This window comes from Solidesulfovibrio carbinolicus, from assembly GCF_004135975.1.
Classification (GTDB): domain Bacteria; phylum Desulfobacterota; class Desulfovibrionia; order Desulfovibrionales; family Desulfovibrionaceae; genus Solidesulfovibrio; species Solidesulfovibrio carbinolicus.
The window spans coordinates 1-56743 of record NZ_CP026538.1 but is presented as its reverse complement, the minus strand read 5'-3'; the positions used below and the strand labels follow the sequence as shown (position 1 = coordinate 56743).

At 65.7% G+C, this 56743-nt stretch carries 49 protein-coding genes; 12 read left to right on the top strand and 37 right to left on the bottom strand.

The window, feature by feature from the left end:
• Nucleotides 1-69: 69 nt before the first annotated feature.
• Together C3Y92_RS00245 and C3Y92_RS00240 are read right to left on the bottom strand one after the other, a co-directional pair.
• Nucleotides 70-957 carry a hypothetical protein gene (locus C3Y92_RS00245; protein WP_129348394.1) on the bottom strand — a complete coding sequence of 296 codons (888 nt, stop codon included), beginning with the start codon at nt 955-957 and terminating at the stop codon, nt 70-72.
• Nucleotides 958-1263: 306 nt separating this feature from the next.
• The gene (locus C3Y92_RS00240; RefSeq protein WP_006920093.1) at nt 1264-1461 is read right to left on the bottom strand and encodes a ferredoxin; all 198 of its coding nucleotides are present in this window, start codon (nt 1459-1461) and stop codon (nt 1264-1266) included.
• A gap of 89 nt (nt 1462-1550) precedes the next feature.
• Here C3Y92_RS00240 and C3Y92_RS00235 point away from each other — a divergent pair, with 89 nt between their 5' ends.
• Nucleotides 1551-2021 carry a zinc ribbon domain-containing protein gene (locus tag C3Y92_RS00235; protein ID WP_129348392.1) on the top strand — a complete coding sequence of 157 codons (471 nt, stop codon included), beginning with the start codon at nt 1551-1553 and terminating at the stop codon, nt 2019-2021.
• Nucleotides 2022-2056: 35 nt separating this feature from the next.
• Here the strand turns inward: C3Y92_RS00235 and C3Y92_RS00230 are convergent, their stop codons facing one another.
• Complete coding sequence (locus C3Y92_RS00230) at nt 2057-4510, bottom strand: glycogen/starch/alpha-glucan phosphorylase (RefSeq protein ID WP_129348390.1); 2454 nt, start codon at nt 4508-4510, stop codon at nt 2057-2059.
• A gap of 198 nt (nt 4511-4708) precedes the next feature.
• Nucleotides 4709-5068, bottom strand: coding sequence for an iron-sulfur cluster assembly scaffold protein (locus C3Y92_RS00225; RefSeq protein WP_129348388.1), 360 nt, complete (start codon nt 5066-5068; stop codon nt 4709-4711).
• A 326-nt stretch (nt 5069-5394) separates the two neighbouring features.
• Here C3Y92_RS00225 and C3Y92_RS00220 point away from each other — a divergent pair, with 326 nt between their 5' ends.
• Nucleotides 5395-6849: a sigma-54 interaction domain-containing protein gene (locus C3Y92_RS00220; RefSeq protein ID WP_129348386.1), complete on the top strand. Its 1455-nt coding sequence runs from the start codon at nt 5395-5397 to the stop codon at nt 6847-6849.
• Between the two features lie 160 nt (nt 6850-7009).
• Nucleotides 7010-8413 (top strand): aspartate ammonia-lyase, encoded by a 1404-nt coding sequence (gene aspA / locus C3Y92_RS00215; RefSeq protein WP_129348384.1) that lies wholly within the window; start codon nt 7010-7012, stop codon nt 8411-8413.
• A gap of 209 nt (nt 8414-8622) precedes the next feature.
• Here the strand turns inward: aspA and C3Y92_RS00210 are convergent, their stop codons facing one another.
• Complete coding sequence (locus C3Y92_RS00210) at nt 8623-9468, bottom strand: substrate-binding domain-containing protein (protein WP_129348382.1); 846 nt, start codon at nt 9466-9468, stop codon at nt 8623-8625.
• 191 nt (nt 9469-9659) lie between these two features.
• On the opposite strand from C3Y92_RS00210, the gene C3Y92_RS00205 reads away from it, so the two are divergent.
• The 3 genes from C3Y92_RS00205 to C3Y92_RS00195 all read left to right on the top strand — a co-directional run bounded on the left by C3Y92_RS00205 (nt 9660) and on the right by C3Y92_RS00195 (nt 14394).
• On the top strand, nt 9660-13259 hold the full coding sequence (locus tag C3Y92_RS00205; protein WP_129348380.1) for a PAS domain S-box protein: 3600 nt from the start codon (nt 9660-9662) through the stop codon (nt 13257-13259).
• Between the two features lie 72 nt (nt 13260-13331).
• Nucleotides 13332-13700 carry a response regulator gene (locus C3Y92_RS00200; RefSeq protein WP_129348378.1) on the top strand — a complete coding sequence of 123 codons (369 nt, stop codon included), beginning with the start codon at nt 13332-13334 and terminating at the stop codon, nt 13698-13700.
• Nucleotides 13701-13803: 103 nt separating this feature from the next.
• Nucleotides 13804-14394, top strand: coding sequence for a chemotaxis protein CheC (locus tag C3Y92_RS00195; protein WP_129348376.1), 591 nt, complete (start codon nt 13804-13806; stop codon nt 14392-14394).
• Nucleotides 14395-14719: 325 nt separating this feature from the next.
• On the opposite strand, the gene C3Y92_RS00190 is transcribed toward C3Y92_RS00195, so the two are convergent.
• Genes C3Y92_RS00190 through C3Y92_RS00180 form a run of 3 tightly spaced genes read right to left on the bottom strand, consistent with a single transcriptional unit; the run spans nt 14720 to nt 17913 of the window.
• Nucleotides 14720-15697 carry an EipA family protein gene (locus tag C3Y92_RS00190; RefSeq protein ID WP_129348374.1) on the bottom strand — a complete coding sequence of 326 codons (978 nt, stop codon included), beginning with the start codon at nt 15695-15697 and terminating at the stop codon, nt 14720-14722.
• Nucleotides 15694-16779 (bottom strand): SGNH/GDSL hydrolase family protein, encoded by a 1086-nt coding sequence (locus tag C3Y92_RS00185; protein WP_129348372.1) that lies wholly within the window; start codon nt 16777-16779, stop codon nt 15694-15696. The genes C3Y92_RS00190 and C3Y92_RS00185 overlap by 4 nt, the downstream gene beginning before the upstream one ends.
• Before the next feature lie 30 nt (nt 16780-16809).
• A complete protein-coding gene (locus C3Y92_RS00180; protein ID WP_129348370.1) occupies nt 16810-17913 on the bottom strand; it encodes an AMIN domain-containing protein in 1104 nt (367 codons plus the stop codon).
• Between the two features lie 152 nt (nt 17914-18065).
• Between C3Y92_RS00180 and C3Y92_RS00175 the strand changes: the two genes are divergently transcribed.
• From C3Y92_RS00175 to C3Y92_RS00165, 3 genes are all read left to right on the top strand, one after another.
• Nucleotides 18066-18308: a hypothetical protein gene (locus C3Y92_RS00175; RefSeq protein WP_129348368.1), complete on the top strand. Its 243-nt coding sequence runs from the start codon at nt 18066-18068 to the stop codon at nt 18306-18308.
• Nucleotides 18309-18399: 91 nt separating this feature from the next.
• Entirely contained in the window at nt 18400-18729 is a 330-nt protein-coding gene (locus tag C3Y92_RS00170; RefSeq protein ID WP_207214016.1) for a DMT family transporter, read from the top strand.
• Between the two features lie 338 nt (nt 18730-19067).
• A complete protein-coding gene (locus tag C3Y92_RS00165; protein WP_129348366.1) occupies nt 19068-21131 on the top strand; it encodes a methyl-accepting chemotaxis protein in 2064 nt (687 codons plus the stop codon).
• A gap of 199 nt (nt 21132-21330) precedes the next feature.
• On the opposite strand, the gene C3Y92_RS00160 is transcribed toward C3Y92_RS00165, so the two are convergent.
• The 8 genes from C3Y92_RS00160 to ilvD form a co-directional block, all read right to left on the bottom strand.
• Complete coding sequence (locus tag C3Y92_RS00160; protein WP_207214015.1) at nt 21331-22761, bottom strand: transcription antitermination factor NusB; 1431 nt, start codon at nt 22759-22761, stop codon at nt 21331-21333.
• Nucleotides 22758-23591: a DUF116 domain-containing protein gene (locus tag C3Y92_RS00155; RefSeq protein WP_129348364.1), complete on the bottom strand. Its 834-nt coding sequence runs from the start codon at nt 23589-23591 to the stop codon at nt 22758-22760. Before C3Y92_RS00155 ends, C3Y92_RS00160 begins: the two co-directional genes overlap by 4 nt.
• 95 nt (nt 23592-23686) lie before the next feature.
• Nucleotides 23687-24649 (bottom strand): methionyl-tRNA formyltransferase, encoded by a 963-nt coding sequence (fmt, locus tag C3Y92_RS00150; protein ID WP_129355724.1) that lies wholly within the window; start codon nt 24647-24649, stop codon nt 23687-23689.
• An 8-nt stretch (nt 24650-24657) separates the two neighbouring features.
• The gene (gene def, locus C3Y92_RS00145; protein WP_129348362.1) at nt 24658-25182 is read right to left on the bottom strand and encodes a peptide deformylase; all 525 of its coding nucleotides are present in this window, start codon (nt 25180-25182) and stop codon (nt 24658-24660) included.
• Nucleotides 25183-25185: 3 nt separating this feature from the next.
• Nucleotides 25186-26991: an aspartate--tRNA ligase gene (gene aspS, locus C3Y92_RS00140; RefSeq protein WP_129348360.1), complete on the bottom strand. Its 1806-nt coding sequence runs from the start codon at nt 26989-26991 to the stop codon at nt 25186-25188.
• 170 nt (nt 26992-27161) lie between these two features.
• A complete protein-coding gene (gene hisS, locus C3Y92_RS00135) occupies nt 27162-28427 on the bottom strand; it encodes a histidine--tRNA ligase (RefSeq protein WP_129348358.1) in 1266 nt (421 codons plus the stop codon).
• Nucleotides 28428-28516: 89 nt separating this feature from the next.
• Nucleotides 28517-29248 carry a class I SAM-dependent methyltransferase gene (locus C3Y92_RS00130; protein WP_129348356.1) on the bottom strand — a complete coding sequence of 244 codons (732 nt, stop codon included), beginning with the start codon at nt 29246-29248 and terminating at the stop codon, nt 28517-28519.
• A 51-nt stretch (nt 29249-29299) separates the two neighbouring features.
• On the bottom strand, nt 29300-30976 hold the full coding sequence (ilvD, locus tag C3Y92_RS00125) for a dihydroxy-acid dehydratase (protein WP_129348354.1): 1677 nt from the start codon (nt 30974-30976) through the stop codon (nt 29300-29302).
• 106 nt (nt 30977-31082) lie between these two features.
• Here ilvD and C3Y92_RS00120 point away from each other — a divergent pair, with 106 nt between their 5' ends.
• Nucleotides 31083-32099 (top strand): glycosyltransferase family protein, encoded by a 1017-nt coding sequence (locus tag C3Y92_RS00120; RefSeq protein WP_129348352.1) that lies wholly within the window; start codon nt 31083-31085, stop codon nt 32097-32099.
• A gap of 93 nt (nt 32100-32192) precedes the next feature.
• Here the strand turns inward: C3Y92_RS00120 and C3Y92_RS00115 are convergent, their stop codons facing one another.
• Entirely contained in the window at nt 32193-33470 is a 1278-nt protein-coding gene (locus tag C3Y92_RS00115) for an NAD(P)H-dependent oxidoreductase (RefSeq protein WP_129348350.1), read from the bottom strand.
• Between the two features lie 88 nt (nt 33471-33558).
• Between C3Y92_RS00115 and C3Y92_RS00110 the strand changes: the two genes are divergently transcribed.
• The gene (locus C3Y92_RS00110) at nt 33559-34182 is read left to right on the top strand and encodes a TetR/AcrR family transcriptional regulator (RefSeq protein WP_129348348.1); all 624 of its coding nucleotides are present in this window, start codon (nt 33559-33561) and stop codon (nt 34180-34182) included.
• Nucleotides 34183-34225: 43 nt separating this feature from the next.
• Here the strand turns inward: C3Y92_RS00110 and C3Y92_RS00105 are convergent, their stop codons facing one another.
• The 7 genes from C3Y92_RS00105 to C3Y92_RS00075 are packed head-to-tail and all read right to left on the bottom strand — an operon-like array spanning nt 34226 to nt 39745.
• Nucleotides 34226-34861 (bottom strand): ABC-type transport auxiliary lipoprotein family protein, encoded by a 636-nt coding sequence (locus tag C3Y92_RS00105; protein ID WP_129348346.1) that lies wholly within the window; start codon nt 34859-34861, stop codon nt 34226-34228.
• On the bottom strand, nt 34858-35769 hold the full coding sequence (locus tag C3Y92_RS00100; protein ID WP_129348344.1) for an MlaD family protein: 912 nt from the start codon (nt 35767-35769) through the stop codon (nt 34858-34860). Before C3Y92_RS00100 ends, C3Y92_RS00105 begins: the two co-directional genes overlap by 4 nt.
• Nucleotide 35770: 1 nt before the next feature.
• The gene (locus C3Y92_RS00095; RefSeq protein ID WP_129348342.1) at nt 35771-36598 is read right to left on the bottom strand and encodes an ABC transporter ATP-binding protein; all 828 of its coding nucleotides are present in this window, start codon (nt 36596-36598) and stop codon (nt 35771-35773) included.
• 17 nt (nt 36599-36615) lie between these two features.
• Nucleotides 36616-37386 (bottom strand): ABC transporter permease, encoded by a 771-nt coding sequence (locus tag C3Y92_RS00090; protein WP_129348340.1) that lies wholly within the window; start codon nt 37384-37386, stop codon nt 36616-36618.
• A 16-nt stretch (nt 37387-37402) separates the two neighbouring features.
• The gene (locus tag C3Y92_RS00085; protein WP_129348338.1) at nt 37403-37732 is read right to left on the bottom strand and encodes an STAS domain-containing protein; all 330 of its coding nucleotides are present in this window, start codon (nt 37730-37732) and stop codon (nt 37403-37405) included.
• A 43-nt stretch (nt 37733-37775) separates the two neighbouring features.
• Nucleotides 37776-38822: a bifunctional heptose 7-phosphate kinase/heptose 1-phosphate adenyltransferase gene (locus C3Y92_RS00080; RefSeq protein ID WP_129348336.1), complete on the bottom strand. Its 1047-nt coding sequence runs from the start codon at nt 38820-38822 to the stop codon at nt 37776-37778.
• Nucleotides 38819-39745 (bottom strand): ParB/RepB/Spo0J family partition protein, encoded by a 927-nt coding sequence (locus C3Y92_RS00075; protein ID WP_129348334.1) that lies wholly within the window; start codon nt 39743-39745, stop codon nt 38819-38821. The genes C3Y92_RS00080 and C3Y92_RS00075 overlap by 4 nt, the downstream gene beginning before the upstream one ends.
• Before the next feature lie 130 nt (nt 39746-39875).
• On the opposite strand from C3Y92_RS00075, the gene C3Y92_RS00070 reads away from it, so the two are divergent.
• A complete protein-coding gene (locus C3Y92_RS00070; protein WP_129348332.1) occupies nt 39876-40307 on the top strand; it encodes a hypothetical protein in 432 nt (143 codons plus the stop codon).
• A gap of 75 nt (nt 40308-40382) precedes the next feature.
• Here C3Y92_RS00070 and C3Y92_RS00065 read toward each other — a convergent pair whose 3' ends face one another.
• The 13 genes from C3Y92_RS00065 to C3Y92_RS00005 form a co-directional block, all read right to left on the bottom strand.
• Nucleotides 40383-41153, bottom strand: a complete 771-nt coding sequence (locus tag C3Y92_RS00065; protein ID WP_012749597.1) for a ParA family protein — start codon at nt 41151-41153, stop codon at nt 40383-40385.
• A gap of 81 nt (nt 41154-41234) precedes the next feature.
• A complete protein-coding gene (locus tag C3Y92_RS00060; protein ID WP_006919851.1) occupies nt 41235-41525 on the bottom strand; it encodes a GAK system XXXCH domain-containing protein in 291 nt (96 codons plus the stop codon).
• A gap of 77 nt (nt 41526-41602) precedes the next feature.
• Nucleotides 41603-42610: an NAD-dependent epimerase gene (locus C3Y92_RS00055; protein ID WP_129348330.1), complete on the bottom strand. Its 1008-nt coding sequence runs from the start codon at nt 42608-42610 to the stop codon at nt 41603-41605.
• Between the two features lie 63 nt (nt 42611-42673).
• A complete protein-coding gene (locus C3Y92_RS00050; protein WP_129348328.1) occupies nt 42674-43534 on the bottom strand; it encodes a slipin family protein in 861 nt (286 codons plus the stop codon).
• A gap of 123 nt (nt 43535-43657) precedes the next feature.
• Nucleotides 43658-44983, bottom strand: coding sequence for an NfeD family protein (locus C3Y92_RS00045; RefSeq protein WP_129348326.1), 1326 nt, complete (start codon nt 44981-44983; stop codon nt 43658-43660).
• Nucleotides 44955-45782, bottom strand: a complete 828-nt coding sequence (locus C3Y92_RS00040) for a hypothetical protein (RefSeq protein ID WP_129348324.1) — start codon at nt 45780-45782, stop codon at nt 44955-44957. The genes C3Y92_RS00045 and C3Y92_RS00040 overlap by 29 nt, the downstream gene beginning before the upstream one ends.
• The gene (coaBC, locus tag C3Y92_RS00035; RefSeq protein ID WP_129348322.1) at nt 45758-46978 is read right to left on the bottom strand and encodes a bifunctional phosphopantothenoylcysteine decarboxylase/phosphopantothenate--cysteine ligase CoaBC; all 1221 of its coding nucleotides are present in this window, start codon (nt 46976-46978) and stop codon (nt 45758-45760) included. The genes C3Y92_RS00040 and coaBC overlap by 25 nt, the downstream gene beginning before the upstream one ends.
• 29 nt (nt 46979-47007) lie before the next feature.
• Nucleotides 47008-47883 carry a PilZ domain-containing protein gene (locus tag C3Y92_RS00030; RefSeq protein ID WP_129348320.1) on the bottom strand — a complete coding sequence of 292 codons (876 nt, stop codon included), beginning with the start codon at nt 47881-47883 and terminating at the stop codon, nt 47008-47010.
• A gap of 102 nt (nt 47884-47985) precedes the next feature.
• Nucleotides 47986-48792: a hypothetical protein gene (locus tag C3Y92_RS00025; protein WP_129348318.1), complete on the bottom strand. Its 807-nt coding sequence runs from the start codon at nt 48790-48792 to the stop codon at nt 47986-47988.
• On the bottom strand, nt 48771-51212 hold the full coding sequence (gene gyrA / locus C3Y92_RS00020) for a DNA gyrase subunit A (protein ID WP_129348316.1): 2442 nt from the start codon (nt 51210-51212) through the stop codon (nt 48771-48773). The genes C3Y92_RS00025 and gyrA overlap by 22 nt, the downstream gene beginning before the upstream one ends.
• A gap of 90 nt (nt 51213-51302) precedes the next feature.
• On the bottom strand, nt 51303-53717 hold the full coding sequence (gene gyrB / locus C3Y92_RS00015) for a DNA topoisomerase (ATP-hydrolyzing) subunit B (protein ID WP_129348314.1): 2415 nt from the start codon (nt 53715-53717) through the stop codon (nt 51303-51305).
• On the bottom strand, nt 53714-54907 hold the full coding sequence (dnaN, locus tag C3Y92_RS00010; protein ID WP_129348312.1) for a DNA polymerase III subunit beta: 1194 nt from the start codon (nt 54905-54907) through the stop codon (nt 53714-53716). Before dnaN ends, gyrB begins: the two co-directional genes overlap by 4 nt.
• Nucleotides 54908-55277: 370 nt before the next feature.
• On the bottom strand, nt 55278-56618 hold the full coding sequence (locus tag C3Y92_RS00005) for a DnaA/Hda family protein (RefSeq protein WP_129348310.1): 1341 nt from the start codon (nt 56616-56618) through the stop codon (nt 55278-55280).
• Between the last annotated feature and the right edge of the window lie 125 nt (nt 56619-56743).

The following is a 56743-nucleotide window of genomic DNA, read 5'->3' as shown; positions in this document are numbered from 1 at the left end:
AGAGGTCGTCGGTGAAGTTCGCGTGGTCCAGTCCTGACGTTGCGTCTTGCGTCGCGCCAGCGGCTCGTCCTACCAGGCTTCGGCCACGGCCAGACCGGTGGCCGGCTTTTGACGCTGCGGGGCCGGCCGGTCGGCCAGCCGGGCCGTGTGCGCGGCATGACGCTCAATGTTGGCCGCATAGTAGACCGTCACCTGCACCCCGCGCCCCAGCCGCGTCAGCGTCACCAGCCCCTTGTCCCGGGCCCAGGCCCAGGCCTCGCCCGACGTCCCCATGGGCGACGGCGGGCCGTGGCGCTCGGACAAATGCTGGCGCAAACTGGCCGCATAGCCTTCGCCGTGGTCGGAAAAACGCAGATTGAGCGTCAAAAGCCCGCCCCCAACCTCGGAAAACACCGCCGAACCCGAAATAGGGCCGGCCGGCTGGGCCACGTTCTTCTCGGCGTTTCTGGCAAAGGCGTAGGTCGAAAGCTGCCCGGGCAGATTGGCGGCGGCGGCGCAGCATTCACGGCCCAGATCGCGGATGTAGGCGGCCACGGCTTCCTTGTCCCCGGCCGCGGCGGCCAAGGGATAGGCGAAATTGCAGGTCTGGCCCTGGCCCCGACTCACCCGGAAACGCTTGTTGGCCAACTTGTCGGCCAAGGTCTGGGGCGTTTCCCGGTCGGAGATGTCGTAAAAGGAAAAACTCGGCCCAGCATCCGGCCCGGCCGCGAACCGCGCTTGCCGGCTCACCGGCGCGCGGTGGACATAGGCCGCCGGCGGCGACGGCGGCAGCTGGCGCTCCAGGGCGGCCTGGCCGGCCTTGGACAGGCGCGGCGGCCGCTTTTGCAGCTGCTCATAGCAGAAAGCCCCGGCCGTGACGCCAAAGGCCAACAGCGTAATGCTCGCGGCCAGAATATATTTGAGCAGCCCCAGCCGATCCAGTGCCTCGATGACGGCCAACCGTTCGCGCCTTGCCATGACGGCCTCCCCGACGACCCCTTCCCGGCCGCCTTGCCGCTCCTATCGGCCGTTTGGGGCAAGGCATTAGTGCGTGGAGGTAAGGATGGGTGGGGAGGAGAGGAGAAGGCGTTGCCTCCGGCGGCTGGGGGCCTGAGGCCCCCAGACCCCCCATCTGGAGAAAGGGTTAAAGGGGAGCGGCGGGCAAGCCAAAGGGCTGTCGGAGCGCACGTGGCCGGAAACGCGGCTCCTGGGCTGAGCCTACAAAAACGCCCCTGCCGGCGGCAAAACCGGCAAGGGCGCGAAGGCGGCAGGGCAGGGCGGACGTCAGTCGGCTTCGATGCAGTCGTGGGGGCAAAAGGCCATGGCCCGCTCCACGTCGTCCACCGGGGCCTCGGCCAGGAGCAGCACGGGCTTTTCCGTGGCCTCGTCCATGGCGAAAAGCTCCGGGGCCATGGCGGCGCAAGCGCCGCAGCCGTTGCAGCAAACCGGATTGACGGAATAGGCGGTCAGGATCGTCTCCATCGGCGTTCCTTTGTTTTGGTGGCGGGTCCGACCTTTTCCATCTATGTTTCCCCACGACGTTGTCAACGAAAGGACAAGCCAAAAGCGCCATGCGATGCAACAAATGCGGCGGGGACAATCCCGACGACCGCCGGTTCTGCCAGGTCTGCGGCCATAAGCTGCAATCCGGCCGGGCCGGAACCGAAGACGCCGCCGCGCCCGATCCGGCCGCCCAGGAAGAGGCCAGGTCCGCCGGCCGGCCGGCGACGGCCGGCGGCGAGGCGCACGGGGACGCTACTGCCAGGCCCCCAGGGCCGGACGCCGGCGAGGGCCGGTCCCGGCCGCGAAAACCCGAGCTGGCCCCGGACAAAGCCCGTCCCGACCCCCGCCCCGACTCCAGGCTGCTCGATTTCCAGGGCTGGAAGAATCCGCTTTTGGGCCTTGGCCCCTATTTCGAAGCCTGCCTCTATGCCGGCGTGCTGGCCGTGGCCGTGGCCGTATGCCTGGCCGTGGGCGTCCTGTGGCCGCTCTATCCCCTCCTGGCCGTCCTGGCCCTCATCGCCTGGCTGCGGCGGCTGTAGCCGCAGGCTCCCAGCCTCTGCCTGGCCAATGGCCGTTACTCTCCCAAAGGCTCAATGTTCCAGATGTTCTTGGCGTATTCCAGCACCGCCCGGTCGCTGGAGAAAAAGCCCATGTTGGCCGTGTTGCGGATCGAGGCCGCGGTCCAGGCCTCGGGGTCGAGGTAGAGGGCATTGACCGCGTCCTGGGCCTCCAGGCAGGCCCGGTAGTCGGCCGTGACCAGATAGTAGTCGCCGTGGCGCAGCAGGTTGTCGAGGATGGGCGCGAACAGGTCCGGCTCGGACGGCGTGAAATAGCCCCGGCCGATCATGTCCAGGGCCTCGGCCAGTTCGGCGTCGGCGGCCACGCGCCGGCCCGGGTCGTAGCCGGCGGCCCGGGTGGCCTCCACTTCCTTGGCTGTGAGCCCAAAGATGAAGATGTTCTCCCGCCCCACGGCCTCCATGATCTCGATGTTGGCCCCGTCCAGGGTCCCGATGGTCAGCGCGCCGTTTAGGGCGAACTTCATGTTGCCCGTGCCCGAAGCTTCCATGCCGGCCGTGGAGATCTGCTGGGACAGTTCGGCGGCCGGGATGACCTTCTCCGCCTGGGACACGCAGTAGTTGGGCAAAAACACCACCCGCAGCCGGCTTCGCACGGCGTCGTCGGCGTTTACGGTCTCGGCCACGGCGGTGATGAGCCGAATGATGCGCTTGGCCATGAAATAGCCCGGCGCGGCCTTGCCGCCGATGAGCACCGTGCGCGGCGGCACGGCTAGATGGGGATCGCGGCGCAGGCGGTTGTAGAGCGTCACCACGTGCAGGACGTTTAAAAATTGGCGCTTGTATTCGTGCATGCGCTTGACCTGGACGTCAAACAGCGTGTCCGGGTTGATGCCCATGCCGGATTTGCGCAGCACGTAGCGAGCCAGGCGCTTCTTGTTCTCCCGCTTGGCCGCCCGCCAGTCCTTGCGGAAATCCGGGTCCTCGGCCAGGGGCAGGAGTTCGGCCAGCCGGTCGAGATCGGTGGTCCAGTCCGGGCCGATGCGCGCGGTGATAAGCCGCGACAGGGCCGGGTTGGCCTGGAGCAGCCAGCGCCTGGGCGTGATGCCGTTGGTGACGTTGGTGAACTTGCCCGGGTACAGGGCGTCGAACTCCGGAAAAACCTTTTCGCGCAGGATGTCGGAGTGGAGCCTGGCCACGCCGTTGACCTTGTGGCTGCCGACAATGGCCAGATGGGCCATGCGCACCCGGCGGCTGGCCGGGTCGATGATGGCCAGCCGGTTTTGCCGGCCCTGGTCGCCGGGATGGGCGGCGGCCACCTCCAGCAGGAAGCGCCGGTCGATCTCGGCGATGATTTCCAGATGGCGCGGCAGCACCCGGCCCAGCAGATCGGCCGGCCAGGTCTCCAGGGCCTCGGGCAGCACGGTGTGGTTGGTGTAGGCAAAGGTACGGCGGCAGATGGCCCAGGCCTCGTCCCAGCCGAGAAATTCCTCGTCCACGAGGATGCGCATGAGCTCGGCCACGGCGATGGTCGGGTGGGTGTCGTTGAGCTGGATGGCCACCTGGTCCGGGAACTCGTCAAAGCCCGGGCCGGATTTCTTGTGGCGGCGGATGATGTCGCGAAGGGTTGCGGCCACCAGGAAATACTGCTGGCGCAGGCGCAGTTCCTTGCCCTGGATGGGTTCGTCGTTGGGGTAGAGCACCTTGGAAATGTTTTCCGAATGGATTTTCGACTGCATGGCCCCCAGGAAATCGCCCTGGTTGAAGTCGCGAAGCGAAAAGCCGGTGGACGAGGCGGCGGCCCACAGCCGCATGTTGGTGACGTGTTTGCCGCCGTGGCCGGGGATAAGGATGTCGCAGGGCATGGCCATGACCGTGTCGGCCTCGGCCCAGCGGTACCGCAGGACGCCTTGGGGGTCGGTGTAGGCTTCGCTGCGGCCGTAGAATTTCACCTCATAGAGATGCTCCACCCGGTCGATGACCCAGGGACTGCCGTGGCGACGCCAGTTGTCGGCCTCCTCCTCCTGCCAGCCGTTCACAATGCGCTGATGAAACAGGCCGTAGTCGTAGAGGATGCCGTAGCCGTAGCCCGGGATGCGCTGGGTGGCCATGGAGTCCATGTAGCAGGAGGCCAGACGCCCCAGGCCCCCGTTGCCCAGGCCGGCGTCGCGCTCCTCCTCGGCCAGGTCGTCCAGGCTGAAGCCCAGGTCGGCGGCGGCCTGGCGGCAACCGTCCTCCATGCCCATGTTGGTGATGTAGTTCATGAGGAACCGGCCGGGCAAAAACTCCATGGACAGGTAGTAGACCCGCTTGGACATGGAATCGTAATACGAGGCCTGGGTGGCCAGCCACATCCTGATAAGGCGTTCGCGGATGGCGTAGGCCAGGCCGCTGTAGTAGCGAAAAGGATCGGGCGGGTAGAGGTCGTTGCCGAGGATGGACAGGACGTAGCGCTTGATGTCCTCTCCGAGGGATTCGAGCTGGTGGAAATCCGGGGCGGCGGGCTTGGCCATGGCGTGCTCCCCTGACGGCGGCGTTTGGGTGGGACTCTGATTCAGTCCTACGGGAGCCGGGGGGGACTGTCAAAGCCCGACGACGAAAGCCGGGAAAAGGACGCAAAAAAGGCCGGGAACCGATAGCGGCGGTCGGTTCCCGGCCTGTCCGGACGCCCGCGTGGGACGGGTTGTGTCCGATGCTGGGGAGCGGGGTGCCTAAGCCGCTTCCCTGAGGCGATAGTTGCGCAGGGCGATGCGCAACGCCGCCACACACCAGTTGTCGCAGCCGAGCTTTTCGATGACCCGGGTCATCAGCGGCTGGAAATCTTCGCTGGACACGGTCTGGGCGTCCAGAACGCTCATGCCCTTGACGGTGGCGCACAGGGCGGCCATGCACTCGCGGCTGTAACCGCAGCTCTCGACCGTACCGCCGGCGTCGACGATGATGTCGTTCTCGATAAGAAGCTGCATCTTCACGGCACGTCCGCAGGCGGAACATTCGCTGGTGCCTTCGATGGTGTAGTTGTCCAGGGGCTTCACGGTCAGGCGGGTCTTGGTGGTGGCTTCGGCGTTCATGGCGGTCTCCTTTATAAAAACTTCGCAGGGTGTTTGCGGCTGCTCACGCGTTGTTGCTTCTCTATAAGCAACGGGCGTGCCATTTATTTAACATGCTAAATTTATTACATATTTTTTTCAGACGTCTGATGAATTCGCGAAAAAGCCATGCCATGTTGCAAAAAAGCATCGACTATTCTAGACTGAAAATGAGCAAAACCTGAAAAAACAGTGGCTTGGCAAATTTGCAACATGTTGCGAAAACGCCACGAGTTGCGCTATTGCACCAGGCAGACTGGCCACGCTTGAGAAAAATGGGACAAACCCTTCGCCAAAAGAGGTCTGCCTTGGGAAAAAAAGTGCAAAAACTCCTCGACCCCGTGGCCGGACACCTCGACGCCATCCTCGACAGCATCGAGGACGGCGTGTTCATCGCCGACCGCGACGGCTATGCCCTCAAGGCCAACGCCGCCTACGAACAGCTCACCGGCATGGCCAAGGCCGAGCTCATCGGCAAAAACGTCGAAGAGCTCAAGCGCGAAGGGCTTTTCAACATCGCCCCCATCACCCCGGAAATCGTCGCCACCGGCCGCCCCGCCTCCTCCATCCAGGTCACCCGCGACAACCGCTCCATGACCATCGACGGCAAGCCCATCCGCGACCCCGACGGCAAGGTCAGCCTGGTGGTGCTCTACGCCCGCGACATTACACTGATGGCCCGGATGCGCGAACGCATCTCCCGCCAGCAGGAGCTCATCGAGACCTACCAGCACCAGATGGATTTCTTCATCCGCGAGGGCGGGGGCATCACGAGCTTTATCGCCGAGAACTCGGCCATGAAGCGCCTGATGGACCTGCTGCGCCGGGTGGCCGCCACCGACGCCGTGGCCCTGGTCCTGGGCGAAACGGGCGTGGGCAAGGAACTCTTCGCCCGCATGATCCACGAGGCCAGCCCCCGGCGCGAAAAGCCCTTCGTCAAGGTGGACTGCGCCTCCATCCCGGAAAACCTCATCGAATCCGAACTCTTCGGCTACGCCCCCGGAGCCTTCACCGGGGCGCATCCCAAGGGCCGGGTAGGCTTTTTCGAGATGGCCGAGGGCGGCACCATCTTTCTCGACGAAATCGGCGAAATGCCCCTGCCGCTCCAGTCCAAGCTCCTGCGCGTGCTCCAGGACCGCGAACTGACGCCTGTCGGGTCCAGCAAGTGCCGCAAGACCAACGTGCGCGTCATCGCCGCCACCAACCGCAACCTTGAAGCCGAGGCCAAGGTCGGCGCCTTCCGCAGCGACCTGTTTTTCCGCTTGCGCGTGGCCGTGCTGGAAATCCCGCCCCTGCGCGACCGGCCCGACGACATCCTGCCGCTGGCCCGCATGTTCCTCCAGCGCTTCGGCTCGCGCTACCGCAAACGCACCACCCTGTCCCTGGAATCCGAACGCATCCTGGCCCACTACAACTGGCCCGGCAACGTCCGCGAACTCGAAAACTTGATCGAAGGCCTGGTCATCACCTGCGACTCCGGCCGCATCGAGGCCGACGAACTGCCCACGGCCATGCGCGTGACCGAATGCCCGCTGTCCCCGGACGCGCCCCGGCCGGCCGGCCCGGCCCCGATGACCCCGCCGCCCATGGCCACCCCGGAACCGGACTGGGAACGGCCCTATAAAGAGGTCATCGCCGCCTTCGAGCGCGACTACCTCGAAGGCGCCATCGAACACTTCGGCTCCGTGGGCGAAGCCGCCAAACGCCTGGGCCTGGACCGCACCACCATCTTCCGCAAACTCAAGAAAGCGGCCGGCGAGTAGGCGTATAACGGAATAAAGGCGCGCCATATTCGGGGCTCCGCCCCGAGCCCCGCCGGGGGCGGCACGCCCCCGGACCCCCGACTTGTGTCGCGCCGCGCGGGAAGCATGTATAAGGGCGTGATGCCAGGATGGATCGCCGCGCAGCGGCAAGGAGAAAGGAATGCCGGTACGGATCGAGCATGATTTTTTGGGCGAGATGACCATTGCCAACGACGTCTACTACGGCATCCAGACCCTGCGCGCCGTGGACAACTTCCCCATAAGCGGCCAGCCCATCTCCAGCTGCCCGGAACTCATCGCCACCCTGGGCTACGTCAAAAAGGCCGCCGCCCTGGCCAACATGGAGCTCGGGGCCATCCCCGCCCCCATCGGCCAGGCCATCTGCCAAGCCTGCGACGACCTCATCGCCGGCCGCTTCCTCGACCAGTTCCCGGTGGACTGCATCCAGGGCGGGGCCGGCACCTCCACCAACATGAACGCCAACGAGGTCATCGCCAACCGCGCCCTGGAACTCCTGGGCCATCCCAAGGGCGACTACGCCCACTGCCACCCCAACAACCACGTCAACTGCTCCCAGTCCACCAACGACGTCTACCCCACCGCTTTCCGCCTGGCCCTGCACCAGACCCTGGGCGGACTGGGCGAGGCCCTGGAATACTTGCTCGCCGGTTTCGCGGCCAAGGGCGAGGAATTTGCCGACGTCATCAAGATGGGCCGCACCCAGCTCCAGGACGCCGTGCCCATGACCCTGGGGCAGGAATTTTCCGCCTACGCCACCACCATCGGCGAGGACGTCTGCCGGCTCCAGGAAGCCCGGTCGCTTTTGCTCGAAATCAACCTCGGGGCCACGGCCATCGGCACCGGCATCAACTCCCGCCCCGGCTATAGCCGGCTGGCCACCGAGGCCCTGCGCGAACTGACCGGCCTGGATCTCGTCACCTCGCCCAACCTCATCGAGGCCACCTGGGACACCGGGGCCTACGTCCAGCTCTCGGGGGTGCTCAAACGCATCGCGGTCAAGCTCTCGAAAATCTGCAACGACCTGCGCCTGCTGTCGTCGGGCCCCCGCACCGGCCTTGGCGAGATCAACCTGCCGCGCATGCAGCCCGGCTCCTCCATCATGCCCGGCAAGGTCAATCCGGTCATTCCCGAGGTCATGAACCAGGTGGCCTTCGACATCATCGGCAAGGACGTCACCATCACCATGGCCGCCGAGAGCGGCCAGCTCGAACTCAACGTCATGGAACCTATCATCGCCCACTGCCTGTTCACCGGCATCGCCCGCCTGTCCCGGACCTGCCGGGTGCTGCGCGACCGCTGCGTGGACGGCATCACGGCCAACCGCGAGCATTGCCGCAGCTTGGTTGCCCGCAGCATCGGGCTGGTCACGGCCCTTAATCCGGTCATCGGCTACGAGATGAGCGCCGCCCTGGCCAAGGAAGCCATGGAAACCGGCGAATCCGTCTACGACCTGGTGCTGCGCAAGGGCGTGCTCACCCGGGAACAGCTCGACGAACTGCTGCTGCCCGAAAACATGATGCAGCCGCGTTTTGTGCAGGGGTAGCGGGAAGAGAGATAAAGAGGAAGAGCCTCCGGTTGGATGTTGCGCGATACTTCATCCTTACCCCTTTAAAAGGGGCGGGGCCATCCCATCACCAGATGGAAGAAGGGGGTAAAGGGGGCGATGGCGAGAGAATGCAGCAAGCGTTTGCGCCTGGCGGCCAGGGCGGGGGAGCGGCCGGCGGCGCAAGCCCCGGCCGCCCTCAATGTTCGCTATTCGTACTTCTTGGCGTAGGCCGCGTCGTTGTAGAGCGCTTCGCCGTGGGCGTCCTTGCCGAAGGTCCGGATGATGTCCTGGCCCTTTTGGGAGGCCACGAAGGCGATGAAGCCGGCGGCCAGCTCCGAAGCCGGCTTGCCGTCGGTCTGACGACACAGGGCGTGGTAGGTGTTGACGAGCTTCTTGTCGCCGGAAAACAGGATTTGCAGCTTGGGAGTGTTCTTCTTCTCGGCCACCCAGGTGCTGCTGTCGGTCATGAAGTAGCCGGCCTCGTCATTGGCCCGCTTGAGGGTGGCGGTCATGAAGGCCTTGGTCACGACGTACCAGTCGCCCGAGGGGGTGACGCCGGCGTCCTTCCAGGTGTCGGTTTCCTTTTTATGGGTGCCGGAATTGTCGCCGCGCGAGAAGAACTTGGCCTGGGCCTGGGCGATCTTGCGGTAGGCGTCGGCGGCCGTGGTCGCCTTGGTGATGCCGGCCGGGTCGGCGGCCGGGCCGACGATGAAGAATTCGTTGGAGCCAATGAGCGTCGAGCAGCCGGCCCAGCCCTCGGCCAGGGCTTTTTTCTCGGCCGCCGGGGCATGGACCATGATCATGTCCACTTCCCCTTTTTGCAGCATGTCCAGGGACTGGCCCGACCCCGCCTTGATCCAGTCCAGGCGGCAGCCGGCCTGGGCGCAGTAGGCTTCGCCGAGCAGCTTTAAAAGGCCCAGTTCGCCGGGGCTGCCGGTGGCCAGGGAAAAGGGCTTGGGGCCGGGGCCGTAGCTTTCCTCGACGGTGGGGCCGGCCAGGGCCGGGCCGGCGGCCAGGAACAGGGCCAGGAAAACGGGGATGATGGCGCGCATGGGTCACTCTCCTGTGCTTTTGGGGCATGATGCTATTCCCCTATGTTGGCAAAGAGTCAAGATCATCTGTGATTTTATGGAGATGTGTTATTTGTGACATGCGTTAAAAAGGGCCGGTTCAAGGTCTTTACACGTAATGCTGTTACGTGTTTTTATTATTCCAACAGCATTGACGCTTGTTGGGGTCGTTCATGGATCGAACGGACTTTGCACCACTTTTTGGGCGCAGACTGCGCCATGTCCGGCGACTGTGCGGCCTGACCCAGGCCCGGCTTGCCGAGCGGTCCGGCGTGTCGCTTGAGCATTGCAACAAGATCGAGCGCGGGGCGGCCGCACCGTCCCTGGCCGTCATTCACGCCTTCAGCCGGGCCCTTGGCGTGGAGCCGGCCACCTTGTTTTTGCCCGATCGCGACGCAGCCGACGAAGTCGGCGAGGCCGGCATCGACTGGGCGGCGGTCCATGGCCGCCAAGGACTTTTTCTCTGGACGCCGGGCACGGGCATGGTGCGGCTGGCCGCGTCCTTGCGCCGGTTGCTGGGCTATGCCGGCAAGGCCCGCAAGGAGGCATGGGACGTTTTTTTCCAGTCCGTGTTCGGGAGCGCTGACGGCGAGGCCGCCCGGGCCGCTACGGCCTTGGCCGGCCTTGGCGACCGGCAGGGTCTTGGCGTGCGTTTTTGTCGGCGCGACGGCGAGACGCGGCGCGGCTCCCTGGTGCTGGAGCTGGCGGGGGCCGACCGCGACAAGCTCTACGGCATCGGCGTGCTCACCGACGTGTCCGAACCCAGCCGGCTGGAGCGTGTGGTGCGGGCCGAGGCGGCGCTCATTGACCGCCGGGTGCGCGAGCGCACGGCCCGGCTGGAGCGGGAAGCCGACCGCCAGCGCCGGGAAATCGCCGATCTGGCCGAGCGCGAGGCCCGCTACCGGGGCGTTTTCGAACATGCCCCCCTGGGCGTGGCCCTGACCACGCCGGGAGGCCGCTATATCGAGGCCAACCCGGCCCTGGCCCGGATGTACGGCTACGCCTCGCCCCGGGAGCTGGCCCGGTCGGTGCGCGACATCGCCGGCCAGCTCTACGCCGAGCCTGGCCGGCGGGAAGCCATGGAGCAGGCCCTGGCCGATTCCGGGGTCGTCAGCCGCTTCGAAGCCACGGTGCGTCGTCGCGACGGCAGCCTGCTCACCACCCGGCGCGACGTGCGGGCCATTCCCGACGCCGAGGGCAACCCCCTGTATTACGAGCATTTCGTTCAGGACAGTTCGGCCATGGACACGGCCGAGCATTCGCTTCGCCGCTACGCCCGCATTATCGCCGCTTCCACGGACATGGTCGCCCTGGTGACGCCCGACGGCCGATACGTGTTCGTCAACGACGCCTATGTGGCGGCTTTTGGCCACGCCCGCGAAGCCATCGTCGGCCGCCATGCCACGGATTTCCTCGATCGCGCCTATTTCGCCCGGGAAGTGGCCCCGCGCCTGGCCGCCTGCGCCGCCGGCGAAGTCGTGCATTTCGAATATTGGGTGGAACTGCCGGCCCGGGGCCGGCGCTATCTGTCCATCCACTATTCGCCCTGGGTCGAGGAAGGCTCCGACGAACGCTATATCGTAGCCAGCCTGCGCGACATGACCGACGCCCGGTTGGCCGTGGACGAGCTGCGCGAAAGCGAAAAAACCACCTCCATTCTCTACCGGGTGTCCAGCGCCGTGGCCTCGGAAGAACACATGGACAGCCTGTTTCGGGCCGTGCGCAACATCCTGGCCGAAGCCGTGGACGTGGACGAATTTCTCATCGCCCTGGTCGACCGGGAGGCCGACGCCCTGAACTATGCCCTTTGCATCGGCCAGGACGGCCCGCCGCCGCCCATCCAGGGGCTTTCCAAACGGCTGACGCCGCTGACCCGCCAGAATTTCAACGATTTTCGAGAAACAAGCGTCCTTGTCGAGGTCATGCGCACGGCCCACCCCCTGCTCGTCACCCGGCGGGGAATGCGTCTGACCGGCCTGTCCTGGCCCGGCCGCACCCCGGAAGTCTGGCTTGGGGTGCCCATCCGGGTGCGCCAGGAAGTGCTCGGGGTCATGGCCGTGATGCATTTTGCCGATTCCGGGCGCTACGGCAAGAAAGAGGCCGATCTGCTCCTGTCCGTGGCCGAGCAGCTGGCCCTTGGCGTGGAGCGGCGACGCAACCTCGACGCCCTGCGCGCCGCCAAGGAGGAAGCCGACCGGGCCAATCAGGCCAAAAGCCGATTTCTGGCCAGCATGAGCCACGAGATCCGCACGCCCATGAACGCCATCCTGGGGCTCACCGACGTGGCCCTTCGCACCGAGCTGACCCCGGAGCAGCGCGACTACCTGGAAACCGTCCAGGATTCGGCCCGCCATCTGCTCGGCATCTTAAACGACATCCTCGACTTCTCGAAAATCGAGGCCCGGCAGATGGAACTGGAGGTCGTGGACTACGATCTCCACGAGCTGGCCCGGTCGGTTGTCAAGACCCTGGGCGTCTCGGCCAGGACCAAGGGCTTGTGTCTGTCCCTGGACATCACCCCGGGCGTGCCCCGGCATGTGCGGGGCGACCCGGGCAAGGTCCGCCAGATCCTCGTCAACCTCGTCGCCAACGCCGTCAAATTCACGGCCGCCGGCGGCGTGTCCCTGCGCCTGGCCCACGCCGAGGCCCACCCGGATACGCCGCCTCATTTGGAACTGGCCGTGGCCGACACCGGCATCGGCATCGAACCGTCGCTGCTCTCGGCCATTTTCGAGAGCTTCCGCCAGGCCGACAATTCCACGGCCCGGCGCTACGGCGGCACCGGCCTGGGCCTGGCCATCAGCCGGGAGATGGCCCAGCTCATGGGCGGCGACATCACCGTGGAATCCGTGCCCGGCAAGGGCAGCCGGTTCGTGCTGTCCATCCCCTTCGAGGCCGGCCGACCGCCGGCGTCGGCCTTTGGCCAGGTCCCGGCCCTCGGCTCTCCGGGCGGCGGCCTGCGGGTCCTGGTGGCCGAGGACAACCCGGTCAACATCAAGCTCATGACCATCCATCTGCACAAGCTCGACCACCAGGTCGCCGTGGCCACCTCCGGCGAGGCCGCCCTGGACAAGCTCGCCCACGCCCCCTTCGACCTCGTGCTCATGGACATCGAAATGCCATCCATGGACGGGCTCACCGCCGCCCGGCTCATTCGGGCCGGCGGCCGCCCGGACCTGCCCATCGTCGCCACCGACGTGCCCATCGTGGCCGTCACCGCCCACGTGTCGCCGGAGGTGCGCGAGGCGTGCGCAGCCGCCGGCATGGACGCCTACATCGGCAAACCCATCAATCTTGAGGAACTGGCCTCGGTGATCCGTTCCTTGGACCGTCGCCAGGGCACCCAAGACCTCCGGGCGGCAAGCCTCGCGGCGGCTCTGGCCCCGGCTGCCCAAGCGGTTCCCGGACCATCGGCCGCCGCGCCCTTGGCCGACGGCCCCCAGGGCGTGCTGGACACCGATTGGGCCCTGGCCAGACTGGGCATCGACCAGCTGCTGTTCGACCCCATCCTGACCATTTCCCTGGACGAACTGCGCCGCCGTCTGGACCTGGCCGAACAGGCCCTGGCCGGTCGGGACCTTTCCGGGCTGGCTCTGCACGCCCACACCATCAAATCCGCCGCCGCCACCATCGGCGCGGCCCGCTGCCAGGAACTGGCCGCCGCCCTGGAGCAGGCCGGCAATGCCCGCGACGAGGCCGAAGCCCGCAAGCTCGCCTTGGGCCTTCGCGACGCCTGCCAGGACGTGTTCGAGGCGGCTTCGTCCCGGCCTTGACGCCAAGGCCGGCTTTTGCCAACACCACAGACGCAAGACACTCCAGATCAGCCTGTCGTAGGAAACACCGCCATGCCCATGCTCATCGTCGCCGACGACTCCATGTTTCAGCGTTTCCAGTCCGCCAAGACCGCCAAGGAAGCCGGTTATGAAGTCATCGAGGCCAAGGACGGGGCCGAATGCCTGCGCCTTTTGCGCGAGCACCACCCCGACGTGCTGCTGCTTGACCTCAACATGCCCGATCCCGGCGGCGTGGCCGTTCTGGAGGCCCTGGCCGCCGAGGCGGCGGAAATACGCGTCTGCGTGGTCACGGCCGACATCCAGGAAACCACCAAGGCGCGCTGTCTGGAACTCGGAGCCAGGGCCTTCCTCAACAAACCCGTGGACCACGACGTGTTGCGCCGGATACTGGCCGACCTGCTCGCGGAGTGCGGCTGCTAGCCCATGTCGGGACGCTTGGCCCAACGGCTCTTTCGCAACCCTGCCGCCGGCCGCCCGTCAAGGGCCTGGCCGCGGGTCGCGAATTCACGATGGGGGCATCGACATGTCGCTTAGCTCGCTCCAGCTCGACATCATGCAGGAGCTCATCAACATCGGGGTGGGCCGGGCCGCCGGCATGCTCAACCAGATGGTCAACACCCACATCCAGCTCCAGGTGCCGGTGCTGCGGGTGCTGACCCCGGCCCAACTGGCCGCCCTCTACGCCACGCGGCCCAATTCCGTTTTTTCGGCGGTACAACTCAGCTTCACCGGCGAATTCGCGGGCTTAAGCGCGCTCATCTTCCCCCCCGCCTCGGCCGACAAGCTCGTGTCCGTCATCCTGGGCAACGGGAACATGCCGGCCGAAGTCGCGGCCATGCGCACCGGCACCCTGCAAGAGGTCGGCAACATTGTCCTCAATGGCGTCATGGGCTCCATCGCCAACATCCTGCGCGAACCCCTGCGCTATTCCCCGCCCGACTACCTCGAAGCCGACATCGGCTCCATCATCGGCCAAAGCCAGGGCATGGTGCTGGTGGCCAGCACCCAGTTCAGCATGAAAGACCATCTCATCGACGGCGAGGTGCTCATCATCTTCAGCCTGTCCTCCTTCGACTCCCTCCTTAGCGCCATCGACGCCCTCGCGGCAGGGTAGAGATAAGAAGAGAAAAGGCGAAAGATGCCGGCGGCTGGGGGCCTGAGGCCCCCAGCCGCCTATATGGCCCCGCCCCGAAGTCAAGAGTGAACGGTTAGGAAAAAAATGGTGGATGCAAACGGATATCCGGCGTCAGCTCTTTTGGCGGCGCCCGTATGGATTATCCGCGCTTCTGTTCCTCATCGCCACTGCGGCCTTTGTGGCGGCTGTCCGAGAGGACAACCGCCGTCTTGCGTCGCAGCCCCTATGGAAAGTTTCTGGGGAAGCAGGGGGCGCGGGGGAGGAACCCCCTTTTTTCAAAAAGGGGGTTCCTCCCCCGCACGCTTTAAAAGGGATTGATCGTCTGTTCCCGCGTGTAGCTCTGGTAGCCGACGTTGGCCCCCAGGCGCAGGCCTACGCCCACGCGGATGGGGGCCAGGGTGATGTCGCCGACGCGCTGGTAGTTCATGCCGAAGCCGCCCAGCACGTAGGCGCTGCCGTCCACGCCCGGGAAGCGCTGGAAGATCTGGTCCGGCCGGTTCATGCCGTAGACCAGGGTGAACACCTTGCCGGCGTTGACGCCCAGGTCAAGGCCCACCGACGGGCTTTGCCAGTAGACCGGCACGGGCGGCTGGCCTTTGAGGTAGAGCGTGCCCACGCCGTAACGGAAGCCAACCACCAGCGCGCCGCCGCCTTCGTTGCCCTTGATGAAGCCCACGGGCTGGCCGAGGTCTTTAAAGGCCCGGGCCACCAGTTCGGCCAGTCCGCGCGAGCCGCCTTCGAAAAAGCCCATGACCTCGCGGTTGACCTCGTCGCGGTTGTAGGGACCGGGCTTGGCCGGGGGCGGCGGCGGCGGCGGGGCCACCGTGCCGATGGGCTGGCCGTTGATCAGGGTGCCGCCAGCCGGTTCGCCCGAGGCGGGCGGCGGCGCGTATTGGCCCTGGGGCGCGCCCTGGTAACCGGGCGCGGCGGCCGGGGCCGGCTGGTAAGGCTGGCCCGACGGATACGGTTGGCCCGCCTGATAAGGCTGCTGGGGCGCGTACTGCGGCGCGCCCGGCTGGCCCGGCGCGGGTTGGGCGGTTTGCGGCTGGTATTGCGGCGCACTTTGCTGCGGCTGGGCGGGCTGGACGCCGACGCTGGTCGGCGCGGGCGGCGTCTGGCTGGCTGGCGCGCCTTGCTGGGTCGGAGCCGGCGGCGGGGCGGTCTGGGTGTTGGGAGCGGGATCGGACAGGGAGCGTTCCTTGAGGGCCTGGGCGTAGACCGCCGGGGCGGCGGTCAGGATGAGCGCGCCGGCCAGGATGGCTACGGCGACGAGGCGTTTCATTGGCGACCTCCGGGTTCGGGGGCGAGGTTGCAGGGGAGCCGGTCGCGTATATGGGGCAGCATGGCGGCCACGATGCCTTCGCGTCCGGTATCCGTATTGTGAACGCCGTCGGCGGTGTAGGCCGGGGCGGCGCGTCCGTTGAGGGAATCCCGCAGGTTGACGAAATAGGGCTTGCCGGCCAGGGCCTTTTCCAGGGCGGCGTAGACGGTGTTGAAGTTGCCGCGCACGTGGGGAAACGTCTTGCGGCCAAGGATGAGTTCCTGCTCCTTGGCGGCCACGGTCGCATCGGCCGGCGGCGCGGTTTCAACCCAGTAGAGCGGCTGGAGGAAGAGCAGGAATTTCGCCCCGTAGCAGGCCGAAAGGCGTTCGGCGAAATCGTAGCGGGCCACGGCCTGCGCCACAAACGTGGCCAGTTCCGGGGAGTTGGGGTCCAGCGGCGTGGCCGTGTACAGGAATTTCTGCAGCAGTTCCCGGGTGAACGAAGCGAAGTAGGCGGCGTTGAGAGGCTTCAAAATGCCCACGCCCGACTTGTAGTAGCTCTCGATGACGCCCTGGGCGCGCTCCTTGCCTTCGTGGGCGTAGGGGTCTTTTTGTACGGCAAAATAGTTGGCGTCGTTGGCCCCGTCGTAGAAGACCACGAGGTTGGGCCGGATGATGTATTCCAGGAACTGCTTTTGCAGATATTTGATCTCCAACAGCGAGTTGAAGGAATTGACGCCAAAGTTCATGCAGTTGAACACGCAGGGCTTGTCGCGTTCGTTTAAGGCCTTGGCCACCAGGGACGGAATGGAGCGCTCATAGGGGGCGGAGCTGGCCCGCATGGTGGAGCCGCCAAAAAACCAGATGGTGCGCGACAGTTCCGGGTGGTTGGGGACCACTTCGCAGTTGGCCGTGGGCCATACGCCGTTTTCCATGAGAAACAGCGTATACGGGTCGTAGACGGCCTTGGGGCCTTCGCGCAGATTGCCGTAGATGATCCAGTTGCTGGTGGTGATGACGGCAAAGGACAACACCTCGACGGCCAGCACGGCGACGATGAGCCATTTGACCGTCCGGCCGGCCAGGGAAAGGAAGCGTTTCACGAAATCGGACCTCGGGCCATGAACATCGGCCTATTTGGGGATGCGCAGGGCCACGCCCTCGGGCACGCGTTCGGCCGTGGGCGCGCCGCGAAGGCGCGTGGTGGCGTCCGGGGCCATGTCGAGCACCACGCGGAACTTGTCGGCGTGTTTGCCCACCCGGATCTGCCGGATAAACGCGTCGCCCGTGGAGCTGGACAGCGGACCGTTGTAGTTCCAGGCCCCGTCGATATCCAGGACCAGCCGGGGCGGGTCGGTCATGAACATGCGCGAAAAATTCGCCGGCGGCTTGTTGGTCTGGATGACCAGCACGTATTCGCCGGGTTTTTCCTCGGCAATGACCCGGATGACGTTACCGCCGCCGGCGACCGGCTTGGCGGCGGCCGGGGCCGTCGGGGCAGCCGGGGTTATAGGCTTGGGCGCTGCCTTGGCCTGGGCTTGTTCGGCTTTGGCTTGTTCCGCCTTGGCCTTGGCTTCCGCCTTGGCCTGCTCGGCCTTGGCCCTGGCTTCGGCCTTGGCCTGTTCGGCTTTCGCCTTGGCCTCGGCCTTGGGATCGGTCTTGGCCGGGGCGGGTTCGTGGCCCGGGGCCGGCGCGGCTTGCGGTTCGGGCAGGGCTTCGGCCTTGATGGCCTCGGCCGGCGTGGTGGGCACCGGCGCGGCCGGGACAGCCGGAACGGGGGCTGCGGCCTTGGCCTCGGCCTTGGGCGCGCCGGGTTTGCCGGCCTTGGCGCCGCCGGTTTCGCCGGCCAGTTCCTCGAACATCTTTTCCAGGCTCTCGTCGCCGGCGACCTGTGCCGGCTGGGCCTTGGCCGGGGAAGCGGCCGGAGCGGCCGGGACAGGCGTGGGCGCGGCGGCCGGGGGCGGCGTCGGCGCGGGCATGGGCGCGGCGGCCGGAGCCGGCGCGGCGGCGTCAGCCGCCTGTTTGGCGATGGCCGCCGGCGGCGCGGTGATGGGCGGCGGGCCGGCCGGGACTTCGGGCGCGGCAGCGGCCGGAGCCGGGGGAATGTCGGCCGGGGCGGGCTTTTCGCCGAGTCCGAAGAGATACGGCTTTTTCACAACAGCCAAGCCGAGCACCACGGTGACGGCCAGGGCCGCCGCCCCCGCGATGATCATCTTGTCGCCCCGAGTCAGAGCCATGGCTTCCCCCTTTCGCGCCATGCACGGCATGGACGTGGTATCGGGCCGGACGCTACCCGAGGTTGCCGATTCCCTCAAGAGGCAAGCAGGGCTGCGAGTTGCGTTGACAGGCGGCCCGTTTTCCGATTTCCCTAGGCCAAAGGGAGGGGGCCATGCCAAACAAGGTTCGCTCGGTGCGGGTGCCGTCGGAGATCGAGTCCATCGACCTCACGAGCCTGGTCAAGGAATGCGCCCGGCATCTGCGCGACCTGGAATCCGCCTCGCTGCTGACGACCCAGGGCAACTCCGAAGCCGCCGAGGCCCTGCTGCGCGCCCGCCAGGCCGACCTCGGCCGCCGCGTCGGACGCCTCGTCTGGGAAGCCGGCAAGCGCGCCCAGGGGCGTCAGGTCGGGTGAAACGCCCAGACAGATTCGCGGCGAAAACCAGGCCCAAGACCTCTGGACAATCCCAGACAGGGCAGGTATTGCCGCCGGCCCGGAGGCACGCATGACGACGAGCATGGCCTGGACCTATTTGATTGTTGGCGGACTTTTCGAGGCGGGTTGGCCCATCGGACTCAAAATGGCCGAAACGCCCGGGCGCGGACTGACCGGCTGGCTCATCGCCACCCTGTGCATGGCCGCCAGCATGGCGCTTTTGTATCTGGCCCAACGTGAAATCTCCATTGGCACGGCCTACGCCGTCTGGACCGGCATCGGCGCGGCCGGAGCCTTTGCCTGCGGCCTGCTGCTCTACGGCGATCCGGCCACTTTCGGGCGATTTGCCGGCGTGGGACTCATCATTTCCGGCGTCGTCGTGCTCAAGCTCGCCCATTAAGCCCCCCTATTACCAGACATTGCGCCGCGAGCCGCCAAGACGGCAGCGCCAGGGCACGCCACGCCGGAACTCCGGGCAAGGCCATTTCGGTCACGTCCGCACCGTTGCCGCCCAGCATCGCACCCGGACCCCGGCGACATGCCCGAGGGGAGGCGTTGCGCGTCCGTTGATACCCCGTCTCAATAATGCTGCCTCGTTGCTGTTACGACGAATGCGTGTTATATTTGCCTTAATCGATAGTTCCATCTATACGCAACGACACATCACGCATCACCCATCCCACGCCCGAGTGATCGATGACAGGTGCGGCGAGCACTTTATCCGCCAAGGAGCCAACCATGCGCATCGGCATTACCCTTAAAATTATCTTCCTCGTCGTTTCCTCGGTCATCATCTCCAGTCTCGCCATTGTCGTGGCCGGTCGATTCGCCTTCGAAACCGGTTTTTCCAAGGAATACGACGACAACATCCAGGCCTTTCAGCGCGTGGGCGCGGACCGGCTGGAGGCGTTGCGCACCCAGTTTGCCCATCTGGCCCGGGGCCAGGCCGTACGGCCAAACGTCATCAATGGCGTGTCCGGCCCGGACAAGGCGCTGCTGTCGCGCCTGGGCCAGGATCTCGTGGGCGTGGGGCAGGCCGGCTTCGTGGTCTTTGCCGACACCGCCGGCACGGTGCTGGCGGCGGCCGGCGAGTCGGCCGACGCGGTCACGGCCCTCAAGGAACGCCTGGCCGACAATGCCGCCGGCCGCGAAACCCTCGGGTTCACGGCGGTTTCCGGCAGCCATCTGCCGCTTGTGGCCACGGCCCCGGTGCGCAAGGACGGCGCGGTCATCGGCTGCGTGGCCGTCGGGGCCGATCTGGCCGCCAAAAATGCCCTGGTGGACGGCCTCAAGACCATGCTTGGCGTGGAAGCCACGCTCTTTTCCGGGCCGGTGCGCGTGTCGTCCACCATCGCCAACGCCTCGGGCCGGGTCATCGGCACCTCCATCACCGACCAGGAGGTCGTCTCGGGTGTGCTTGACCAGGGCAAGGTCGTCATCAAACACCTGACCCTTTTCGAAAAGCCCTACATCGCCGCCTACTGGCCCCTGACCGACGCGGCCGGCAAAACCATGGGCATCGCCTTTGTCGGCAAGGACATGGGGATGCTCACCGCCTCGCTGGCAGCGGTCAACCGCAACGCCGGCCTCAGCGCCCTGGTCGTGGTGCTGGCCCTTGGCCTCGTGGGCTATCTGGCTTCCAAAGCCTTTACCAAGCCGATCCTGGCCCTGGCCGACTTTTCCGGGGCTGTGGCGGCGGGACGGCTTACCGAGACCTTAAGCGTCTCCAGCCGCGACGAGGCGGGCGATCTGGCCGATTCGCTGCGCCGCATGGTGGGCACGCTTCGCGACAAGATCACCGAGGCCGAGGCGGCCACCGACACCGCCAGGCAGGAGTCCGAACGGGCCAAGGCGGCCATGGAGGCGGCCGAGGAAGCCCGCCGCCAGGGCGAGGCGGCCCGCAAGGAAGGCATTCTGCACGCCGTGGCCCAGATGGGTTCGGTGGTTTCCGGCGTCACCGAGGCGGCCGAGCGCTTGCGCGCCCAGATCGATCAGTCGCGCCAGGGATCGGAGATCCAGACGCGCCGGGTGGCCGAGACGGCCACGGCCATGGAGGAAATGAACGCCACGGTGCTGGAAGTGGCCCAGAACGCCTCCAAGGCCGCCGGCACCACCGACGGGGCCCGGTCCCAGGCCGACCGGGGCGCGGGAATTGTCAGCCAGGCCATGGCCCGCATCGAGGCCGTGCGGCAGCAGGCGCTGACGCTCAAGGCCGACATGGGCAGCCTTGGCGAGCAGGCCACGGCCATCGGGAATATCATCGGCGTCATCAACGACATCGCCGACCAGACCAATCTGTTGGCCTTAAACGCAGCCATCGAGGCGGCCCGGGCCGGCGAGGCCGGACGGGGCTTCGCCGTGGTGGCCGACGAAGTGCGAAAGCTGGCCGAGAAGACCATGACCGCCACCAAGGAGGTCGGCGCGGCCATAAGCGGCATCCAGCAGGGGACCAGCCGCAACATCGACAACGTGGAGCGGGCCGTGACCGTCATCGGCGAGGCGACCGACAAGGCCCGGGAGTCCGGCGAGGCCCTGGGCGAAATCGTCGACATGGTGGATTCGGCCTCGGATCAGGTGCGGGCCATCGCCACGGCCACCGAGGAACAATCCTCGGCCACCGAGGAGATCAGCCGTTCCATCGAGGAAATCAACGTCATTTCGGCCGAGACCAGCACCTCCATGGCCGAGGCCAGCCGGGCCGTGGCCGATCTCGACGATGAGGCGGCGGCGCTGCGCCGGCTCATGGAAGACATGGAGACCGAGGCGCGCGGCACGGCCAAGCCCAAGGCTCTTGGCCGATAACTCACTGAAAATGATGCAAAAGTGCCGGACAGCTGCTTGGCTGTCCGGCACTTTGCTTTCCCTGCGGCTGGCGCTCTCAAGCCCCCGGCGCGGCCTCCCGGACCGTGGCCTTGTATCCGGGGGGACCGGGGGCATCCCCTGGAACTTCTTGAACAATTACCTAAAATTATTGCTCAATATCTCAAATTCCAGCGTATTTTTAAGGGACGCGACACGAGCCGGGTTTTCGCAGCACCGCGCCGTAGAAGGTCTCGCCAAGGACGGGGTCGGGCACGGCCGGGGCCTCGCTGTCAAGGATCAGGTCGCGGTGGCGGCCGCCCAGGCGGTCGATGGCTTTTTCGTTCTCGGCCGGATGGATGGTGCAGGTGACGTAGACCAGCCGGCCGCCCGGGGCGAGGTTGGCGTAGGCGGCCTCCAGCATGGCCCCTTGCAGGCGGATGAGGCCGGCGATGTCCTCGGGCTGGCGACGCCATTTGGCGTCGGGGCGACGCGAGAGCACGCCCAGGCCGGAGCAGGGCGCATCCAGCAGGATGGTCCCGGCCGGGGCGGCCAGGGCCATTTTGGTGGCCGAGGCGCGAAAGGCCGGGATGGGCGGCAGGCCCAGGCGGGCGGCCTCCCGGGGCAGGCCGGCCAGGCGCGGGGCGTGCATGTCGGCGGCGAAGACGCGTTTGCCGGCTTCGGCGATAAGCAGGGTCTTGCCGCCACGCCCGGCGCAGGCGTCAAAAACCGGCTCAGGCCACTCGGGCAGCCCCAGGCGGTAGAGCACGTCCTGGGCGGCGGCGGACTGGCGCGACAGCGCGCCGGACGCCAGCAGCTCGGGCAGATTCAGGCCGGCGGCGGCGAAGTCCGTGCCGGTGGGCACGGCGATGGTCGGAAAAACGGCGTAGAGCGCCCCGGGCAGGGCGGCCAGGGCGTCAAACAGGGCCTTGGCCTCGGGCCGGGCGCGGTTGACCCGAAGCCCCAAGGGCGCGGGTTCGGCCTGGGCGGCCAGATGCTGGCGCGTCTCGTCCGGACCGCAGGCCCCGAGCCACAGGGACACGATCCACTCCGGGCAGGAAAAGGCGCGGCTTAAATACACGACTTCCGAGGGCCGGTCGCGGCGGTAAAAGCCCGGTTCCTCAAACGCGCCGGGATCGGCGGCCACCCGGCGCAGCACGGCGTTGGCCATGCCGGACAGACCCTTGCCGCTGGCCTTGCGCACGGCGGAAACGGCCCAATCCACCGAGGCGTAGGCCGGCACCTTGGCGCAGTGGAGAATCTCGTAGGCGGCCAGCCCCAGGATGCGGCGCACGGCCAGGGGCACGGCAGCCGGATTTTTCAGGAACTGGGCCAAAATGTAGTCCAGGCGGCCGCACAGGCGCAGGTAGCCGTAGACCAGCTCCGTGGCCAGCCCCCGGTCCCGGGGGTCCAGGGTGGAGTCGGCCAGGGCCACGTCCAGGGCGGCCTGGACGTCCTGTCCCGGGGATTTGGAGCTGGGCAACACCCGCCCCAGTACGGTGAGGGCAATGCGCCGGGCCGGCGGCAGCGTGCCCGGGTGGGACGGCTGGCCCGACTGCACAGGCTGGCCCGGCTGGGCCGACGGCGACGGCCGATGGGGACGAGACGTGCGAGGCGGACGGGGCGGGGTCATCGGGAACCGCCGGCAGGCGCGAAGCGCGGCAGCCCGGGAAAGGCTTCGAACAGGGGCGGTTTTTCTTCCGCGCCGGCCAGGAAAAAGCGCAAGGCGGCCTCCAGATGGGGCAGGGCGACCTGGGTGTCCAGGCAGGGGCCGTTTGGCCGGTCGTTGAGCACGCCGTAGACCGGGATGGGGTAGGTGTCCTGGATGCCGCTGGTCAGGTCGCGTTCGCAGGCCACGGCCACGATGAGTTTCGGGCGCTTTTGGACCACGATGCGCCGGGCGATGGTGCCGCCGGTGGCGATGGCGATATGGACGCCGTAGGCCTCGGACAGGGAAAGGAGGCCATCCACCGGACACTCGCCGCAGCGTTTGCAGTTGTTGATGTCGTAGGTGAGCCGTCTGGCGCAGCGCGAGGATTGCAGGCAGTGGGGGAGAAGCACCAGCACCTGGCCGGCGTCGTAGCGCCCGGCCCGGGCGGCCACGATTTCGTTATTGACCTTGATAAACGAGGCCCGGACCCGGCTTTTGGAGATGTGGAACAGCCGGGCAAAAATGGTCATCAGCGGCAAAAACACCCGGACCATGACGCCGCGCAGGTGGTCGGACCCCAAAAACGGCCGGCCCAGGGCGACGCTGGCGGCCAGCCCCAGGGTGGCCCACAGCACCAGGACGATGGCGGCGGCGCAGACCAGCCCCAGCACCCAGGGGGCCAGGGGATGGATGTTGGCCAGGCCGATGGACGGCACGGCCCAGACAAAGGCCAGCACGGCGCACACGGCCAGTCCCGTGCCGCACAAGAGGCCAATGAAAAGCCGCTTCCTCGACGGTTCGCTGCGTTCCACAATGCTCCTACAGCCCTTTTCCCCATTTGGGGGGTCCGGGGGCCTCAGGCCCCCGGCCGCCGGAGGCATCTTCATCTTCTTTTTAAACTCTTCTCTTATTCGCCCGGCGGGCCGCACACGGCCATGGCGTCTTCGTCGCATTTGCCGAGGTAGCCGCAGGAAAAAGCCTGGGCGTTCATGGGCCGTTTGCCGGCCGGGATGACCGCCGGCACGAGGTAGACGGCGTCGGCGCAGGCGATGCCGATCTGGCAGTCCATAAGCCCCAGGATATCGCCGGGCTTGGCTCCGGGCGGCAGGGGGCAGCCGACCTTGCCGGGCTGGGCGATGATGCGCAGGGCCGGTTTGTCGGCGGCCGGCTTCCAGAAGAAAAAGGCCCCGGGATTGGGGGTCATGGACCGGATATGGTTGTGGACCTCGGCGGCGGGCCGAGTCCAGTCGATCAAGGCCTCGGCCTTGTCGATTTTCTTGGCGTAGGTCACGCGCGTGGCGTCCTGCTCGACCAGGGGCACGGCGCCTTGGCGCAGGCGCTTGAGGCAATGGACCAGTACGCGTCCGCCAAGGTCGGCCAGCTCGGCCCGGATGGTCCCGGCGGTGTCGTTGACCCCCACGGCCAGGGTGCGCTGCATGACCATGGGACCGGCGTCCAGGGCCAGGGCCATGCGCATGATGGTGACGCCCGTGAGCGTCTCGCCGGCGGCGATGGAGCGCTCGATGGGAGCCGCGCCGCGCCAGGAAGGCAACAGCGAGGCGTGGACGTTAAGCGGCATCAGCGCCGGCACGTCGAGGACGGCCTGGGGCAGGATCATGCCGTAGGCGGCCACCAGCAGCACGTCGGGCTTGTAGGCGGCAAGGGTGGCCACCTCGGCCGGGTCCTTGAAGGTCTCGGGCTGGTGGATGGGCAGGCCGCGCTCCAGGGCGAGCGTTTTGACCGGCCCAAGCAAGCACTTCTTGCCCCGGCCGCAGGGCCGGTCGGGCTGGGTGTACACGGCGGCCACGGTCACATCATCGCTGCCGAGCACATGCTCGAGCACCGTGGCCGCGAACTCCGGCGTACCCATGAAAACGGCTACGAGTTTGTCTTCTCGTCCGGCGGCGTCTGTGCCCATCGTTTTACCCGCTTGTCGTACATGGCGCGTTTGAGACGGCTGATGCGGTCGATAAACAGCACCCCGTCCAGATGATCGATTTCGTGCTGGAGACACACGGCCAGAAGCTCGTCGGCCTCGATGGTCAGGGGCTGGCCGGCCAGATCCAGGGCCGTGACCGTGACGCTGGCCGCCCGGCGCACCTTGGTGCGGTAGCTGCGCACGGACAGGCAGCCTTCCTCGTCTTCCTGCTCGCCCGAGGCGGCGGTGATGACGGGATTGACCAGGGTCATGAGCGCTTCGCGCTTGTCCGGGCCGGACAGGTCGATGACGATGAGGCGCAGGGACGCGCCGACCTGGGGCGCGGCCAAGCCGATACCCTGGTTGGCGTACATGGCCTCGGCCATGCCGGCGGCGAGCTCCCGGACGGCGTCCGTGATCTCGCCCACCGGCTCGGCCTTCCTTGCCAGCACAGGATGCGGATATTTCAGTATTTCAAGAGGCATGGGTCAGGATTGTTCCTTATCCTTGTCGCGCGTGCGCAGTTTGATGCCCAGTTCGCGCAACTGGTTGGTGGACACCTCGCCCGGGGCTTCGGTCATGAGGCACAAAGCCTTCTGGGTCTTGGGGAAGGCGATGACGTCGCGAATGGACTTGGCCCCGGCCAGGATCATGATAAGGCGGTCCAGGCCAAAGGCAATGCCGCCGTGGGGCGGCGCGCCGTACTCCAGGGCGCGCAGCAGAAAGCCGAACTTGTCCTCGGCCTCCTTCGCGTCGATGCCCAGCACGGCGAACATGGCCCGCTGGGTCTCGCGGTCGTGGATACGGATGGAGCCGCCGCCGATCTCGCTGCCGTTAAGGACCAGGTCATAGGCCCGGGCCAGGGCTTCGCCGGGAGCGGACTCCAGGGTTCCGAGCTGGCCGGGCTGGGGCGAGGTGAAGGGATGGTGGCGGGCCGCCCAGCGCTTGGCCTCGGGATCGTATTCCAAAAGCGGAAAATCGGTGATCCAGACCGGAGCGAAGCTGCCCTCGGGGATCATTTCGAAGCGTTCGCCAAGCTGGAGGCGCAGATAGCCCAGGGCGTTGTTGACCATGTCCGCCGCGCCGGCCTGGAAGAAAACGATGTCGCCGACTTCAAGGCCAAAGGCTTCGGTGAGGCCCTTTTTCTCTTCGTCGCTTAAGAACTTGGCAAAAGGCGACTGCCACTCGTCTTCCTTGATCTTGATCCAGGCCAGGCCCTTGGCCCCGTAGATTTTGACGAACTCGGTGAAGTCGTCGATCTCCTTGCGCGACAGGGCCGCGCCGCCGGGCACGCGGATGCCCTTGACCAGCTCGGCCTTGGCAAAGACCTGGAAACCGGAGTTTTTGACGATGGAGGTGACGTCCACGAGTTTCAGGCCAAAGCGGATGTCGGGCTTGTCCAGGCCGTAGTCACGGATGGCCTCGGCAAAGGGCATGCGCGGGAAGACTTCGGGCAGCGCGACGCCAGCGGCCTCGCGGAACATGGTCTTGACCATGGTCTCGGCCATGCCCATGACCTGCTCCTCGTCGACAAAGCTCATCTCGATGTCCACCTGGGTGAACTCCGGCTGGCGGTCGGCGCGCAAGTCCTCGTCGCGGAAGCATTTGACGACCTGATAGTAGCGGTCGAAACCGGCCATCATGAGCAGCTGCTTGAACAGCTGGGGCGACTGGGGCAGGGCGTAGAACGAGCCGTTGTTGACCCGGCTGGGGACCAGGAAATCGCGCGCGCCCTCGGGGGTGGACTTGGTGAGCACCGGGGTTTCGACTTCCAGGAATCCCAGTTGGTCGAGATAACGGCGGATGCTCTGGACCGCCTTGTTGCGCAGGATGAAGTTGGCCGCGAGCTTGGGCCGGCGCAGGTCAAGGTAACGGTACTTGAGCCGCAGCATCTCGGAGGCGTCGATGCGGTCCTCGATGGGGAAGGGCGGCGTGGCGGCAGTGTTGAGGAGCTTGAACTCCTTGACTTCCACCTCGATCGCGCCGGTGGGCATATTGGGATTGGCCATACCCTCGGGGCGGGCGCGCACCCGGCCCTTGACGGCCAGGACGTATTCGGTGCGCAGCACATGGGCGCGCTCCAGCTCGGCCTGGCTGCCCTCGGGGCAAAAAACGACCTGGGTAAGGCCGCCCCGGTCGCGCAGGTCGATGAAAATGAGCCCGCCGTGGTCGCGGCGGAACTGGGCCCAGCCCATGAGGCAGACTTCGCTGCCGACGTCGGAAGCCGTCAACGCGCCGCAATCATGGCTGCGCCGCCAATCGCCCATGGTGTCCAGGGCCGTGGTCTCGCTCATGTCGTGTGATCCTTTTTAATGTGGGGAAAAACTTTTTGAAAAACGTTTTTCCCCACACCCCTTTTCAAAAACTTTCAATAGGTTTCGTGCGGTTGGAGTACGAAATATCCCGTAATGGGGGTCCGGGGGCCTAAGGCCCCCGGCGGGGCTTGGGGCGGAGCCCCAATCTTCTAATCTTCCTGCCCGGCGACCAGTCGCGCCCGCAGGTGGGCGGGGAGCAGGTCCTGGCTGACGGTTTCCTGGCCCCCGGCCCGCATGTTCTTGACCACCACCGTGCCGGCGGCCAGTTCGTCGGAACCCAGCACCAGGCAAAAGGCCGCGCCGGACTTGTCGGCGGCGCGCATCTGGCTTTTGGCGCTCTTGGCGGCGTAGGGCGCTTCGCCGGCAAAGCCGGCGGCGCGCAGCTCCTGGGCCAGGAGCAGGCCGCGTTCCAGGCCAGTGGCGTCCAGGACCACCAAGGCGAAATCCGGGGCCGGTTCGGCCTTTTTGTCGATGAGCAGGGCGAGGCGCTCCATGCCGCAGGCAAAGCCCACGCCCGGCACGTCCGGGCCGCCGATGGAGTGCACCAGCCCGTCGTAGCGGCCGCCGCCGGCCACGGACGACTGGGAGCCGATGTCGCCGGAGACGATCTCGAAGGTGGTGCGCACGTAGTAATCCAGGCCGCGCACCAGGCGGGGGTTCAGCGTATAGGTGAGGTTCGCGCCGTCCAGCACCCGGCGCACGGCGGCGAAGTGGTCGGCGCAGTCCGGGCAGAGGTGGTCGGTGATTTTGGGCGCGTCGGCGGTGAATTCCTTGCACTGGGGCACCTTGCAATCCAGCACCCGCAGGGGGTTGCTGAGCTTGCGGCGCATGCAGTCCTCGCAGAGCTGTTCCTTGTGCATGCCTTTGAGGAATTCGCGCAGGGTGTCGAGGAAGACCGGGCGGCAGGCCTTGCAGCCCAGGGAATTGAGCTCGATGACGAGGTTTGTAAGGCCCAGCGCCCGCAGGTACTGGTCCAGCATGAGCAGGACTTCGGCGTCGAGGAGCGCGTCGGGCGAGCCCACGGCTTCCACGTCGATCTGGTGGAACTGGCGCATGCGGCCTTTTTGGGGCCGCTCGTAGCGGAACATCGGGCCGTAGGCGAAATACTTGGCCAGCCCCTCGGAAGCGCGGCCGTCCTCGACCAGAGCGCGCATGACGCCGGCCGTGGCTTCGGGGCGAAGCGTCAGCGAACGGCCCTTGCGGTCCGGGAAGGTGTACATTTCCTTCTGGACCACGTCGGTCTCTTCGCCGATGGAGCGGCAGAAAAGTTCGGTGCGTTCCAGCACCGGCACACGCAGTTCCTTGTAGCCGTAGCGGGAAAACACCTGTCGGGCGGTTTCCTCGATGAAGGAAAAGACCGTGGAATCGGGCGGAAAAAGATCGGCAAAGCCCTTGATTTTCTGTATTTTATCCATGAAATCCGCCGGGGTGGAAGGTTCTTCGCGCAGGTCAAAAAGACAGGCTAGCTTAGATGACCGGGCCGGCGTTGTCAAAAGCCGGGCTGTCAGCCGGCGCACACCCCGGCCCGAAAGGCCGGCAAGGGCGTCACCACCGGCTCCCGGGTGAGGCTCACGGCGCAGGCGCACACGGCCCCAACCGGCAAGGGCAGCATCCAGGAATTGAGCTGCCGCCAGGGCGTGGCCTCGCGCCAGGTGGACTTGGGACCAACCAGCACCGACCCCATCCGCATGGGCCTTGGGCCGAGGTTTTGGCGCACCAGCCGCGACAGGCCCCAGGGCGTGAACCAGCAGGCGTGGCGCAAGAGCTTGCCCGTGGTCCCGGGCCAGAGCTTGCAGGAGAGGCCATAGCACGAGGCGCGGTTTAAAAACCCCACCAACACGGCCTTGCGGGCCACCCGGGCGGCCTCGCGCAGCACCAGCCCGGGGTCGGGGCAGAATTCCAGCACGGTGAGCAGCACCGCGAAATCGAACTGCTTGTCGTCAAAGGGCAGATGCCCGGCGTCGCCCAGGTGCAGATCGGCCTTGTTTCCCAGGCGCTCCCGGGCCTCTTCGAGCATGTGGGGCGAGGCGTCCAGCCCGGTGACGTCGAAGCCGGCCTGGTGCAGGGCGTCCAGAAAGACGCCCGTGCCGCAGCCGATTTCCAGCAGCCGCTGGCCCCGACGCGGCCAGGCCGCGGTCATGCGCTCCAACAGGCGCATCTCGCGGCCCAGGGCAAAGGCCCCCGGGCCGGTCTGGAACCAGGCGTCATAACGCCGGGCGGTTTCCTTGTCCCACATGCTCCCTCGCAGTCGCCCCGGTGGCGATGGGATATAAGGCGGGCAGGGGGCCTATTTCGCCGCCGGGTCCTTGTAGACCGCGCCCTGGGCGGCGGACTTGACCAGGGAGGCATAGCGCCGCAAGAGCGGCGATTCGATGACTTTCTCGGGCGCGACGACCGAGGCCCGGCGCGCTTCCAGCTCGGCGGCGTCCACCAGGACGTTGAGCTTGCGGGCCGGGATGTCCACCTCGATCGTGTCGCCGTCGCGGATAAGCGCGATGGGGCCGCCCTCGGCCGCCTCCGGGGAGACGTGGCCGATGGCCGCGCCGCGCGTGCCGCCGCTGAAGCGGCCGTCGGTGATAAGGGCCACGGTTTCCCCAAGGCCCATGCCCATGATGTTGGAGGTGGGCGAGAGCATCTCGCGCATCCCCGGGCCGCCTTGGGGGCCTTCGTAGCGAATGACCACCACGTCGCCGGCCTGGACCTCGCCGCCGAGAATGGCCGTGTTGGCCGCTTCCTCGCTGTCGAACACCCGGGCCGGGCCGGTGTGGCGCATCATCGAGGGGGCCACGGCCGACTGCTTGACCACCGCGCCGTCCGGGGCCAGGCTGCCGCGCAAAATCGCGATGCCGCCTTCGTTGGCGTAAGGCTCCTTGGCCCGGATGACGTCGAAGTTTTTGACCCGCGCCTTGAGGTCGGCGAGGTTCTCGCCGAGCGTCTTGCCGGTGGCGGTCATGACGTCGAGATGGAGCAGTCCCCGCTTGGCCAGTTCGGACATGACGGCCGGGATGCCGCCGGCCCGTTCCAGGTCGTCGAGGTAGTGCTTGCCGGCCGGGGAGAGCTTGCACAAATTGGGGGTCTTGCGGGAAATCGCGTCAAAGATGTCCAGAGTGAGCGGCAAGCCGGCCTCGGCAAAGACCGCCGGCAGGTGCAGCACGGTGTTGGTGGAGCAGCCCAGGGCCATGTCCATGGTCACGGCGTTTTCGATGCTCTTGGCCGTGACGATGTCCCGGGGGCGGATGTTTTTTTCCAGCAGATCCATGACCCGCATGCCGGCCGTTTTGGCCAGACGCACCCGTTTGGCCGACACGGCCGGGATGGTGCCGTTGCCGGGAAGCCCCAGGCCCACGGACTCGGACAGGCAGTTCATGGAGTTGGCCGTGAACATGCCCGAACACGAGCCGCAGCCCGGACAGGCGTTTTCCTCAAGCTCTTCCAGCTGTTCTTCGTTTATGGCCCCGCGCTTGAACTTGCCCACGGCCTCGAACACGTCGATGAGGTCGAAGCTGCCCTCGGAGGTGGTGCCGGCCAACATGGGTCCGCCGCTGACGATGACGGCCGGGATGTTGAGACGCAGCATGGCCATGAGCATCCCGGGCACGACCTTGTCGCAGTTGGGGATGCACACCAGCGCGTCAAAGGGATGGGCGCTGGCCATGATCTCGATGGAGTCGGCGATGATCTCGCGGCTGACCAGGGAAAAGTGCATGCCGGCGTGGTTCATGGCCAGGCCGTCGCACACGCCGATGACCGGGAAGGTCATGGGCGTGCCGCCGGCCAGACGGATGCCGGCCTTGACCGCTTCGGCGATGGTGTTCAAATGGATGTGGCCGGGCACGACCTCGTTGGCGGAATTGACGACGCCGATAAGCGGGCGGCGCATTTCTTCCTTGGTCAGGCCCAGGGCGTAGAGCAATGAACGGTGAGGGGCTTTTTCAAGCCCGGACTTGAAAAGCGAGCTGCGCATGACGATGTCCTTGGCGGAGGGTTGTCCGGCTTTTGGCCGCGACCCCAAGTTTCCCACATTCACCGGCCGGCTGGCAAGCGCCCGGCCCTGAGGCCCCTTTTCCCCCATGCGCATCGTCACCCTGCACCACATGGGCTTTGCCGCCATCTTGCGCAAGCTCGGCCACGACGTGCTGACCATAAGCGGCACGGCAAGCGCCGACGTGCGCCTGATCGAGCCGCTAACCGCCTCGAAATTCCTGGAAGTCCTGGCCGCGCGAGGCTTCAAGCCCGATCTCGTGCTGTGGTACGACGCCTGCCAGCCGCCCTGGGTGTTCGGCTTCGAGCGCCTGCCCTCGGTGGTCATCGGCTATTCCGTGGACCAGTACATGCATCCCTGGCACATGCCCTACAGCGCCGCCTTCGACGCCGTGCTGGTGGCCCAGAAGGATTATCTGCCGCTGTTCGCCACCGCGCCGACCGGCCGGCCGGCCCAGTGGCTGCCGCTTTTCTGCGATCCGGCCAGGGACGTGGACCCGGGAGGCGAACGCGACATCCCGGTGTCGTTTGTCGGCACCTTCGGCGGCGCGGCCAACCCCGGACGCAAGCCGTTTCTCGACGCCTTCAAGACCGCCGCGCCGCTTTTCTGCAAACAGGGCGCGTACGCCCCCGTCTTCGGACGCAGCCGGATCGTGCTCAACCAAAGCGCGGCCGGGGAGCTCAATTTCCGCCTGTTCGAGGCCATGGCCTGCGGCGCGGCCGTGCTCACCGAAGCGACCGGCAACGGCTTGGCCGAACTCTTCACTCCCGGCACCGACGTCCTGACCTACCCCCGTGGCGACGCCGTCCAGGCCGCCGCCACGGCCAAGGCCGCCCTGGCCGACCCGGCTGCCCTGGCCGCCCTGGCTCGGGCCGGCAAACGCCACGTGCTGGCCAACCATACCCTGGTGCAACGCGCCCGGCACATCATCGCCCTGGCCGAGGAACTGGCCGCCGCCGGCGCGCCGGCCAGACGGCTGGCCGCCATAAGCGCCGTGGACGGGGAACTGCGCAAGGCCTACGCCATGCTCGCCACCGACGAACATTTGCCGCTGCAGGTGCAGGTGCGGGAGATGTATCTGAAAATGGCGGGGGGATTGCGGTAGGAGAAGAGGCCTCCGGCGGCCGGGGGCCGACCGCCCCCCCGGACCCCCCGAATGGGTGTAGGGGAGGGCTGTATTGAGGCGGAGGGCGGAGAGTTACGAAGAAGCGCCGGGCACGGCATAGGGCCGGGCGAGAGCATCCCGTATTCCGTCCTTGCCGCCTAGCGCCTTTTGCCAGCCCCGGTCGGCCATCCATTGATAGACCCGGTCCGGCAGGGGGCAGGGGATCAGAATATCGCCGGTCTGGGCCAGATCCGGCGGCATCGGCGACACCAGCAGCGCCGCCTTGGCCTCCAAGGCCCGCCGCGCGGCCGCGCTCAGGAAGCCAAAAGACGAAAGCGGCCGGCCCTCGTACAGGCCGCCGCCGCCGACGCCCACGCCGCCAAGCCAGGCAAAATCCGCCTGCCGGGCGAACAACCGACACATCGCCAAAGGCGCTTCACAGTTGGCCGGCTCGGGAAACCCGCAATTGGCCACGGCAAAAAAACCTTGCGCCCCATCCGGCGCGATCTCCCGGCGATAGGCGCACAGCCGCTCCAGCACCTCCACCGCCGCGCCCGGGATGGCGTCGGCATAGACCGGAAACGACAGATACGCGCCGTCGGCCTCGCCCAACGCCTCGGCCATGGCCCCGAACGCCTCTTCGTCCTGCCGGGCGGCCGCCAAGGAAAACGGCCGCACCACCGCCCCATGGCCCGTCAGCCAAGCCTGCACATGGTTCGCCAGCGACGCCGAGACCCCGCCGCGCGGCTTGGGCGAACCGAGCAAGGCCACGATGGAAAGCGGCCGGGCGTCGGGCCGCACACCATCGCCCAAAACCGACTTGACCACGGCTGCCGCCCCGGCCTCGCCTTCAGCCCTGCACACCACGCCCGCCCCGTGCCTGGGCGAACGCATGTTGGACGCGTTGCGCGCCACAAGGCTGCAAAAAAGCCCCGCCGATTCCGGGTCGCGTTCGACGGTCAGGCCAATGCCGTACAGGGCCGGCGGGCTAGGGTAGCGGTTGGGATGACGCGACCGGCCATCGATCTTGGAGAAGTAAGGCAGCAGATTGGGCAGCACCGCCCGTTCCATGGACAGTCGCAACCCCGGGGCATGACCGCCCAGGACCACCGGGGTGAGCAGGACCACGGCCGTGCTGGCGGCAATGGACGCCGACAAGCCCAGACCGTCGTCGGCCAGACGGCACTGGCCCGGCGTTTTGGTCCAGCAGGAAAAACATCCCCGGCACGACGGCAAACCGGACGACGGGATAGTCACGAACCGACACGACACGCCCCTGGACGCCGCTTCGCCTTGCACAGCCTTACGCAGCGCCTCGCCGACTTCGCCCGCCGCGCCCAGGGCATCGAGCACCAGCCAGTTTTCGGCCATGATCCCCTCCTTCGTCTTCGAGCCACTGATAATTTTTCATGTAGACAGCGTCAACATTTTTTGTTGCTTTAGCCCCCAAGAGGAACCAATGGCCCAAGACGACTATCATCATGGAAATTTGCGCCAGGCGCTTCTGGATGCCGGGGAGAAACTGCTGGAGACCAAAGGCGTGGAGGGGCTCAGCATGCGCGCCCTGGCCCGGACCACCGGGGTGAGCCACGCCGCGCCGTACCGGCATTTCGCGGACAAGGCCGATCTCTTGGCCGCCCTGGCCGCGCGGGGCTTCGCCCGGCTGGCCGAGACGCTTGTCGCCGTGGCCGCCGCACATGGGGACGATCCGCAACGGGAATATCTGGTCGCCTGTCGGCGCTATATGGAACTGGGCATGGATGCGCCGGCCATGTACCGGCTGATGTTTGGCCAGCAGCAACCAGGCGTCGGCGATCAGCCGGAACTGGCCCAGGCCGGACAAGCCGCCTATGAGGCCTTGCTTGGGGCCATGGCCCGGGGCAGGGCGGCGGGAACCCTTGGTGAGGTGGATGACGAAGCCAAGGCCACGGCCGTGTGGTCCATGGTCCACGGGGTCACGGAGCTGGCCATCAGCGGTCGTCTGGAGCCTTGCGCCGGGGATCGGCTGGAGATTTTGGCCCTGGGCGAGCAGATGTGTTCGCTGTTGCTTTCCGGTCTGGCTGCGCGGGAGCACGCGACCTGAGGCCACGCGCTCCCGCGTCGTTGTCGTGTCGCGTCCGGGAGCGCTATTGCCGCTCCACGGCCTTTTCGAGCTTGGGCAGACCCTGGTCCATCCAGGTAACCACCTTGGGCACGATCCGGCCCAGGGCATCGGACGCGGCGGCGGCGATGGTGGACCCCTTGAAGTCGGTCAGCGGCGCATAGGCGTTGAACTCGCCCGAGGACAGCCGCGTGCCCATGTCCTTGCTCCAGAGGTCCAGCCGCAGGGACACCACGAACCGGCCGCCGTCGGTGTAGTCCACGTTGAAGGCGGTGAGTTCGCCGGACAGCACGGCCGAGCGGTCCACACGGGGTTGGTAGTCCACAGGGGTCACGGCCGAGGACTGGCATTCCAGCCCCTGGCGCAGGGTGGTTCCGACCACGTCCTGGGGCGCGCCTTCCCAGTAGTACTGCAGGCTGGCGGTCAGCACGTTGTTCTGGGCCGTCATGACCGCGGTGCGGTCGAGGTTTTCCATGGTCCTCAGCGGCTTGAAGGCGATGGGCAGCCGGTGCTGCTGGCTGGCCGAGCCCGGGCAGGGGGTCTCGCCCAGGGCCACGCGCAGATAGCGCTGTTCGGGCGGCGGCTTGCCGAAGCAGCCGGCCAGGGACACGGCCAAAAGCCCGGTCAGGGCCACACGTCCGAGAAGGGAAAGGCATTTCATCGAGCTGGTCCTGATGGCGGCCGCAAGAGTTCCCAGGGCCGCTCCCGCAAACGGGAAGCCAGCTCCCGGACCTCGCGGCTCGTCCGGTTGAGGTTGCGCAAAATTTCTTCGAGCTGTTCCTGATCGTAGTTGAATCCCTGGCGCACGTCGCTGGTCAGCCCGCCCACGTGCTCGGCCTGGGTCCGAAAGGTGGCCAGGGTCTTGGTCAGCTCGCCTTCCACGGTGGTTACGACCTTGTCCATGCGCTTAAGCGACGCGTCCAGGGTCTCGGCCGCCTTGCCGCCCTTGCCCGAGAGCGCTTCCCAGTTGCGGCGAAAATCGTTGGCCGCCAAACGCAGGTCTTCCACCAACCTGGGCGTGCCTTCCAGGGCTTTCTTCAGGGATTCGGTGTTTTCCGGCGTGAACAGCAGACTGATGTTCTCGGCTATTTCGTTTATTTTCGGGCGGATGTCGTCAAGCATCTCGCCGGCCTTGGCGGCCAGCTCCTGCACGTCCATGGTGGTGATGGCCGCAATGGCTGAGCCAGGGGGAATTTTCTCCCCGGGCTGGCCGCGCAGTTCCAGCAACACGTAGTAGTCACCCACCAGCCCCTTCTGGGCAATGCGGGCCACGGTGCCGCCAAAGAGCGGAAATCCTTGGCGAATAGCCACGGTAACGCCGATATAGCGGGGATCGTTAACATCCAGGGTGATGTCCTCGACCCGGCCCACGTCCAGACCAGCGTACTTGACCGGCCGGCCCCGGCTCAAATCCTTGATGGCCGTGAAACGGATCAAGTAGTGGTCGTATTTCACCCAGAACCAGTTGCCGCCCAGCACCACCATGAAGCCGCCGAGAATGACCAGCCCCAGGGCCAGCGCCCCGGCCGCCTTGAGATAGTCCGACCGGCTGGCCTTGGCCGTCAGCATGTCAGCCCCTCCCCACGGCGCATTGACGCCGGCTATCGACCATGGCGCTCCAGCTGCCGCCAAGGATGCGGCTTTCCCGGCTGGGCTGGCGGGCCAGAAACTGGTGGATGAACGGATCGTCGCTGGCGGCCAGACGGTCCAGCGGCCCCTCGAACAGCATCCGGCCGGCGCTTAAGACCACCACGTGGTCGGCGATGGCGTAGAGGCTTTCCAGATCGTGGGTGACCACCACGATAGTCATGTCGAAGGTGGCCCGTAGTTCCAGGATCAGCTGGTCCATGTCGGCGGCGGTGATGGGGTCCAGGCCCGAGGTCGGCTCGTCGCACAAGAGCACGGCCGGATCCAGGGCCATGGCCCGGGCCAGACCGGCCCGTTTGCGCATGCCGCCCGAGAGTTCGCTGGGGAAATAGTCCATGAAGTCGGCCAGCCCCACGAGCTTGAGCTTTAAACGCACAATCTCCTCGATGAGCGAATCCGTCAGTTCCGTGTGCTCTCGCAGGGGCAGGGCGATGTTTTCGCCCAGGCGCAGGGACCCCAGCAGCGCCCCGTCCTGAAAGAGCACGCCCATGCGGCGGCGGACGTTAAGCCGCTCGGCCTCGGCGATTTCGGCCATGTCGTGGCCGCCAAGGACGATGCGGCCCCTTTGGATGGGGACAAGGCCGATGATGTTGCGCAGCAGCGTCGATTTGCCGCAGCCCGACCCGCCCAGGATGACGCTCACCTTGCCCCCGGGCAGCACGGTGGTGACGCCGGCAAGCACGGTGCGTTCGCCGTAGCCGACGCTGACGTCGGACAGGGCGATGTCGGGAGATTCCAGGCGGCCGGACACGAGCGACTCCTTAGGGTTTAGCGGAAGATATAATTGAGGGCGGTAAAAAACAAATCCAAAAGGATCATGACGAAAATCGACTGGACCACGGCGGCGGTGGTGCGCCGGCCCACGTCGGCCGCGCCCTCCCGGGCCAGAAACCCTTGCCAGCAGGAGATGACCGTAATGGCCACGCCAAAGCCGGCGCTCTTGACCAAGCCCGACAGCAAGTCCTTAAAGCCCAGAAAATAGGCGATCTGGTTGAAATAGACCTTGCCGGACAGGCCCAGAGCCAGGGAGGAGAAAATGCCGCCGGCGGTGATGCCCACGGCGTCGGCCCAAAGCGTGAGCAGGGGAGCCATGACGGCCATGGCCACGAATTTCGGCCAGACCAGAAAGCGCACCGGGTCGATGCCCATGACGGCCAGGGCGTCGATTTCTTCGCTGATGCGCATGGTGGCGATTTCAGCCGTAAAGGCCGCGCCGGCCCGGCCCGAAAGGATGAGGCAGGTGAGTAGCGGCCCAAGCTCGGTGACCAGGGAAAAGCCCACCAGATTGGCCACATAGCTCATAGCCCCGACCTTTTCGAGCTGGATGGCGGCTTGCAAGGACAGGATAATGCCGACGCAGGCGGCAATGACGCTGACGATAGCCAGGGAATCGGCCCCGACCCAGGCCAAGTGGCTGATGGTGCGGGCACGCAGGTAGGGCTTTTCCGGCCGCCAAGGGCGAAGCGCCCGGCCGGCGCAGCGCATGAGGTCGGCGGCCAAGCCGACCAGCACGCCCAGATCGTCCTGTTTCCTGGCCATGTCGCCTGCCGCCTGGCTATTCGGGCAGCCCGAACAGCTCGCCGAGTTGGGTGAGGTGGAAAATCTTGGCCACCTGGGGCGAAATGTCGGCAATGCGGATGGTGCGCCCGGCCTCGGCCAGGCGTTTTTTAGCCTCGATAAAAAGGGCCAGGCCGGAGCTGTCGACATAGTCCAGGCCGGCCAGATGCAACACGATCTCGGGCGCGCCGCCGTCCATGGCGGCCAACAACTGCTGCCGCACGGCCGGGGTGGCGGTGAAATCGATCTCACCGGTCAGCACGATGTCGGCAGGCGTGTCGCCTTTTGCCAGCGTCCAGGCAGGCTTGGCGGAAGAAGCGGTAGGCATGGGCAACGGCTCCGGCCGAGGGTTGCGGCGGGGCGGGCGCGGTTTACAACCAGCGCTCGACCTCCGGGACGGCCGCCTCGGCCAGGGCGGCGGCCAGTTCGTCGCGGGAAACGGCGGCCGCGCCCACCTGGGACACGGCGATGCCGGCGCAATAATTGGAGAGCATGCAAGCGTCCAAAAGGTCAAGCCCGGCGGCCAGGCCGCAGGCCAGAGCGGCCATGACCGAATCGCCCGCGCCGGTGACGTCGTAGACGCGCCGGGCAGCGGTGGGAATGTGGGCCACATCCGAAGGTGTGCGGAAAAGCGCGATGCCGTCCGGGCCAAGGGTCACACACAGATGGCGGCAGCGCACGGTTTTGAAAAGGGCCAAGCCGGCCCGCAGCACCCGGCGCGGGCCGGTTTCCCGGGACACGGCGGCGGAGCCGGCCATTTCCAGGGTTTCCTTGAGATTGGGCGTGAGCAGATCGACCCCGGCGTAGCAGGCCAGGTTGGCCGGCTTGGGATCGACCAGGATCATGGGCCTGGGGTCACAGGCGGCCACGGCGGCGCGCAGGGCGGCCATGAGGTCCGGGCCGACAACGCCCTTGGCGTAGTCCGAGACGATGACCACGTCGGCCTTGGTCACCAGCGCAGGCAGGGCGGCCATGAGTCCTTGGCGGGCCTTGTCGGCCAGGGGCGCGTCGGATTCGCGGTCCACCCGCACCACCTGCTGGTTCTGGGCGATGATGCGGGTTTTTATCGTGGTCGGCCGGCTGCGGTCGCGCACGAGCAGGCTCTCGACGCCGTCGCGTTCCAGGAGCGTGCCGAGCATCCGGCCGGCGTCGTCGTCGCCCGTGGCCGAGACGAGCAGGGGCTTGGCCCCCAGGGCGGCGATGTTGCGGGCCACGTTGCCGGCCCCGCCGGCCAGATGGCGCTCGCGGCCCACCTTGACCACCGGCACCGGCGCTTCCGGGGAAATGCGGCCCACCTCGCCCATGAGATAGTGGTCGAGCATGGCGTCGCCCAGGACCAGCACGGCCTTGCCGGCCATGGCGTCCAACGCGGCGGACAGCCGGGCCAGATCGGGGAGCAGCCCCGGGTCCGGATTCACGCGTCTTCTCCCAGGGCGGCGGGAGAGAGCGCAAAGCGTTCCAGCAGCCCTTCGAGTTCACGGCGCGAACTGAAATGGAAGGTGAGGCGGCCGTGGTCGGCCGAGCCCGTGGTTTTGACCAGCACCCCGACCCGTTCGGTGAGCACGGCTTCCAGGCCCTTGAGGCGCGCGTCCGGGACCGGCTTGGGGCCGCGTTTGCGCGGGGCGTCGGCCATGGCCCCGGCTTCGGGCAACCGGCCGTGAGTCTTGGTGTAAGCGGCGGCGGCCTCGGCCTCGCGCACGCTGATGCCGCCGTCCACCACCCGCCGCCATAGAGCGTCGCGCAATTCCCCCTCAGGCAGGGACAGCAGCGCCCGGGCATGGCCGGCGGTGAGCTTGCCGGCGGCCAGATCGGCCCGCACGGCTTCGTCCAGGGTGGTCAGACGCAGGCTGTTGGCCACGGCCGATCGGCTCTTGCCGACCTTGGCGGCCACGGCCTCCTGGCTCAGGCCATAGCGGCTGACGAGCAGCTGATAGCCGGCGGCCTCTTCCATGGGATTTAGATCTTCGCGCTGGAGGTTTTCGACCAGGGCCAGGGCAAAGCCGGTCTCGTCGTCCACCTCGCGCACCAGGGCGGGTATTTCGGTCAGTCCGGCCAACCGGGCGGCCCGCCAGCGGCGTTCGCCGGCCACGATCTCGTGGCTGTGGCGGCCATGGCCGGGCAGGGGGCGCACCAGCACGGGCTGGAGCAGACCTTGTTCGCGGATGGACGCGGCCAGCTCAGCCAGGGACTCCTCGCTGAAGGTGCGTCGGGGTTGCTCGGGATTGGCCCGGATGTCGTCCAGGGGGAGCAGACGCACTTCGCTTGGCGAGGCGTCGGCTTCGCCAAACCCGCCGAGCAGGGCTTCGAGTCCGCGTCCCAAACCTTTTTGGGCTTGCGCCATGGGATCGTTCCTTTTAATCGTACTTGCCGGACGCGATCGCGCGTCCGCTTGAGAACCGATTACCGTGTTTTGCTTTTTTTTCAAAGGGCCGGACGCCTGTCCACCCAAACGCCAAGCCAAGGAGCCGGACGTGCCGCGCATTTCGCCCCATTTTCTGGAACTTTTCGATGCCAACGGCGCGCCGCGCGGCGTGCTTGTCAGCGCCGAACTCTGGGAGCGCTGCAAGGACGCGGTGTTGCCGCCGCTGACCAAGGCCCTGTACGTCCTGGACCCGGCCGCTCGGCCGGAGCCCGAGGTACGGCCCGAGCCCCTGCAGGAGTGGGAAACCCTGCTCGCCTACTGGGACTTTACCTATCCGCCGGCCTACGACGTCCACTGCGACTGCTGCGGGGCCAAGACCGAGGACTGGCGGGCGGACGAGCCGCGCAAGTTCCGGCTGCGCAACGCCAATCTTGGCGGGTTGGTAACCTTCCAATGCGCCGGCTGCAAGGCGCTTGTGCTCAAAAAGCATTTCAAGAAGCATCTGACCGTGGAGTGCAAGCCCTACGTGGACAAGGGCTAGGCGAACCTCCCGCGCTTTGGACGCAAAAAAGCCGGCCACCTGGGCCGGCTTTTTTTGTGGGCAATTCCCGATGCCCTAGGCGGCGGTCTGTCGCCGGACGACTTCCTGAGCCAGGCTGATGTAGGCTTCGGCTCCGCGCGACTTGACGTCGTGGGTGAGCGCGGGCTTGCCGTAGCTGGGGGCTTCGGACAAGCGGATATTGCGCGGAATGAGGGTCTGGAAATAGAGCTTGGGGAAACACTTCCAGACCTCGCGCTTGACGTGGCGATTGAGCTTGTTGCGGCCGTCGTACATGGTGAGCACCACGCCGAGCAGGCGCAGGCGCGGATTGAGGCGTTTGCGGACCTGATCGTAGGTGCGCAGCAGCTGGGCTATGCCTTCCAGGGCGTAGTATTCGCACTGCAGCGGCACGAGCATTTCCGTGGCCGCGCACAGGGCGTTGAGCGTCACCAGCCCCAGGGACGGCGGGCAATCCAGCAAGATGTAGTCAAACTCGTCCTGCACGGCTTCGACCAGCCGGCGCATGTAGAATTCGCGGCCAGGCTTGTCCACCAGTTCGATATCGGCGGCCACCAGATCCGGGGCCGAGGGCAACACGGTGAGGAAGGGCAGTTCGGTGCCGACAAAGGCCTTGCGGGCGTTCTCCGGATCGAACAGGACGGAGTAGAGATTTTCGCTGATCTGGTCTTGGTAGATGGACAATCCGCTGCTGGCGTTGGCCTGGGGGTCGCAGTCGATGAGCAGGACTTTTTTTTCCATCACCGCCAGGGAGGCGGCCAGATTGACGGCCGTGGTGGTTTTGCCCACGCCGCCTTTCTGATTGGCGATCACGATGACACGAGCCATGCGGCAGCTCCTTGGGCCTACGCGCCAGGAAGGTTTGAGGCGCGCTTCCCCCACTGTTTCACGTGAAACAGCGGCCGGCGGCTAATCGCGGAAAGTGCGATGGCAAAAGGACTGGGCGTCGTCGAGGGATTCGACGAGCATGACGCAGCCCTCGACATCGCCTTTCTTGACCGCGTTGAGCAACTGCCCGGCGAGGTGGGAAAAATCCTCGGCTTCGTCCATCCAGTCTTCGTCGGCAAGCTGATGCATCTTGCGGGCGAGGCGGGCAAGGCGATTGACCGATTCTTCATCTGGCAGCGTCGCGTCTTCGACCTGGCTCTGTATTTTGGCGAATACAGCTTCGAGATCACGTTTCGTGGTCTTGAATTCCATTACCGCAATCCGTCCTTGAGGCGGGTTTAGGTTGAACAAAAAGGGCGATTAGTAAAAAAAACCTTATCCTGTCAATATCATTGCCCGTAATAGTCACGGTACCAGGCAATGAAATTGGCGATGCCGGTCTTGATGTTGGTGGCCGGCTTGAAGCCCACGTCCTTGATGAGGTCGTCGATGTCGGCGCAAGTGGCCGGCACGTCGCCGGGCTGGAGCGGCAGGAATTCCTTGATCGCTTCCTTGCCCAAGGCCTCTTCAATGGCTTCAATGAACTGCAACAGCGTCACGCTGTTGTTGTTGCCGATGTTGTAGAGCTTGTACGGCGAAACGCTGGAGCTGGGATCGGGCGAAGCCGGATTCCAATCGGGATTGGGTTTGGGAATGTTTTGCGTCACACGCACCACACCTTCGACAATGTCGTCGATGTAGGTGAAGTCGCGTTCCATCTGGCCGTGGTTGAACACCTGGATGGGATTGCCTTCGAGGATGGCCTTGGTAAAAAGGAACAGGGCCATGTCCGGCCGGCCCCAGGGGCCGTAGACCGTGAAAAAGCGCAACCCCGTGCAGGGAAGGCCGAAAAGATAGCTGTAGCTGTGGGCCATGAGCTCGTTGGACTTCTTGGAAGCCGCGTACAGGCTGATGGGATGGTCCACGTTGTCGTGCACGGAAAAGGGCATCTTGGTGTTGAGGCCGTAGACCGAGCTCGACGAGGCAAACACGAAATGGTCGACCTTGTGCTGGCGGCAATTTTCCAAGATGTTAAAATAGCCAATGATATTGGCGTTGATGTAGTCTTCCGGGCATTTCAGGCTGTGGCGCACGCCGGCCTGGGCAGCCAGGTTGACCACGTAATTGAAGCCGCCGGCGTCAAACACGCGGTCCATGGCCGCCCGGTCGGCCATGTCTTCCTTGACGAAATGGAATTCCGCGTCAGCCGAAAGCAGGCCGATGCGTTCTTGTTTCAGGGCAACGGAATAGTACGGATTGAGGTTGTCCAGTCCGGTGACGTGAAAACCCATGGACAAGAAACGGCGACACAGATGGAAGCCGATGAAGCCGGCCGCGCCGGTGACAAGGATATTCATGATTCCTTTGGGTAGCGGTACGTGCAATCCCGAAGGGGAAAGCCCATTCGGGGCGGGACGGCGTCAGGCGTCGTCCCGTTTGGCCTCCAGCGACGCGGGAGAAACCGGGTCGCCCTCGTTTGACTCCCGGGGTCGCGCCGTCAGGTCCGCGGACTGGCCATGGGCGGTTCCTGCGGCGGCGTGGCTCGGACCTTGAAAAAAAGTCCGGATAAAATCAAGTGGAATGGGCAAAATTGTCGAAGCTTGGCTTTCCGCCGCCATCTCCCGGATGGTTTGCAGGTAGCGCAGCTGCATGGCCTCGGGATGCTGGCCGATGATCTGGGCCGCCTCGGCCAGACGCGAAGACGCCTGGAACTCGCCCTCGGCATTGATGATCTTGGCCCGGCGTTCGCGCTCGGCCTCGGCCTGTTTGGCCATGGCCCGCTGCATCTCCTGGGGCAGGTCGATGTATTTGAGCTCCACGTTGGCCACCTTGATGCCCCAAGGGCCGGTGTGGGCGTCGAGGATGGTCTGGACCTGCTCGTTGACCTTGTCGCGGTGGGCCAGGATCTCGTCGAGTTCCACCCCGCCGCAGACGCTGCGCAGGGTAGTCTGGCTGATCTGGGAAGTGGCGTACATGTAGTCCTCGACTTCAAGGATGGCCCGGATGGGATCGGCCACCCGGAAATAAACCACGGCGTTGACCTTGATGCTCACGTTGTCCCGGGTGATGACGTCCTGATGGGGCACGTCCAGGGCAAAGGTGCGCATGGACACCTTGGTCATGCGGTCGATGACCGGAAACAGCAGGATCAGCCCCGGCCCCTTGGGACCGATGACCCGGCCCAGGCGAAAGACCACGCCGCGTTCGTACTCGTTGAGCACCCGAAGCGAAACGATAAGCAGCAAAATAACGATGCCGACCAGGGGAAGAAATCCAATCATGACGTCCTCCGTATAGGGAATCGTCCGCAGGCGAACCTTGCCGGAAAAAACCGGCGGTCTCAGGCATACCAGCATTGCGCGGTCTTGTCTTGACCGTGCGTCAAAAGGGCTTGTGCCTGCCCATCAGGCGTCGGCATTCTCCGGACGCGGCGCGACAAGAAGCACGAAATCCTCGTGCCCGACGACCAGCACCGGTGCGCCCGGGGCAAAATTCAAGGTTGGCGCGTCGTCGGCGAGCCGGGCGTCCCAAATCTCGCCGTGGACGAACACTTTGCCGGCGCGGCCCGACCAGCGGCGCACCAGGGCGGCCTGTCCGTAGAGAGCGGTCAGGCCCAAGCGCGGCTTTTGGCGCTGGGCCTTGGCGAGCAGCCAGACCGCGCCCAGGAGCAGGACGCACACGCCGCCCACGGTGGGCAGGATCAGCGACAACGGCAGCCCGGAATGGCCGTCGAAACGGAACAGCAGCAAGGACCCCAGAAACAGCGCGGCCACGCCGGCCAGGCTGAGCAGGCCAAAACTCGTGATGTGCAGTTCGAGCAGAAACAGCCCGCCGGCGGCCAACAGCAGCAGCAGGCCGGCGGCGTTGGTGGGCAGCACGGACAGGGCGTACAGGGCCAAAATCAGCGCAATGCCGCCGACCACGCCGGGCAGCACCGCCCCAGGGGTGGTCAGCTCGAAAAAGACGCCGGCTACGCCGAGAAGCAGCAGCACGTAGGCGATGGACGGGTCCAGCAGCCAGGACAGCAGCGTGTGCCACAAACCCGGTTCGTAGCTGACGATGGTCGCGGCCGCGCCGTCGAACCGCACCGTGCCGGTGGGCGTGGCAATGCCGCGCTTGCCGATCTGTTCGAGCAGGTCGCGGTTGTTGACGGCCACAAGATCCACCACCCGCTCGGCCACGGCCTCGGGGGCGGTGAGGGTGGCGGCCTCGTCCACGGCCTTTTTGTACCAATTGACGTTGCGGCCGCGCCGGTCGGCCAGGCCGCGCAGAAGGCTCGTCAAATCATTTTTGATCTTGCGGTCCGAGGTCGTGGGCAGATCGTCGCCGCCGATGCCGATGGGCGAGGCCGCGCCAATGGTGGTCTGGGGGGCCATGGCCGCAACCGTGCCGGCAGCCACGAGAAACACCCCGGCCGAAGCGGCCCTGGCCCCGGAAGGGGAGACATAGACGGCCACCGGGATGGGGGCGTTTAAAATGGAGCCGACCATGCGCCGCATGACTTCCACGCTGCCGCCCGGGGTATCCAGGGAAAGCAGCAGCAGGTCGGCCGGTTTGGCCACGGCTGCGGCGATGGCGTCGTCAAGCATGTCGGCCTGGGCCGGGCTGATGGCGCTGTGCAGCCGGGCTTCGAGCACGGTGTAGGCCGGTGACGGCGTCGCGCAAAATACAAGGAAAAGGGCCAATAAAAGGCTTTGCAGTTCAACGGCGGCGTAGCGTGGCGACAACATGCTCCCAGACCTCCGGATCGGGGTTGTAGAGCGCGTGGGGCGGCGGCAGGACGACCACCGCCGAAGTGGCCCGGGCGGCCAGTTCCAGCCGGACCGCATCGGAAATTTCGCCGAAAACGGCGACCAGCTCAGGATTCAATCGGGCCACGCCGCAGGCGAAGTGCAGCGGCATTTCGGCCAGCGCCCCGCCCTGGGGCAGGGCCAGGGGCCAGAAGGCCACCAATCCCTTGCCGGCCAGGCCGGCATCGGCAATAAGCCGCCGCCACAGGTCGCGTCGGCGGGGTTCGGACTGGCCGGCCATGTCCAGGCCCAGTTCGCGGTAGGTGATGACCAGGCAGGGCGTTGGCGGCGTCTTGGCGAAAAAGGTCGGCCAGGGCAGGGGCCAGCGGTCGGGGTTGTCGGGCAGGGCGTCACGGGCGGCGGCTGGCGACCCTTGGGGTTCGTTGGAGGGTACGGGGCGCGTGGGTGGGGTATGCCTCGCGGAAGGGGCTTGGGAAGCCGGAGTAGGCGCAGCAATGGGGTTTGGGCTGGCCTCGGGCGTTTCGGGCGCGGGCGGTATGGCCGGAGCTATGGTATGGCCATCCACGGCAGTTTCAGCCTGTTCCACGGCCAGCTCGGCCTGTCCGACAACGTCCAGAGGCACGGCAAAGCCGGACTCATAGACAGGGCCGGACTCGGGCGCGTGCGTGTCCACGGGCGTTACGACCGCCTCGGGGTCGAGGTAAAAATGACGCACCCCGGCCATCTGCCAGACGCGCAGGCGCTCGGGCACCTCTAGGAGCGAATCGAGAAGTCCCATATCTTCATGGCCATTTCGGTCTTGGGGATGTTGCCCCAGGTTTCCTGGCGGCCGTCGGCGTCCAGGGCCACGGCTTCGTTGGACAGCGCGGCAAAGCCGGCGTCGGATCGGCCGATGGGATTGGCGATGATGGCGTCGCAGCGTTTGCGGGCGAGCTTGCCCCGGGCGTTTTCCACCAGATTGTCGGTCTCGGCGCAAAAGCCGATGAGGCACTGCCCGGGTTTTTTGACGCCGCCCATGGCGGCCAGGATGTCACGGGTGGGGGTGAATTCCAGGGGCGGGCGCTCCCCGGCCGCTTCCTTCTTGAACTTGCCGCCGCCCTCAAAGGGGATGGGCGAAAAGTCGGCCACGGCCGCGGCCATGACGCCGTAATCGCTCGATGGCCAGACGTCCAGGCAGGCCTCGTGCATCTGGGCGGCGCTGGTGACGCCGATCACCCGCACTTCTTCCGGAAACCACCAGGAAACCGGGCCAGAGACCACCGTGACCTCGGCCCCGCGCAGCCAGGCGGCCATGGCCACGCAGGCCCCCATGCGGCCGGTGGAAGGATTGGACCAGAACCGGGCGGCGTCGAAATATTCGCGGGTGGGGCCAAGGCTGACCAGCACGCGCTTGCCGGCCAGATCCTTGGGCGAAAGCGCCCGAAGCAGGGTGCTGAAAATGGCGTTCTCGTCGGCCAGCCTGCCCTGGCCGGATTCGCCGCAGGCCATGGACCCGCAGTCCGGGGCAACGCCGATGACGCCGCGATCCAGCAGCGTCTTCCAGTTGTCCTGGGTGGCGGCGGCAGCCCAGAGCCGGGGATTCATGGCCGGGGCGCACAGGATCGGCCCGTCAAAGGCCAGGGCCTGGCAGGAGAGCAGGTCGTCGGCCAGGCCGTGGGCCAGTTTGGCGAGGGTGTTGGCCGTGGCCGGCACGATGGCCAGCAGATCGGCGGTCTGGGCCGGGGCCAGATGGGCGAAATTGGCCGAAGCGGGGTCAAAAAGGCTCGTGGTGACCGGATCGGCCCCCAGGGCTTCGAAGGACAGCGGGGTGACGAACCTGGCGGCGGCCTCGGTCAGGCTGACGCTCACGGACGTGCCCGTGGCCAGAACCCGTCGCAACAGCGACAAGGCTTTGTAGGCGGCCACGGAACCGGTGACGCCAAGATGGACGCGCCGGCCGCCGTAGCCGGTAAAATCAAGATGGCTCACCTGCATGACAGCCTCCTGGAAAAAGGAAAAAGCAGTTAGCTCAGGCCCCGGTCGCGGTAGAGGGAGACGTGCCAGAGGTAGATGCGCTGGGCCATGTCGTCGATGACATTGTCCTCGATCTTGGACCATTCCACCTTGCCCGATTCCTGGCGCACGCCGTTGGCAACAAATTCCAATCCCAGGGACAGTTCGCCGGACACCGGCTCGGGTTGGATGTTGTTGACCTTGGCCACCAGCCAGTATTCCTCGCGCAGCTTGGGGACTTTCTCGTTGAAGGTAAAAAAGATGATGAACCGGTCGCCCTTTTTGGGGTCAAGCCCCTGCTCCTTGACATGCTGGCGCTTGAGGCGAAACCGCAGGCCGCCGGCGGAGATGTTCTCGATCAGGGCCAGACCGGTTTTGAAATGGCCGTGGGCCACGGTAGGCTTGGCCATGTCGAAGCCGCCCGAGGCTTCGTATTTCCACAGGGCGATGTGGGAAAACTGGTTGAAATCCGGGCGCATCCGCAGACTTTTGCGGCGCTGGGCGCCGTTTAGGGCCGTTGGGAAGGCCAGGGCCGCCTGGGGCGGACGATCCGGAAGCTGGCGGATGCGCAGGATGGGGGCGGTGAAATTGTAAAAAATTTCCCGGTGCCGGTCCTCGCGCTCGACGATGCGGAAAAAGCAGGTGACGCTTTTGCCGATGAAACGGTCCTTGAGGGCGGCCACGCCGCCAAGCTCCAGGATCACGCCGGCCTCGCCCACGGCCATGATCGTGGCCGTGACGCCGGTTAAGCCGCTGTCGGCCTCGTCAAACTGCACATGGACCTTGGAGCGCTGGGCCAGGGCAAGGTCGAGGATGTCGGCGTTTCGCCGACGCGCAGCCTCGTCCTCTTTGGCAGGCTTTTTTTTCCGAAACAGATCCAAGACCATGCGGTGTAGTCCAGAGGTTTTGCCGGCAACGGTATCAGGGCGTCGCCAAGGCCGTCAATTTCCATAACAAATACGCGTTTGGGCCAAAGCCTGGAAGCGACGTCAATTGTCCAGCAACTCCAACCGTTTATCCACGACCAAAGGGTTGGGATGCAAGGGTTTGACCGCTTTGTAGACCTCACGGGCGGCTGCCTTGTCGCCGGACGCTTCCTTGATTTGCCCCAGGGCAAAGCCGGCCTGGGCGCGCAGGGCCGGAGCAAGACTTGCCGTGGCAACGAGCTCCTGCAAAAGCGGTTCCGCGTCGTTGACCCGTTCCAGGCGCAGCAGCAACTCGGCCTGGGCCAGGGCGCAACGGGCGCTGGCGGCCTGGGAGAGATCGGAGCGGCGGCAGGCTTCATAGCGGGCGAAAGCCTGGGCTTCGTTGCGCTGGGCCAATTCCGCCCGGGCCAGGAGCAGGTGGCACTCCAGACGCGCCTCGTCCGGCGCGCCGGCCAGATCGACCACGGCCCGGCAGTCGGCGGCGACTCGCGCGTAGGCCTTGCGGTCAAAACGCAGGCTGGCGGCCGTGGTCAGCAAATCGGCCACGGTTGCCGGATCGCCGGCGAATTCCAGCACGGCGGCTTCCAGAAGCGTGGCGGCCTTGTCCGGGGATTCCCGGAAATCCAGGGCGATGTCGGCCAGCCGTCGCCAGGCCTCCAGCCGGTCCGGGCCGGCGGGATAGGCTTGCAGGTAATGTTCATAGGCCGTCTCGGCCCGCAAATACTGGCTGTCGAGAAAGGCGCGCCGGGCGGTTTCCAAAAGCCGGGCCGGGCCGTCCTCGCGCGGACCGTCGCAGCCGGCCTGGGCCCCAAGGAGCAGGCCCAGGCAGCAGGCCGCGACGAAGGCGGTTATTCGCCGGAAGGCGCGCACCGGTCGAGGTCGCTCGGATCGACCAGGTCAAAGCCCATGACGGTATCGTTTTCGTCCATGCGCACGAGCATGACGCCTTGCGTTGCCCGGCCCACGGACGAGATGCCGGAGACGGACAGGCGGATGATCTTGTTGGCGGAAGTCAGCAGCAGCAGTTCGTCGTCCTCGCCGACCATGACCGCGCCAATGACCTGGCCGGTCTTGGGCGTCACGCGCATGTTGATGACGCCGGAGCCGCCCCTGTTGCGGATGGGATAGTGTTCGATGGAGGTGCGCTTGCCGTAGCCGTTGGCCGAGACGGTGAGCACTTCAGCCCGGCTGGCGTTGGTGATGACCACGCCGGCGGCCACCCGGTCGTTGCCCTTAAGGGCTATGCCCTTGACGCCGGCCGCGCCCCGGCCGGTGGGGCGTACGCCGCTGATGTGGAAGCGGTTGGACAGGCCCTGTTGGGTGGCCAGCAAGACCTCGGTCTCGTCGTCGATCTCCTTGACGGTCAGGAGTTCGTCGTTTTCCTTGAGCCCCACGGCGATGATGCCCGTGGAGCGGCAGTTCTTGTAGAGGTCGGTGCAGGTGCGCTTGACCATGCCCTTGCGGGTCACGAACAGGAAATAGCGCTCCTCGGAGAACTCGCGGATGGACAGGGCCGTGGCCACGAATTCTTCCTTGTCCATGGGGAGCAGGTTGGCGATATGCGCGCCCTTGGCCGTGCGCTGGCCTTCGGGAATCTGGTGCACGGGCAGCATGAACATGCGGCCAAGGTTGGTAAAAAGCAGCAACTGCTGGTGGTTGGTGGTGGCGCAAAACGACTGGACAAAGTCGTCGCCGGCCGTGGACAGGCCGGCAATGCCTTTGCCGCCGCGCTTTTGCTGCTGGTAGTTGTCGATCTTGGTGCGCTTGATGTAGCCCCGGCGCGACAGGGTGATGACCACATCCTCGTCGGGGATGAGATCAAGGATGTTGATGCCTTCAAGATCCTCAAGGATCTCAGTCTTGCGCGGGGTGGCGTAGCGGTCCTGGATTTCCCTTATCTCGTCGCGGATGACGCCGCGCAGCACCTCGTCGTTTTCCAGGATGGAGCGCAGGTATTCGATGAGCTTGATGAGCTCGTTGTACTCGTCGATGAGCTTTTGGCGCTCCAGGTTGGTCAGGCGCTGCAAGCGCATGTCCAGGATGGCCTGGGCCTGGCGTTCGGACAGGCCGAAGCGCTCCATCAGCCGTTCCCGGGCTTCGACGGCGTTTTTGGAGGCCCGGATGATGGCCACCACTTCGTCGATGTTGTCGAGCGCTATGCGCAGGCCTTCGAGGATGTGGGCGCGCTCTTCGGACTTTCGCAGGTCGTACCGGGTGCGGCGCAGGATGACGTCGCGGCGGTGGGTGAGGAAGTGCTCCAGGACCTGCTTGATGTTGAGCAGTGCCGGCCGGTTGTCGGCCACCACCAGCATGTTGATGCCAAAGGAGGTTTCCAGCGGCGTGTACTTGTACAGGGCGTTTATGACGATGTCGGGAATGACGCCCTTTTTGAGATCAAGGACGATGCGGATGCCCTTGCGGTCGGACTCGTCGCGCAGGTCGGAGACGCCTTCGATGCGGCCGTCGTTAATGAGCGCCGCGATCTTTTCGACCAGCGAAGATTTGTTCAGGGCATACGGGATTTCCCGGATGACCACGGAAACATAATCTTTCTTGCGTTCCTCGACCTCGGCCCGGCCCCGGATTTTGATGGTGCCGCGTCCGGTGGTGTAGGCTTCGGTGAGTCCCTTGCCGCCGTAGATGGCCGCGCCGGTGGGGAAGTCCGGCCCCTTGACCAGGCCGATGATGTCGGTGACCGGGCAGGAAGGCGTATCAAGCAGATGCAGCAGACCGTCGCACAGCTCGCCCAGGTTGTGGGGCGGGATGTTGGTGGCCATGCCGACGGCGATGCCCGAGGAGCCGTTTAAAAGCAGGTTGGGGACCTTGGTGGGCAGGACGGCCGGCTCTTCCAGGCTGTTGTCGTAGTTGGGCCGAAAATCGACGGTTTCCTTTTCGATGTCGGCCAAGAACTCGCCGGCCAGGCGGGACATGCGGACTTCGGTGTATCGCATGGCCGCCGCGGCGTCGCCGTCGATGGAGCCGAAGTTGCCCTGGCCATCCACGATGGCGTCGCGCATGGAGAAGTCCTGGGCCATGCGGACCAGGGCGTCGTACACGGATTGGTCGCCGTGGGGATGGTATTTACCGATGACGTCACCGACGACGCGGGCGGATTTCTTGTAGGGCCGGTTGTAGGTGTTGGACAGGTCGTGCATGGCGTAGAGAATGCGCCGATGCACGGGTTTGAGGCCGTCGCGCACGTCGGGGATGGCGCGGCCTATGATGACGCTCAAGGAGTATTCCAGATAGGACTTCTTGAGCTCTTCCTCGATTTGGATCAGATCGCTCACGTTTTGCTCCGATTGTCGGGCTTATGTCGCGTCACGGAAAAAAAGCGTCCGTCATATTGCAGACAACTAAAGCCTTTCGAGGTCATGCCGCTAGATGTCCAGTTCGCGCACGGACAGGGCGTTGCGTTCGATGAAGTTGCGCCTGTTCTCGACCTTCTCGCCCATCAGCTGGGAAAAGATGGAGTCGGCCTCGTCCATGTCCTCGATGCGCACCTGCAGGAAACTGCGCTTTTCCGGGTTCATGGTCGTTTCCCAGAGCTGTTCCGGGTTCATTTCGCCTAAGCCCTTGTAACGCTGGATGTTGATGCCCTTGAGCGCGTCGTCCATGAGCGCCCGGCACAGCTCGAAAAAGCCGCCGACTTCCCGGGTTTCCTCTTTGCGGGTGATGGCAAAGGGCTGGGTCGGGCACAGGGTCGTGAGCTCGGCGTAGGTCTCGTGGGCCCGGCGGTAGATGCGGGAGCTGAAAAACTCCACGGCGATGCGGTGGCGGGCCTGATTGGGCGAAACGAACACGGCGTAGAGCCGGCGTTCCTCGTCAAGCTCTTCCACTTCCGTGTCGACGGTGTAGCCGATGGCGGCCAGATGCTGGGCCAGGCCGTCGGGCAACTCCACCCCGGCAAAGTCCGAGGCGGCCAGGCGGGGGTAGGATAAAAGGCTCACCAGCAGCTCCTCGGGCAGGCCGTAGCTGCCGGCCTCGCGGACCCGGGCTTCCAGGAAGCGGATGCGCTCGATGAGGTTGGTCAGGCTTTCGCCGGAAAAGGTCGTCTCGCCCGAGGCCACGGACACGTCCTCGCCGATGCGGCCCATGAGGAACAGGGACAATTCCTCGTCGTCCTTGATGAAGCGCTCGAAATCGCCCTTGAACACGCGGTACAGCGGCGGCTGGGCGATGTAGACGTAGCCGTTTAAAATAAGCTTTTCGTAGCGCCGGTAGAAAAAGGTCAGAAGCAGGGTGCGGATGTGCGCCCCGTCCACGTCGGCGTCGGTCATGATGACGATCTTGTGGTAACGCAGGCGAGCCAGGTTTTCGGCTTCTTTTTCCTCACTCTCCTCGTCGCCCATGGCCGGGGTGGGGCCGATGGCCGTGATGAGATTGCGGATTTCCTTGTTCCCAAGCATCTTATCCGTGCGGGTTCGCTCGACATTGAGGATCTTGCCGCGCAGCGGCAAAATGGCCTGGAAGCGCGGATCGCGCCCCTGCTTGGCCGAGCCGCCGGCCGAGTCGCCCTCGACGATGAACAGTTCGGATTCCTCGGGCTTTTTCGACTGGCAGTCGGCCAGCTTGCCGGGCAACGAATGGTCGGACAGCGCCCCCTTGCGGCGCACCAGCTCCTTGGCCTTGCGGGCGGCTTCCCGGGCCCGGGCCGCGTCCACGGCCTTTTCGACGATGGACTTGGCGTCCTTGGGGTTTTCCTCAAAATGGACGTTGACCGCCTCGAAGACGATCTTGGCCACCAGCCCCGCCACTTCGGAGTTGCCGAGCTTGGTCTTGGTCTGGCCCTCGAACTGGGGCTGGGGGAGCTTGACGGAAATAACGGCGGTGAGTCCCTCGCGCACGTCGTCGCCGGTAAGCTTCTGCTTGAATTTCTTGGGGATGTCGGCTTTTTCAATATAGGTGTTGATGGCCCGGGTCAGTGCCGTCTTGAATCCCTGGAGGTGGGTGCCGCCTTCGCGGGTGCGGATGTTGTTGGCGAAGGTGAGGACTTCTTCCTTGTAATTGGCGTTATACTGCAGGGCGAAGTCCACCATGATGCCCTCGATCTCGCCCTGGCCCTCGATGATCTCGTGGATAACCTGCTCGCCGGCGTTGAGGTCGGTGACGAAGCGGTTAAGCCCCCCGTCGAAACGGTAGGTCACGCGCTCATTGGTCCGCTCGTCGCGGAAATCCAGCTCCAGCTTGCGGTTGAGGTAGGCCAGTTCCTCGAACCGCTTGGCCAGGGTCTCGTGGTTGAACTGGCTGGTCTCAAAGATCTCCTCGTCGGGCAGAAACCGTATGGTGGTACCGGTATTCTCGGCTTCGCCAATGACGGACAAGGCCGTGACGGGCACGCCGCGCTCGTAGCGCTGGTGGTGCTTCTTGCCGCCCCGGCGCACCGTGACTTCGAGATACTCCGACAAGGCGTTGACCACCGAGACGCCCACGCCGTGCAGGCCGCCGGAGACCTTGTAGGCGTCGTTGTCGAACTTGCCGCCGGCATGGAGCACGGTCATGACGACTTCGACGGCCGGCCGGCCTTCCTTGGGGTGGATGTCCACCGGGATGCCGCGGCCGTTGTCCGAGACGGTGACCGAGTTGTCCAGGTGGATGGTGATGCCGATACGGTCGCAGTAGCCGGCCATGGACTCGTCAATGGAGTTGTCCACAACTTCGTACACGAGATGGTGCAGGCCCCGGATGTCAGTGGAGCCGATATACATGGCCGGGCGCTTGCGCACGGCCGAAAGCCCCTCCAGGACGGTAATGGAACTGGCGTCGTAGGCTTGGGGCGTCTTGTCCTGACTCATGCGATGTCTTCCTCGCTATAATACGTCTCTTCCACAATTTTCATGGGCATGATGATGACCAGGCTGTCGGCGTCGTCCTCGCCCCGGATGCCGCAGGGGCCTTCGGCGCCGGTGAGGGTGAAGCTGACCTTAGCCGACTCGAAATGCCCGAGGATGTCAGTCAGATCCTTGGTCGGGAAGGCCACCTTGTCCAGGTCGCCGGTAAACACGCACTCCAGGGTCTCGGTGGCCTCGCCGGCCTCCTGGCCCTGGCTTTTGAGCGACAGTTCGCCCGGCCCGTCAAACAGGAACGAGGCGCAGCGGTTGTTGTCGGTATTGAAAATGGCCACGCGCTCCAGGGCGTCGATGCACTCCAGCCGGTCGATGGCCAGGGTGGACACGCCGTCGGTGGCCAGCTTGGAGACAAAGGCGTTGTAATCCGGGTACTGGTAGAAGCTCAACGGCAGGCTGAACGTCTCCACGCTGCCTTGGCCCTCGGGCGCGGCCTCATCCCGCTTGGTGGTGCGGAAAAACAGGCGCTTTTGGCCCATGGCCAGCTCCACTTCCTCGGCCGTGAGCCAGCGCTTGAGTTCGGAAACGTACTTTTTCTGAATGAGAATGCCGTCCGGCGGCAGCATGGCGTGGATGTCGTCGTTTAAAAAGCCGACCAGGGAGAACTGGTGGCCGTTTAAGCCGCAGACCTCGATGCGGGCGGAATCGGCAACGGGGCGCAAATACATGCAGGCCATGGCCTCCATGGTGTCCTCGTCCGAGATGCAATAGGCCACCCGCTCGATGATCTCCTGCAGGAAATCCCCGGACCAGGTCACGGCCCCCTCGTTCGGGAAGGCGGCAAAGGGCTGGAACCAGTTGCGGTCGGAAACCGGCAGCTTGTAGCGCCGCGAACCCTGCTTGATGAGCAGATTGCCCGAGGCCTCGTCCAGGGTCAGGCTGATCTCGCCCGGGGGGAGCTTGCGCACCAGCTCGAAAAAGCTCTTGCCCTGGACGCCGCACAGCCCTTCCTTGGCCACCTTGGCGGCGTAATGGCCGGTGAATTCGAGGCTCGAGTCCGTGGACAGGATGGACAGGCTGGAACCGGCCGCCTCAAGCCAGACGGTGCGTAAAAACGCGGCCCCGGTCTTGGCCGGGATGATGCTCGAGGACTTTTGCAGGCCGTCGATGATGTCGTTTCGAAAGACCGTCAGCTGCATGGAGTCTCCTTGGCGCGCTTGGCGCGGCGTGGGAATGTGTCAGGGAAGTCGAGCGGGCGGGAGGCTGGGATGCGGGGAAAAGCCTCCGGCGGCCAAAGGGCTGTCGCCCTTTGGAAACCCGCCCATGGGGAGGCCGGCTGTTTGACGTTCGGGCTTTTGGCAGGGAAGCGGACGGGCGCTTCCAAGGAAACGCGCCTGTGCTGGTTCTTCTTCTCTTGGCTATCTAATAAAAGAGAAGGTTTTAGGTAGCAGTATGAGTAGAGGCTGTCACTTTGTGCGAGAGTAGGGCAAATGGCTGAAATTCCAGTTGAAAAAAAGGATAAACAACCGACCGTCAAGGCGCGGTGGGGAACGGCGAGGGATCGAAGGCTCATGCCTGGCCCCCTTGGCGGCACTTTTTGGACAACTGGCGCAGCAACATTTTCGTTTCTTGATCAACATCCAGGATTTGTTGGAATTTTCGGATGGAATACAGGACCGTGCTGTGGTCCTTGCCGCCAAAGACCTTGCCCAGGGCCGGGTAGGACAGGCCGAGCAGCGACCGGCACAGGGTCATGGCCGCCTGCCGGGCAAAGACCAGTTCCTTTTTGCGCCCGGCCCCCACGATGTCCCGGGCCGGGATGCCGAAATGCTCGGCGCACACGGCAATGACCCGCTCGGGCGACAGTTCCGGGGCCTTCTTGTCCTCGGACAGGCGGATGTGGCGGGAAAATTCGGCGTCGGACAGCTCGCCGCCGGCATGTTGGCGAAAGGCCTCCAGGCGCAGGAGCACGCCTTCCAGGCGGCGAAAGCCCTCGAACCGGCCGGCCAGGGTCAAGACTTGTTCGCGGGACAGCCCCAGCCGCTTGTCCTTGCTCACCTGCTCCACGAACCTGGCCCGAATCGACAGATCCGGGGCCTTCAAATGGACCATCAGCCCCCATTCCAGGCGCGAACGGAAGGTGGGGTCGAGAAAATCGCAGGACGCGGCCCGTTCGCGGCTGGAAAAGACCATCTGGCGGCCGGCGTCGTGGAAGTCGTTGAACATGCCGATGAGTTCGGGCTCCAGATCGGGGGCCCGGGCCACGTCGGTGAGTTCGTCGATAAAAAGCCAGTCATGGCTGGACAGCTCGGCCCGGATCTCGGGCCTGGGCCGGCGCGCGTCGGCGTAGAGCGCCTGGATGTCGGCCACCGAGCCGAAATAGATCCGCGAGGTGGGCTGGCTCTTGGCCACGGCATTGGCCATGGCCCGCAGCAGATGGGTCTTGCCCGCTCCCGACGGGCCGCAGACCAGAAACGGATTGTAGCGCACTTCGCCGCCCCGCGACACTTCCCGGGCCAGGGCCAGGGGAAAGGCGTTTTTTTCGTTGGAAAAAAACGTCTCGAAAGTGAACCGGTGGCCGTAGGGAAAGTCCGTGACCACGGCGGCGTCGGCGGCAAAAGCGGGTGTTGCGGCGCGCATCCCCCGGGTGCGGTAGCGCACGGTATGGCCCGGGCCGAGGTAGGCGGCCAGCTGGCGCTCGAAGAGTTCCTTGACCGACCCGTCGAACCAGGCGGCAAAATAGGCATGGGGAAAAACAACGCAGCACGACGGTTCGCCTTCCCCGGGAATGATTTCCAGGGGATCGAACCAGCGTCGCAGATCCTGCTCCGGGCAGGTGCGCGAAAGATGTTGGCGAAAGTCGTTTTTGAGCACGCCGTCACCGGATGCCGTGGCTGGGGCCTTGGTCATGGGGCCGTCGGAATTGTGTCGATCATACCGTGGTGCGTGGGAATCCGGGGCGTAGCGCCGCAAAAGCCGGATAGCCTTGGTTCTAGACTATTTTTACGACGAAGCCAAGTGGGGGGGTACGGCCG

Coding starts and splice junctions, on each gene's coding strand:
- C3Y92_RS00245 (WP_129348394.1), bottom strand. CDS start 957: ATGGCAAGGCGCGAACGGTTGGCCGTCATCGAGGCACTGGATCGGCTG.
- C3Y92_RS00060 (WP_006919851.1), bottom strand. CDS start 41,525: ATGGAATTCAAGACCACGAAACGTGATCTCGAAGCTGTATTCGCCAAA.
- C3Y92_RS00075 (WP_129348334.1), bottom strand. CDS start 39,745: ATGGCGCAAGCCCAAAAAGGTTTGGGACGCGGACTCGAAGCCCTGCTC.
- C3Y92_RS00120 (WP_129348352.1), top strand. CDS start 31,083: ATGCGCATCGTCACCCTGCACCACATGGGCTTTGCCGCCATCTTGCGC.
- C3Y92_RS00050 (WP_129348328.1), bottom strand. CDS start 43,534: ATGATTGGATTTCTTCCCCTGGTCGGCATCGTTATTTTGCTGCTTATC.
- C3Y92_RS00090 (WP_129348340.1), bottom strand. CDS start 37,386: ATGGCCAGGAAACAGGACGATCTGGGCGTGCTGGTCGGCTTGGCCGCC.
- C3Y92_RS00115 (WP_129348350.1), bottom strand. CDS start 33,470: ATGGCCGAAAACTGGCTGGTGCTCGATGCCCTGGGCGCGGCGGGCGAA.
- aspS (WP_129348360.1), bottom strand. CDS start 26,991: ATGAGCGAGACCACGGCCCTGGACACCATGGGCGATTGGCGGCGCAGC.
- gyrB (WP_129348314.1), bottom strand. CDS start 53,717: ATGAGTCAGGACAAGACGCCCCAAGCCTACGACGCCAGTTCCATTACC.
- coaBC (WP_129348322.1), bottom strand. CDS start 46,978: ATGCAGGTGAGCCATCTTGATTTTACCGGCTACGGCGGCCGGCGCGTC.
- aspA (WP_129348384.1), top strand. CDS start 7,010: ATGCCGGTACGGATCGAGCATGATTTTTTGGGCGAGATGACCATTGCC.
- hisS (WP_129348358.1), bottom strand. CDS start 28,427: ATGGATAAAATACAGAAAATCAAGGGCTTTGCCGATCTTTTTCCGCCC.
- C3Y92_RS00190 (WP_129348374.1), bottom strand. CDS start 15,697: ATGAAACGCCTCGTCGCCGTAGCCATCCTGGCCGGCGCGCTCATCCTG.
- C3Y92_RS00210 (WP_129348382.1), bottom strand. CDS start 9,468: ATGCGCGCCATCATCCCCGTTTTCCTGGCCCTGTTCCTGGCCGCCGGC.
- C3Y92_RS00165 (WP_129348366.1), top strand. CDS start 19,068: ATGCGCATCGGCATTACCCTTAAAATTATCTTCCTCGTCGTTTCCTCG.
- C3Y92_RS00205 (WP_129348380.1), top strand. CDS start 9,660: ATGGATCGAACGGACTTTGCACCACTTTTTGGGCGCAGACTGCGCCAT.
- fmt (WP_129355724.1), bottom strand. CDS start 24,649: ATGGGTACGCCGGAGTTCGCGGCCACGGTGCTCGAGCATGTGCTCGGC.
- C3Y92_RS00200 (WP_129348378.1), top strand. CDS start 13,332: ATGCCCATGCTCATCGTCGCCGACGACTCCATGTTTCAGCGTTTCCAG.
- C3Y92_RS00130 (WP_129348356.1), bottom strand. CDS start 29,248: ATGTGGGACAAGGAAACCGCCCGGCGTTATGACGCCTGGTTCCAGACC.
- dnaN (WP_129348312.1), bottom strand. CDS start 54,907: ATGCAGCTGACGGTCTTTCGAAACGACATCATCGACGGCCTGCAAAAG.
- C3Y92_RS00240 (WP_006920093.1), bottom strand. CDS start 1,461: ATGGAGACGATCCTGACCGCCTATTCCGTCAATCCGGTTTGCTGCAAC.
- C3Y92_RS00195 (WP_129348376.1), top strand. CDS start 13,804: ATGTCGCTTAGCTCGCTCCAGCTCGACATCATGCAGGAGCTCATCAAC.
- C3Y92_RS00055 (WP_129348330.1), bottom strand. CDS start 42,610: ATGAATATCCTTGTCACCGGCGCGGCCGGCTTCATCGGCTTCCATCTG.
- C3Y92_RS00180 (WP_129348370.1), bottom strand. CDS start 17,913: ATGGCTCTGACTCGGGGCGACAAGATGATCATCGCGGGGGCGGCGGCC.
- C3Y92_RS00170 (WP_207214016.1), top strand. CDS start 18,400: ATGACGACGAGCATGGCCTGGACCTATTTGATTGTTGGCGGACTTTTC.
- C3Y92_RS00065 (WP_012749597.1), bottom strand. CDS start 41,153: ATGGCTCGTGTCATCGTGATCGCCAATCAGAAAGGCGGCGTGGGCAAA.
- ilvD (WP_129348354.1), bottom strand. CDS start 30,976: ATGCGCAGCTCGCTTTTCAAGTCCGGGCTTGAAAAAGCCCCTCACCGT.
- C3Y92_RS00040 (WP_129348324.1), bottom strand. CDS start 45,782: ATGGGACTTCTCGATTCGCTCCTAGAGGTGCCCGAGCGCCTGCGCGTC.
- C3Y92_RS00105 (WP_129348346.1), bottom strand. CDS start 34,861: ATGAAATGCCTTTCCCTTCTCGGACGTGTGGCCCTGACCGGGCTTTTG.
- C3Y92_RS00030 (WP_129348320.1), bottom strand. CDS start 47,883: ATGGTCTTGGATCTGTTTCGGAAAAAAAAGCCTGCCAAAGAGGACGAG.
- C3Y92_RS00100 (WP_129348344.1), bottom strand. CDS start 35,769: ATGCTGACGGCCAAGGCCAGCCGGTCGGACTATCTCAAGGCGGCCGGG.
- C3Y92_RS00235 (WP_129348392.1), top strand. CDS start 1,551: ATGCGATGCAACAAATGCGGCGGGGACAATCCCGACGACCGCCGGTTC.
- C3Y92_RS00085 (WP_129348338.1), bottom strand. CDS start 37,732: ATGCCTACCGCTTCTTCCGCCAAGCCTGCCTGGACGCTGGCAAAAGGC.
- C3Y92_RS00160 (WP_207214015.1), bottom strand. CDS start 22,761: ATGACCCCGCCCCGTCCGCCTCGCACGTCTCGTCCCCATCGGCCGTCG.
- C3Y92_RS00225 (WP_129348388.1), bottom strand. CDS start 5,068: ATGAACGCCGAAGCCACCACCAAGACCCGCCTGACCGTGAAGCCCCTG.
- C3Y92_RS00110 (WP_129348348.1), top strand. CDS start 33,559: ATGGCCCAAGACGACTATCATCATGGAAATTTGCGCCAGGCGCTTCTG.
- C3Y92_RS00005 (WP_129348310.1), bottom strand. CDS start 56,618: ATGACCAAGGCCCCAGCCACGGCATCCGGTGACGGCGTGCTCAAAAAC.
- def (WP_129348362.1), bottom strand. CDS start 25,182: ATGCCTCTTGAAATACTGAAATATCCGCATCCTGTGCTGGCAAGGAAG.
- C3Y92_RS00045 (WP_129348326.1), bottom strand. CDS start 44,983: ATGTTGTCGCCACGCTACGCCGCCGTTGAACTGCAAAGCCTTTTATTG.
- C3Y92_RS00175 (WP_129348368.1), top strand. CDS start 18,066: ATGCCAAACAAGGTTCGCTCGGTGCGGGTGCCGTCGGAGATCGAGTCC.
- C3Y92_RS00230 (WP_129348390.1), bottom strand. CDS start 4,510: ATGGCCAAGCCCGCCGCCCCGGATTTCCACCAGCTCGAATCCCTCGGA.